Raw genomic sequence first — 41,430 nt, 5'->3', positions numbered from 1 at the left:
GAGAGACGGTCACCCCAACACGCCGGCCGCAGCCAGGAAACGGCAACCTACCCCCGCGGCCCCCCGGAGGACCCCCGCACCATCAACTCCCCCCGAACCGTCGCGATCCCCCCGGGCGGCGGCTCCTCCCGCCCCGTCGCGATCCGCCCGGCCCGCGCCCCCGCCTCCGCCAACGGCAACCGAACGGTCGTAAGCGAAGGCACCGCATCGATGCTGAACGGCAGATCGTCGAACCCGGCCACCGACACGTCGTCCGGAATCCGCAGCCCGGAATCCCGCAAGGCGGCGCACGCCCCCAGCGCGACGGAGTCGTTCGCGGCGACGACGGCGGTCAGGCTCGGATCCCGCCGCAGCAGCTCCAGCGTCGCCTCGTACCCCGCCCGCCGGTCGTACCGCCCGTGCACGGTCCACCGGGGATCCTCCTCGATCCCCGCGGCCTCGAGCGCCGCCCGGTGCCCTTCCAGCCGGTGCCGGGTCGTCGTCCGCTCCTCGGGCCCGGCGATGTACCCGAGCCGCCGGTGCCCGAGCCCGATGAGGTGCTCGGTCAGCTCCCGCCCGCCGCCACGGTTGTCGAAGGTGAGCGCGATCGCCGAGGTGTCCGGCGCCGGCGGCCGCCCGCACAGCACGATCCGCGTCCCCGACTCGCCCAGCCTGCGCAGCTTCGCCGCGACCGCCGCCGCGTGCGGCTCGTTCTCCATGGCCCCGCCGGTCAGCACCACGGCCGCGGCCCGCTGCCGCTGCAGCAGCGTGAGGTAGGTCAGCTCACGCTCCGGCGAACCCCCGGTGTTGCAGACCACCGCCAGCCGCTCGCCCCCGGCGCGCCCGCCGGGCCCCCCGATCTCCCCCTGAATCGCACTGGCCATGATCCCGAAGAAGGGGTCGGCGATGTCGTTGACCAGGATCCCCACCAGGTCGGAGGTGGCCGCCGCGAGCGAGCTCGCGGGCCCGTTCAGCACATAGTCCAGCTCGTCCACCGCCCGCAGCACCCGCTCACGTGTGGATGCGGCGACGGGATAGTTCCCGTTCAGCACGCGCGACACCGTCGCGGGCGAGACCTGCGCGCGGGCCGCCACGTCCGCCAGGGTCACCGTCATCTCGTCGTCCTCCGGTCACGCATCTCGTCGTACGTCCCCATACGTCCACGTACTCACACGTCCACGTAAGACAGCCCGGCCGCGGTCGCGGTTCCGGGCGTGTCGAGCAGACCCTAAGGCCACAACCCCCTGCTGTTCGCCCCCTCGAACAACTCGGGATGGACACGGTCTTGTCCGGACCACTGGTCAGAGGCTAGCTTCTTCTTGGATAGAAAGCGCTTGCTGTGACGCTGATCAGGAAGAGGCGTACGCGGCGCACACCACCGCGTACTACGCCTACGAAGGGACCGACGTGACACGCAAGACGGTGCGTATCGCCATGAACGGCGTGACGGGGCGCATGGGCTACCGCCAGCACCTCGTCCGCTCCATCCTCGCCCTGCGCGAACAGGGCGGACTCGACCTCGGCGACGGCACCGTGCTGTGGCCGGAACCGATCCTCGTCGGCCGCCGCGAGCACGCGCTCAAGGCGCTCGCCGAGCAGCACGGCCTGGAGCACTGGGCCACGGACGTCGACGAGGTCCTCGCCGACCCGACCGTCGACATCTACTTCGACGCCCAGGTCACCTCCGCCCGCGAGGAGGCGCTCAAGAAGGCGATCGCCGCGGGCAAGCACATCTACACCGAGAAGCCGACTGCCACCGGCCTCGACGGCGCGCTGGAACTGGCCCGCCTCGCGAACGCGGCCGGCATCAAGCACGGCGTCGTCCAGGACAAGCTGTTCCTCCCGGGCCTGCTCAAGCTGAAGCGCCTCATCGACGGCGGCTTCTTCGGCCGGATCCTCTCCGTCCGCGGCGAGTTCGGCTACTGGGTCTTCGAGGGCGACTGGCAGACCGCCCAGCGCCCCTCCTGGAACTACCGCTCCGAGGACGGCGGCGGCATCGTCGTCGACATGTTCCCGCACTGGGAGTACGTCCTGCACGAGCTGTTCGGCCGCGTGAAGTCCGTCCAGGCCCTCACCGCCACCCACATCCCGCAGCGCTGGGACGAGAGCGACAAGCCCTACGACGCGACGGCCGACGACGCGGCGTACGGCATCTTCGAGCTCGACGGCGGCGCCATCGCCCAGATCAACTCCTCCTGGGCCGTCCGCGTCAACCGCGACGAACTCGTCGAGTTCCAGGTCGACGGCACCGAGGGCTCCGCGGTGGCCGGCCTGCGCAACTGCCGCGTCCAGCACCGCTCGCTCACCCCCAAGCCGGTCTGGAACCCCGACATCCCGGCCACCTACTCCTTCCGCGACCAGTGGCAGGAGGTCCCGGACAACGGCGAGTTCGACAACGGCTTCAAGGCCCAGTGGGAGCTGTTCCTCAAGCACGTCTACGCCGACGCCCCCTACCACTGGGACCTCCTCGCCGGCGCCCGCGGCGTCCAGCTCGCCGAGCTGGGCCTGAAGTCCTCGGCCGAGGGCCGCCGCCTCGACGTCCCGGAGATCGCGCTGTGACCATCCAGCTGCCCGCCCCCGACGGCACGCTGCGGACGTACGAACCCCGCACCGAACCGCTCCAGCTGACCCCCGGCACCCCCTTCACGTCCCGTACGGTCTACTCGGCGGCGCACGTCGTGGCAGACCCGTTCGCGGACGCGACCCCCGATTCCCCCGCCGCGATCGACTGGGACGCCACCCTCGCCTTCCGCCGCCACCTGTGGTCGCACGGGCTCGGCGTCGCCGAGGCGATGGACACCGCCCAGCGCGGCATGGGCCTGGACTGGGCGTGCGCGGCCGAACTGATCCGCCGCAGCGCCGCCGAGGCGAAGGCGGTCGGCGGCCGCATCGCCTGCGGCGTGGGCACCGACCAGATCATCTCCGGTTCGCCGGCGGAGGTCCGGGCGGCGTACGAGGAGCAGCTCGCCCTCGTCGAGGCCTCCGGCGCCCAGACGATCCTGATGGCCTCCCGCGCCCTGGCCGCGGCCGCCTCCGGCCCCGAGGACTACCTCGAGGTCTACGGCCACCTCCTCCGCCAGGCCTCCGAGCCGGTGATCCTGCACTGGCTCGGCCCGATGTTCGACCCGGCGCTGGAGGGCTACTGGGGCACGTCCGACCTGGACGCGGCGACCGACACCTTCCTGGAGGTCATCGCCGCGCACCCCGACAAGGTCGACGGCATCAAGGTCAGCCTCCTGGACGCCCAGCGCGAGATCGACATCCGCCGCCGGCTCCCGCAGGGCGTCCGCTGCTACACCGGCGACGACTTCAACTACCCCGAGCTGATCGCGGGCGACGAGCAGGGCTTCAGCCACGCCCTGCTCGGCATCTTCGACCCGCTGGGCCCGCTGGCGGCGGAGGCGGTACGGCTCCTGGACACGGGCGACAAGGCCGGTTTCCGCGCCCTGCTGGACCCCACGGTCGACCTCTCCCGCCACCTCTTCCAGACCCCGACCCGCTTCTACAAGACGGGCGTGGTGTTCCTGGCCTGGCTGGCCGGCCACCAGACGCACTTCACGATGGTCGGCGGCCTGCAGTCGGCGCGCTCCCTCCCGCACTTCGCGCGCGCCTACGAACTCGCCGACCGCCTGGGCCTGTTCCCCGACCCGAAGCTGGCCGAGGACCGTATGAAGACCCTCCTCGCCCTGTACGGAGTGACGCAGTGAGCGATCTCGCGCGTTTCAGCATCAACCAGATGACGGTGAAGCAGCTGTCGATGCCCGAACTGGCCGCCGCATGCGGTGACTTGGGCGTGACGAACGTCGGTCTGTGGCGCGAGCCGGTCCAGACGTACGGCCTGGAGGCCACCGCCGAACTGATCCGCGACGCGGGTCTGACGGTCACCACCCTCTGCCGGGGCGGCTTCTTCACGGCGATCGACCCGGCCGAACGCACCAAGGCCCTGGACGACAACCGCCGAGCGGTCGAAGAGGCGGCGACCTTGGGCACGGAGGTCCTGGTCCTGGTCTCGGGCGGCCTCCCGCCCGGCTCCAAGGACCTCCACGGCGCCCGCGAACGCATAGCGGACGCCCTGTCGGTCCTGGGCCCCTACGCCGAACAACACGGCGTCAAGCTGGCCATCGAACCCCTCCACCCCATGTACGCCTCGGACCGCTGCGTGGTCTCCACCCTCACCCAGGCCCTGGACCTCGCGGAACGTTTCCCGGCCCACCAGGTCGGCGTGACGGTCGACACCTACCACATCTGGTGGGACGACCAGGCCCCCGCGCAGATCGCCCGGGCGGGTGCGGCCGGCCGTATCCACACCTTCCAGCTGGCCGACTGGACCACCCCCCTCCCGGAGGGCGTCCTCAACGGCCGCGGCCAGATCGGCGACGGCGCGATCGACATGCGCGAGTGGCTCGCGTACGTCGAGCAGGCCGGTTACACGGGCGCGATCGAGGTCGAGCTGTTCAACGACGGGTTGTGGGCGCGGGAGGGACGGGAGGTGCTCGCCGAGACGGCGGAGCGGTTCGTGACGCACACGGCGTAACGCCGGTCACCTGGCACGAGATCGGGTCGGCGTCAAGTGGAGAGTCGCGCTGTCAGTGTCATCCTGTACGATTCCCCGCCGCCACGTCGGCGTTGTGATCTACGCGCAGTAGATTGGGGCAATTCGGGCGGTGTGGTGTGTCATAAGTCACGATCTTCATTGTGACTTACGTCACTTTCACATGTGCACGAAATTTCTGAGCAGGTCGAACGCCGAGTTCTGGACCGGAACCGAAGATCCCGCTTGCGGCTCAACCTGTGGGCAAGTGTCGCGAACCACCTCGCGCGCAAGGCAGTATGGGGTCTGTCGCGCGGGAGGCGGTCAACCCTTGCCGTCCCGGTCGGCATCGCGCATGAAAAGGCGAGAGCCCCATCTCCGAAGCCGCCAAGCATGCAGAGATGAGGCCCTCTGGCAACACCAGTACGGGTTCACCCCGGCCTTCGGGCCGGGGTTTCCCTTTAGTGGCTCAGGAACTCCCGCACGATCTTGTAGATCGTGAAGATCGGTCCCAGCCAGCGGGCCTTGCTGTAGAGCCGGTCCGCCTTGTTGTTCTGGTGCCCCTCCGGCTGTGCAGCCATCGGGCCGCCCCCTTTCCGGGCCACGTTCGTGGACCCTGCAGGCCACCCACAACGTGCTGTGGACCTTCCGGGGAGCGGTGGTAGCCCAACACAGTACCCGGCACCACCGGCAACCACTGTGCGCGCATGTCGCCCCTGCGGACGACGCGCGACGCGGATGCATGGCACGGCGTGACCGACCGGACGGTCGGCATGCCACGGATGTGGCGATCAAGACAACTGCCTGCGCTTTCACAGGGGTCGGCCAGGGTACGGCGTGTCAGTTCCCGTGGCGTAAGTCGCGTAAATCACACTCCTGGGGTGACGTCAAGTGCGCCTATGTCGGTAGACACAGGTCACGGATGACATCACTTCTTCCTGCTCTCGGCCGCATGCCGGGCGACAGCGGCATCTTGTCGGTCATCTCCGTTCAGGAGGCGACCCGTTCGGCAGCTGCGGGCGAGTACCGGACCAGCGTCCTCTTCACAGCTGTGGCCGACGATCACAAAGCCGCGCGCGAGGTGCCACACAAGGCCGGGCAGGGCTTCGTCATCGACCGACATCGGGGTTCCCTGTCCCAGGATCTCGATGCTGACAGCAGAGGTGTCCCCGCCGCAGAGGACGAGGCGGCGGGCGTAGAGCATGCCGCCGATGCCCATCCCGCGGAATCCCGGAAGGACTTCGGACGAGCACAAGTACACGCTCATGGAGTGGGCCGGCGTCCCGTCCAGGTCCACATAGTCGTGCCGGCGCCTCCTGTGCCAGGAGGTGCAGCCGATCACCTGATCCCGGTACAGGGCGCAGAGGTACGTCTGACCGCCGGCCGGACGGCGGGATTCCTGGATGGGGCCGAGGCTGTCGAGGGTGGCCCGATCCACGAACGAGCGGAACGCGGTCGACCGCGGGTCGTCGAGCCGCTCGATGCGGACCTCGGCCTTGTCGATCACCGTTCCCCCAGCTCCAGCCCCGGGCCCGCTGCCGTGCCCTACCAACCGGCCCGGAAACGCGTCGTCCTGAACTCCTCCAACATGGCCCTCCCTGGCAACAACTGAGGCACGTTCATGCCCCAGTTCGGGTTGCCTTCCAGGACGAAGGGGCCGCGATCCGACAACCCCACGTCCCAGCCGACCGATCCGACGCAGGGGAACAGGTCGTGCGCCTCGGTGCACATGCGCCGCATGGCCTTCGCCCGGGACAGCGGAAGGACGTAGGCGCACGGGCCCCGGTTTGCGCCCTGCGAGTCCAGCCCGTCCCCGCAGGAACCGTCTTCGTGGACCACGTGCGCGGTACCGCCCTGTCTGCGGTTGGCTGCCACCGCTCCGGGCCCGCCGCGAAACAGAACCATTCCCGCCACTTCCGCACGTCCCCGGAGCCTGGAGGTGACCACCCTCATCGTCGGCAGGGCGGTGTCACCCGACGCCGCGAACCAGTCCTCCGGCCCGAGCAGTTCCTCGGCCACCAGCCGACCGGAGCGGACGAGGTCCTCCAGCGCGGGTTCTCCCGACCTCGGCCCATGGCCCGACCGGGCGACCCACACGGACTCGCCCTGCAGGCCGTAGCGGTCCTTCAGCATCCAGTACGTTCCGTGCGGGACGGCCTGCTGGGAGAGCACCAGGCAGCCCGGGGTGACGTCCTCTCCTCCCACCCACACCTTCGTCGCCGCGCCGAGCGGCGTCTGAAGAGGAACCTCGATCCCCGCGGCTTTGAGAAGGCGGTTGCACTCCGCCTTGTCGTTGACGAGCGCGGCCGCCACAGCGCAGTTGTTCCAGTCGCGGTACTCGGTACGGCGTGCTCTCGGCACCACCGCGCCCAACATGACGAGTTCCCGCCGGCCGCATGTGCGCAGCGCTGCGATGTCCCGGCTGTCGCAGCTCGTGCGCAGTGCCACGAGCATGGCGTCGCGGAGCAGGTGGTCCTCGCGTATGGCCCGCCGGTCGCGCCACACGTCCACCGCGCCCTTCACGCCGTACAGGACGGAGCGCAGCGCCCGGCCCGTGGTTCCGGTGCCGGTCGTCGCGGTCATGACGGCCCCCAAGGTCATACGCGGCGCGGTCACCGGCGTCAACTGCCCTCGATGTGCCCCGCACACGAAGCGGGCGGCAAGCACCGACGGCAACGCACGAGTCGGCGACACGGGTGCGCTAGTCATGGGTCATCTCACGTGATCGTTCCAGCTCCACGTCGGACCAACTGCGCAGGACCCGGTTCCTGACCGTCCGTGCCCTCGCCGCCTCGAACTCCGCCACCGCGCGGGCGACCGGGCTCGGACCCGGCGGGGCTTTCCCGGTGTCCAGGAACTCGCGGAGCTCGCTCAGGCTGGTGCTGTCCAGGCCGGACCGGACGAACGCCTCGTAGTTCGGACGGAGGAAGCGCGCCGGGTTGCCCACCACGAGCTGCCCCGTGCCCACCGTGCGGGTCACCACTGCGGCCATGCCGGCGAAGGACCAGTGGCCCATCACCGTTCGGGGGTGTAGCAAGGCGCCGATGCCCAGACCGCTCCAGTCGAGCATGACGCTGTGGCCGCCCACGACGCAGTTGACCGACAGGGTGACATGGGAGCCGATGCACGAGTCGTGGGCGAGCAGGCTGTTGGCGCCTATGGAACTGTCGTCGCCGAGGGTCGTGGCCCGGCCGACCGGCGCGTGCATGACGGAGTGTTCACCGAAGTAGTTGCCGGAGCCGATACCGACGACGCCGGTTCTCCGCAGGCCGGCGCCTTGCCGATGTGTCTGGCGGCATTGTCCGCCGATGACCGAGTACGCGCCGAAGAAGTTGTCGTCCCCTATGACCGCCGGGCCGGAGATCACCACGCCGTGCTCGAAGGTGTTCCGCCTGCCCATCGCGACGTCGCCGATTATCGTCGGCTCCTCGGCCATAGCGGCTGCCTCTCACCAATCGGAAACGTCCAGGGCTTTGCGCACCTCGCTGGTGCACGTTCTGATCAGGTCGATCGTCTCGTTCCGCAACGCGGGTTTCAGCCGGGGCTCGGAGCGCCGCCACTCGGTGACGATCTCGCCGAAGCCGTCCCTGCGGGCGTGGTCGGGCAGACACTCGTAGGACCAGAGCGAAACGTCCCAGCCGGTCGCGCGCAGCGCCAGGTACTCCTCGGCGATCTTCCGCCAGCGCTCCGCGTAGAAGACGGCGTACCAGGAGTCGGGGCCGCCGTACCCGTCGGCGATGTCTCCGTGCCGGTCGGGCTCGCACATAGAGCGGTAGGCCGCCGCGGGTTCACGCAGGAGGAAGACGATGCGTCGCCGGGGGGTGTGCCGCAGAAGCTGCTGCTCCGCCCAGGTGCTCAGGACGGCGGTCGTGGCCGGGGTGGCGGCGAGTCGGTCGAGGTAGTGCCGGATGCCCGCGATGCCGGTGGCGTCCATCGTGAAGCCCTCGGCCCGCCGGGTGAACTCGTCGCGCTGTGCCGCACGGCCCTGTTTCACCCAGTAACGGTGGTGAATGATGTCAGGCTTGTTGTGGACGGTCAGGCCGCCTCGCGCCAGGGCATGTCTGAGGTAGGTCGAGCCGGAGCCCCCCATGCTGCAGAAGACCACTGATTCAGACGAGTGCAAGGCGATCACCGTCCGCGAGGATGCGTACCTCGGCCCCGCATCCCCGGAAGGCATCGAGTACCTCCTCCTCCTCGGACGGCGGGAATCCGATGTGTGTCAGCAGCACCACCTCCAACGACGCCAGCTTGCGCACCAGCTCGGCGATGTCCGTGGCACCTGCGTGCCCGGCGTTTCCGGACAGGCCGCCGCCACAGTCGACGACGAGGGCCCGCACCGAATCGTCCAGCGCACTCACCAGACGGTCGTCACAGACGGCGTCCCCGGAGAACACGGTGTCGAGCACTCGGTAACCGAGAGCCTCGGTGTCCCCGTGCGTGACGGGAAACGCGCTGACGCGCAGTCCCGCGACGCTTTCGAGGTCGTCGGCGCGGTCCGCGTCGGCCGGCCGCCAGTCGATGCGGGGGGCATTGCGGCGCTCCTCCAGACCGAAGGGCGCGAGCAGCGACCTCGCGATGCGGATCGTCTCCGGAGTGCCGTGGACGGAGAGCGGCTCCTCGCGGAACAGTCCCAGCATCCACAGAGAGTGGATCAGGCTGGGGAGGCCGTAGACGTGGTCGACATGGCCGTGTGTGAGGTAGAGATGACGGAGGACCCCGGGGTCGAGACCGCGGCGCAGGATTTCGTGTGCGGGGCTGCCGCTGCAGTCGATGGCCAGGAGCGAGCCTCCGGTTTCGATCAGGTACGACGCGTTGGCCCGCGCCGCGTTCGGCTTGGCCGATCCGCTCCCCAGTACGTGAACCGTGCCCATGGCGTGCTGTCGTTCTTCGTTCACTTCCGTCCCTTCACCTTTCCTCTTCGAGTTCCTGCCAGTTGCGGACACTGGAGTTGCGCTCGGCGAACAGCCGCTCGACGTCCAGTGACCGGCGGCCTGCCTCCACCGCTTCGCGCAGCGCCTTGACCCGTTTGCGGATGCTTCTTCGTTCGAGACCGCCCCGGAAAATCGGGGTCATGGTGTGCAGAAGCACCGGATCGCTGACCGCGGTGGCGTATGCGTAGGCCACGCGCGGTTCGACGCCGCCCGTCAGCGCCGGCAGGCTGGCCCTTCTGCCGCTCCTCCTGCTCAACAACGGCATGATGGCTTCGTAGAGGGTCACGCTGTGCAGCGCGGGCACGCTCAGCAGCCCTATGTTGACCACGTCGCCGCCCATGGCATGGATCATCGAGGCATAGGCGGACTGGCTCCAGGAAGTGCGGCCCGAGGGGTATGAGGTGAGGGTGTAGGCGAAGATCGGCACGTTCCAGGCCCGTAGGTATTCGAAGACCGAGAACCCCATGGCCACCGGGCACAGACGGATGCCGATCGTGACGTTGGGGACCTGTGGCTGCAGTGTCGTGGCGATCTTCTCGACGAGCCGGACCGCGTAGTCGAGTCTGCTCGTCGCGTTGAAGAAGAGGGTGACCGGGCGGTCCGCCGTCGTCTCCTCGGCCACGGCGGCGGCCCGTGTGGTCAGTTCATGGTCGTTCACGTTCAGACTGAGGTCGGTGATGACCTGCACACCAGCTCGTACCAGAGTGCGGCTCACGTCGTCCCAGGCCTGACGGGCGGCCGTCTTCGGTACGGGCACCGAGAGCCATGGCGCGGGACTGGCGGAGCCGTCCAGGAGACTGGTCCCTCGGGCCGGGCCGGGGAAGAACGTGTCGTCGCCGAGGAAACCGAACGCGCTCAGCGTCATGCTCTTGATGGCGGGATCGCGGAAGCTCGTTCCGCCGAGCAGGGCGACCAGCCCCGCCGAGCCGCGCTCGGCCATGCCGAAGGATTCGAGTTCCAGGTCGATACTGAGCGACAGCCTCAGGTCGTCCTGTGTGCGGTTTGTGCGGTAGGTCATGTCGATCCCGACCTGGCTGTCGGTGCGGTGTGCCAACAGTCCGGCCCGGACGGTGGCCACGATCCGGTCCACGTGCGAGGACGGGGCGAGGACGAGGTCGTACTCGAGTCGCAAGGTCATGCCGACTCGATGGGGCCGACGAGTGCCCAGAGCACGGTGGTGGTCGTGGTGACGTTGATCGCCACCGCCCATGAGCCCAGATCGGTGTAGTGGGCCGCGGCGGTCGCGACGACGAACGCGGCAAGCGCGAACGCCGCTGCGAATTGGAACCGTACCGAGCGACGCCACATGCGCGCGTTTCCTCCAGGCGTTTCGGATCTCACCGATGTGCGTAACGTGGCCAGAGCCACGAAGACCGTGGTGGCAGTGCCGTCGAACTGGGAGAGCAGCCCCATGACGGTGGAGTCGCGACTGATGGACAGGCGCTCCGTCGCCTCGTGCACGCCGAGGGTCGCCAGGATCATCAGCAGAACGGGCGCCCACAGCACGCGCGCATAGAACTTGATACGCACCTCCGGTCGTGCTAGTAGGACCGGACGAACGGGCCGCTCGTGTCGAGTGCGTCACGGACCCTGAGCGCTCGCAGCGGTGGCATCACCGCACAGGCCTCCTGCGGGGTCATCCACACGACATCCGAAGCCTCGTCCGAAACGCTCGGCTCGCCCTTCCGCACGTCACAGAGGAAGGCGAGGGATATCGTCCGACGAGGGATGTTCTTGTAGACGCCGGTCAGTCTTACGGGCCGCACGGTTACGCCGGTTTCCTCGAGGACCTCGCGGACAAGAGCCGACTCCAGTCCTTCGCCGATCTCCAGCAGTCCCCCCGGCGGTACCCAGGTGCCGTCGTCCACACGCTTGATGGCAAGGAGGCGGCCGTCGCCATTCAGGACGATGCCGGTGACGCTGACAGCATGAAGCGGTACCGCGAGGTCGGAATCCACAGACGCTCCCCAACAGTCTTTCGCATTCTAGCGAGTTATGACTTGCGTCACGCAAGACGCAAGACGCAAGACGCAAGACGCAAGTGCTGCGGGAGGGACGCCCGTTGCTCTGGAAGTCTTTGGAAGCCCGTGTAACCCTGTTCTGGGACCGCGCTCACCGGTGCCGGGCTGGACGAGCTGCGGCCGCGAGGGCTGTTACCGCGCTTCGGCTCCAGGCGTACTGGGCCTGGTCGCGTGTCGTCGGGTCGTCGCAGGCGGGGTATCCGAAGGCCCCTGTCGTGTTCTGCTGTGCGATGAGGAAGGAGACGGCGTCCAGGGTGATGCGGTGCCGGCCCCATCCTTCCTGGGCGAGGGCGCGGATGGTGGCCGCGAGCCGGCCGAGGTGGTAGGTCTTTCTGGCTTCGCACAGGGAGACAGCGGCCTGGAGAGGGTAGCCGGGTCGTTCGTGCGGCGCGGTCTGGCGGGGGATGGCGGCGGCAGCAGACGGGCTGAGGAAGCCGAGTCCGATCAGCCGGTGCACATTGTCCGAGACGTCGGCGGGGATGCTGTCGAGTGAGCCGACCACGTCGGCTGTGGCTTTGAGGAAGTGTTCCAGGGAGGGGCAGCCGGTTCCCGCCGCGCGGAGGGCCAGGGCGAACTCTCCCGCGACTTCCATGCCCTGTTCCTGCCAGAAGGCAGGGGCCGAGTCGGCGAGGCTCGCCGCATAGTGTTCGAGTGCGGGCCGGACGACGTGGTGTTCGCCGATCGCGGCGGCCCCGACAGCGGCGGCCGTGACCCCGGCGAGCCCCACGTGTGGGTCTTTCCTCATGCTCTCGTCGCACAGCCACTGAACTGCGTGCCTGAGGGGCGCTGTCAGGGGGACGTCCGTGGCCGGCAGGTCCGGGCGTGGCCTGGCGAGGCGTCGGGGGCTTCGCTCGAGGAGACCGGCCAGGGCGGCGACGATGGTGGTGTGGTACCCCTCCGCCCAGTGGCGGAAGTCGGCGTTGTCACTGTCCAGTCCGGGGTGGAGGATCCCTTCGGGCCCGTTCACGCGCCCGTTGTCCTCCTGGACTGATTCCAGGAACTCCCAGGCGCGGTGTGCTGCTTCGGAGTCGGTGACGCCGAGGCAGTACAGGCAGCACAACAGCTCCCCGACCAGGTCGGCGTTCGTGCGTGCCTCGGCCAGGACGAGGAGCGCTTCGAGGAGTTCGACGGCCTCGCCGGGGCTGTAGCCGCGGGGCCATACAGGCTCACGCCGGCCGAAGTCCGTGACGTAGAACAGCGTGTGAGTGATGGCGTAGACGTCACGGTCGGCCAGTTTGAGGACATTCGGACGCCTGCACAGAATGCTGAACGGCAGAACCGTGTCCATGGCGGACAGATCGTGTTCGATGCCGCACAGGTACAGGGTGTGGAGCAGATCCAGTTGCCGATAGGGAACCCGCTCGAACGCCGCCGCGTATCCGCCGCCCGAGGCTTGCTGGACAACGCGCCGGAATTCCGGGTCCTCACGGCCGCAGAGCCGCAGTGCGGCGTATGTCCCCGCATACAGCAGGAGAGCTGTTTCGTCCCGCGCGACCATTTCCCGGTAGGAGGGCTGCCGGGCGACGTCCTCGACCTGTTCAAGGATTTCCGCATAGTCACCGGAAAGAGGCGCGTCGTCGAGGCGGGCACGCAACCCCACCAGAAAAGCCGTCTCGATCAGGGCTTTGCGGGTGAACAGTACGGTGTCCGGCTGGGCGTTGCGCGGGTCCAGCAGGGCCCGGCGCGCAGCGAGCCAGGCAACGGCCCGGTCCTCCACCGCGCGCCTTCGAGATGACCGGACGCCGGGTTCCTCTGTTTCCACCGTGATCCTCCCGGCAGTCACCTTGTTTCAGCGAGTCAGCAGGTCAGATGCCCGCAGGTCAGATGTCCGCGGGCGCCGCGACGTCGGCCACTTCGCTGGCGACGACCAGCACGTAGCGTTCCCAGGCCAGTACGTAGCCTGCGACATCGTCCAGCTGGCTGACCTGACCGACCACGCGCTCCAGGGGAAGGCTGAGATCGACCAGACCACTGGATCTGAGGAAATCCAGTGCTTTGCGCGCGTCAATCGGCGGTGGACAGGACATGGCGTTCCTCCTGTTCGGAGACCAGCATTTCCCCTCTACTGTCGTGCCATTCTCCATGGCAATGGAATATGCATGCCGTAACTCATACAGTCACACTTGAAGCCCAAGGGTCGAGTTGGGTGCCCGCTCAAGGCCTAGTTCTGCGGTGCCAGGGTGCGCACGACGTCGAACTCGTTGCCCTCGGGGTCGGCCATGACCACCCAGTTACGGTCTGGGCCCTGGCCCACGTCTGTCCTGGTGGCGCCGAAACCGAGCAGTCTGGTCACCTCGTCCTCGGTGCTGCCGTCGATCGGGCTGACGTCGAGGTGAAGCCGGTTCTTGACGGTCTTGCCCTCGGGCACACGGATGAACACCAGGGTGGGCGGCATCTGGCGGGCCCGGACATCCTCGACGGTCGGCACCCAGGAGCCGATCTCGACCTTGCCCTCGCTCCGGTCGATCACCTTGAAGTCCAGGACCTCGCACCAGAAGGCCGCGAGCCTCTCCGGATCGTGGCAGTCAACGGTCAACTCGGTGAACCTGCTTGTCATGACTCCCCCAGATAGTGCGGACAGGGCTCAGAGTATGCGACCTGTCCGAGCATGCGGCGGGGAACGATACGACTTGCCGAGCGGCCCGCCCGAAGTCAGGGTGCGCCAGTCCGCCTTCGCGTATCGTCCGGGTTCATGGGTGACCTGGCAGGGCGCTGGCGGGAGTTGAACAAGGCCTATTGGGACGAGCGGGTGCCTATTCATCTGGGCACTGCCTTCTACGGCATGGAGGGGTTCCGCGCCTGGCCCGATTCGCTGAAAGGCTTTGAGACAGCCGAGGTGGGGGATGTCAGGGGCCGGAGCCTGATCCACCTGCAGTGCCACTTCGGCCGGGACACGCTGTCCTGGGCGGTACGAGGAGCACAGGTCACCGGGCTGGATTTCTCTCCGCCCGCAGTCGAAGCGGCTTCACGACTCGCGGCCGAACTCGGCATCGACGCACGCTTCCTGACCGCGGACGTCTATGACGCGGTCTCGGCGGTCGAGGGGGAGACGTTCGACATCGTCTATGCCAGCTTCGGGGCGCTGAACTGGCTTCCCGACATCAGCCGCTGGGCGTCGGTGGTCGCTGAACTGCTCGCTCCCGCAGGGTGCCTGTACCTTGCGGAGTTCCATCCCTTCAGCTTCGTCCTCGACGACGAGACCGGAAGCACGGTCACGCACGACTACTTCGATGAGGGTCCGGAAGCCTCGGGAGGCCCCGGCACCTACGCGGACGAGTCGGCGACGACCGAGCACAACGAGACCGTCGAGTGGCGCCACAGTCTCTCGACCGTTGTCTCGGCGATCGCCGGAGCCGGCCTACGAATCGAGTTCCTCCACGAGCACGACCACACCTTCTACCTCCAACGCCAGTCGCTGGAGCGCCACGACGGCGATATCTACCGACATCCTGAAGGCGCTCCGCGGATCCCCCTCACCTATTCGATCCGCGCCGCAAAAGCTTGAGCCACTCGAGGTGGCCTCATCCTGAAATCTCGGCAAGCGGACAAAGGAGTAAGCATGATCGCAAGGGTGGCCGTTTGGGAACCGATGCCGACAGACGACCGTGACTGGGTGCTGGAGGCCGCCGCCGGCGTGCCGGGTGTCCACGGCACGTATCACCTCATTGATCCTGCGACGGGCAATGGGCTGTCGATCGCCTTCTTTGAGGACGAAACCGCAGCTCAAGCGGCACGGCAGGCGATCGAGAAACGTGCCGGGGAGATCGGCTGGAACAACACCCCGCACCCGGCACCCGCCTCCCAGACGATCTACGACGTCATCCGGCACGCGTAGCCCGGCGCTTGTCGGCGGTAAGTCCCGAGGGCCCCGGCGCCGGGACACTTCCAGCGCCGGGGGCCCCTCTGTCTCACTGCTCTCTGTCCGCCGCCATGATTCCGACGCATTCCTCGAGTGCCGTGTGCAACGCCGGTACGAAGGCGGCGAGTTCGGTGTCCGAGGACCTGCCTCCCTCCAGTACGGCACCGACGACCGTCACGAGGACGGCGGCGGCCTTCAGAGCGTGCGCGTCGGCCAGTTCCTCGAGGAAACCGCCGGGCCGCGCGACCACGAACGCCTCCTTGCCGGTCGCGGGGTCGACGCCGACGCTACGGAATCTCCTCCCGCTCATGCGGCGGCCTCCGACGGGAGGTGCGTCCGACGCGCGGGTGCGGGCGGAGAGACGGTCAGAAACGGTGGCGCGTCGAGGGCGCGGTGCGCTCCGCGAGGCGGCAGGAAGAGGCTCAGGATCGCGGCCAGTAACCTGCGCACAGGTCGACTCCTTCTAGTCGGCTCAGCCCCGGCCGCCGCAGTACGTGTACGAACAGCTCGCCGCGATCATCGAACGGAAGATTCGTTCCGGCGCGTATCCGCCGGGCACTCGGCTGCCTGGCGAACTGACCATGACGCATGAGTACAAGGTCGGTCCGGGGACGGTCCGCCGCGCCCTGGACATTCTTCGGGACCGGGGGTTGGTGGTGACCGTACGAGCAAGGGGGTCGTTCGTGGCCGACCCCCTGCCGCCCGCCCCCGAGGCCGCCGCGCCTCCCGCCTAGGAGGCGTCAGGGAAGGCGAAGGGCCCGGTCCGCCGACCGGGCCCCTCGACATCGACGTACTAGCCCAGCTTCCAGTGCTGGTACGGGCCGCCGTTGCAGCCGAGCATGTAGGCGCTGCCGGTGCCGTCGGCGTCCAGGCAGTTGGCGAGCGGCATGTCCCTGAGCTCGACGTCGTTCCAGCCCGAGCCCTTCGCCTGCCACAGCTGGGAGGCGTCGCCACCGTTGCAGGGGAGCGTGACAAGACCCAGCTGCTGGCTCAGGCATGTGTTGGTCGCCGTGTGACGGACCATCACGACGTCATAGCTGGCGTGGTAGACGATCTCCACCTGCCACTGCTGCCATTGGTTCCCCGACTGGCAGGGGTTCGTGTAGACGTCCCCCCTGCCGCCCTCGTCGGCGGGGCCGCCGTCGAGGCAGCGTCCGGTCGCCAGGCTGCTCAGGTGGGCCGGCCCGAGGGTGGGCACCGCCGCCGACGCGGCGCTCGTGCCGAAGAACGAGAACATCAGGCTCAGGCCGGCGGCGAAGGCCGCCGCCCAGCCCCGGAACGCGAAACGCCCCAGACCGCGGGGGCGGGCCGACGCCCACGCCCACACCTTGTCCGAAGTGCCTGCGTCTAACGCCACTTTATTCAGCATGCTGTGATTTCTCCGCTTTGCCGTCTCTACGAGTTCTGTGGCGGGCCTGTGTCGCGAACCGCCACGGCCGGAGTCAACCACTCGCGGATTGCCTTGCTGTTGTCCCCGCTCGGCCAGGACAGAGGGCTTCGGCCATGCCCCCTGTCCTGGTCACGGCACACCGTCAGACCGTGGCTAGAACCGGGCCATCAGCCAGGTGCACAGTTCCTCGGTCGGGAGGGTGTGCGGGGTCGTCGTGGGCGAGCAGTGGAACTCGTCCACGCCGCTCTGGGAGGGGTCCAGGCCGTCGACCCTCGCGTACAGGTCCTCCTGTCGCGCGAAGTCCAGGATGTCGACCGCGCTGACCGACGGGACGAAGCACACGTGCGGGTGCCGCAGGTCTGCCTCGCCGCCCGCCTCGATCATCGCGTTGGCGAGGATCTCGTACGTCGCGAGCGTGCCGCCCGGTGCGCCGTCCAGCTCGGGGAAGCCGCTGGTCGTGATGGTCCGCTCGGTCGCCGGGAACTTCCGGTTCAGGTAGGCGACCGTCACGTCGTCGCCCTGCGCCTGGGCGTAGAAGGTGGTGCCGGGGTAGCGGACGTCGAGCCGCAGCGTCACCTCGCCGGGCTCGACGTCGGGCAGCCCGATGCCGTCGCCGCGGCCGTTGGCGACGGCCAGCTTGCGCGGGATCCGCGGCCACTGGCCGACCCGGTCCAGCTCGTTGAGCAGCGCCGTGCGCTCGGGGGCCACCCCGATCTTCTGGGTGGTCTTGTCGTAGTGCTGCCACAGCATCTGGCGCGCGGCCGGGCTGTTCATCTGCTGCGTGAAGGGATGGGGTTTGAGGTCCAGGCCGTACGGGAGCAGGTACGCGAACGCCTGGACGCCGACGGGGATGGAGGCACCGCGGTGCGGGGTGTCGAACGAGAAGTACACGCCGGTCTGGTGCTCGTCCTCGTGGAAGTCGGTCTCCATCCGGGCGAGGGTGTAGCGCGCGATGAGGCCGCCCATGCTGAAGCCGCCGACGATCAGCCGCTCGTTGCCGCTGCGACGGGCGATGGCCTCACGGATGGTCCCCTCGACCGCCTTCGAGTTGGTCATGATGGAGTCGGTGCGGTTGTCGAAGCCGAGCAGGACGACGTCCTTGCCGCGTCGGCGGAGTTCGCTGATGAGGGGGTAGTCCTCGCCCTCCAGGAACTCGTAGAGCTCCTTGAGCTTGCTCTTGCCGTGGTTGAAGCCGTCGGCGATGATCACCGGCCGGGTGAGGGTGCTCTTGTCGTTGCCGTCCTCGTCCTTGCCGTGGAAGACCCAGGTGAATCCCTTGTCGACGGTCCACTCCTCGTCGATGTCCGGTATCTCTACCGGGTGGGAGGGGGAGTCGAGCGGGTCGCCGATGGTGAACGGCGTGACGGGGGCCTCGGTCGTTTCGGACACGGTCGTACTCCTCGTGGGTGGGGGAGGGGGGGACGACAACATCATGTGTCACATTTCGGGCAAATCGCCTGTCGGAAATTTCTTGAGGCGTTTCTGGAAGCCGTGCAACCCTTGCCGGCCCTCGCATGTCGTACATGGCGTCGGGACTTCTGGAGGGGGATCTGGGGGGATCGCGGGGGTTTCGACAGTTGGAGGGGGTAAGCCGAGGGGCCTGGTCGACGGACCGGGCCCCTCGAAGCATGTCGCGGCGCTTCCACCGCGTTCCGTGGCGTTTCCGCAGCTCAGCGGTTCACCGGTTCAGAAGAACACCCCGCACCGCAGCAGCACGTTCGCGTACGGCCGTGCCTCGCCCGTGCGGACCACCAGCCGCGCGCCCGCCGACAGCTTCTTCAGTTCCTCGTGCGAGACGTACGCCAGTCGGGTGAAGTGCCCCGCCAGCAGCCCCGCCGCCGCCGGATTCGCCTCCCGTACCTCGGAGGCCGCCGTCGCGCCTTCGACGACCAGTTCCTCCAGCAGGCCCTCCACGACCTCCGCGAAGGACGGCACCCCGGCCCGGAAGGCGAGGTCGACCACGCGCGGCCCGGCCGGGATCGGCATACCGGCGTCGCACACCAGCACCCCGTCCCCGTGCCCCAACTCGGCCAGCGCCCCGGCGAGATGACGGTTGAGGATCCCGGCCTTCTTCACAGCGCGTCGACCTCCTCCGCCGTCGGGAACGACTCCTGCGCACCCCGCCGGGTCACCGCCACCGCCCCCACCCGTGCCGCGTACGCCGCCGCCTCCGCGAGGGACGCGCCCGCGCCCAGCTTCCACGCCAGCGCCGCCGTGAAGGAGTCACCCGCGCCCGTCGTGTCCACGGCGTTCACCTTCACCGACGGCACCCGTTCCACACCGCCCTCCGCCGACGCCACCAGCGCGCCCTCCGCGCCCAGCGTCACCACCACCGACCGGGGCCCCTTCGCGAGCAGCAGCCGCGCCCAGTCCTCGGGCCCGGACGTCTCGTCGTACGCCTCGCCCAGCAGCACCTTGGCCTCGTGCTCGTTGACGATCAGCGGGTCGCAGGCCGCGAGCAGTACGGCGGGCAGCGGGCGTGGCGGGGAGGGGTTCAGCACGAAGCGGCTGCCCGGTGCCAGGCTCGCCGCCAGCGCCACGACCGTCTCCAGCGGGATCTCCAGCTGCGCCGACACCACCCGGGAGGTGCGGACGAGGTCGGCTGCGGCGCCTGCGTCCGCCGGTGTCAGCCGGCCGTTCGCGCCCGGCGACACCACGATGCTGTTGTCGCCCGACGGGTCCACGGTGATGAGCGCGACCCCCGTCGGCGCCCCGCCCACCAGCACGCCCGCCGTGTCGACCCCGGCCGCCCGCTGCGAGTCGAGCAGCAGCCGGCCGTACGCGTCGTCGCCGACCCGGGCCAGCAGGGCCGTACGGGCCCCGAGACGTGCGGCCGCGACGGCCTGGTTGGCGCCCTTGCCGCCGGGGTGGACGGCCAGGTCGCCGCCGAGCACCGTCTCCCCGGCGCCGGGACGCCGCTCGACGTCGATCACCAGGTCGGCGTTGGCCGACCCTACGACCAGCAGGTCGTAGTCGTACATGAAACAACTCCCCTGATACGTGGCTCAGGGCGGGCGGCCCCCGCGAGGGTGACCGCCCGCCCACTCACCTGGTCAGCCGCTGAACCCGGCCACGTTCTCCTTCGTGACCACCTTCACCGGCACCTTCACCGTCTCCTCCACCTTCTTGCCCTGCACCGCCCGCAGCGCGTTGTCCACGGCGATCCTGCCCAGCTGCGACGGCTGCTGCGCGACGGACGCGTACAGCGTCCCCCCTTCAACGGCCTTGAGCCCGTCCGGGGTTCCGTCGAAGCCCACGACCTGGACCGACGTGCCGGCCTTGGAACCCAGCGCCTTGATCGCGCCGAGCGCCATCTCGTCGTTGGCGGCGATGACACCCTGGACGTCCGGGTGCGCCTGGAGCAGGTTCGACATGACGTCGAGGCCCTTGGTGCGGTCGAAGTCGGCGGGCTGCTGGGCCACGACCTGGATCCCGGGGTAGGCCTTGAGGCCCTTCGCGAAGCCCTCCGCGCGCTCCCGCGCCGCCGAGGTGCCCGCCTGGCCCTGGAGGATCACGATCTTGCCGCTGCCGCCCAGCTTCTCGGCGACGGTCTTGGCGGCGAGCTCACCGCCGGCCACGTTGTCGGAGGCGACGAGCGCGTCCACGGTGGCCTTGTTGACGCCGCGGTCGACGGCGATGACCGGGATCTTCGCCTTGTCGGCGGCGTTCACCGAGTTGCTCGCCGCGTCCGAGTCCACCGGGTTGACGATGATCGAGTCATAGCCGGAACTGGTGAAGTTCTGCAGCTGGTTGGCCTGCTGCGAGGCGTCGTTCTGCGCGTCGGTGACGGTGAGGTCCACACCGAGCCGTCGGGCCTCCGCCTTCGCGCCCGACTGGATCTGCACGAAGAACGGGTTGTTGAGGGTGGACAGCGCCAGACCGACCTTCGGCTTCGCGGCCGCGGAGGACGAGCCGTCGTGCAGGAAGGAGGTCGCGCCGACGATCGCCACGGTGACGACCGCCGCGAGACCGTACGTCGCCGCCTGCCGGGCCTTGTTCCCGCCGTTTCCGCCGTTCCCGCCGAACCCGGCACCGGCCGCCATCGGGGTCGCCCCGGCCTTGCGGCGGACCGTGTCCAGCAGCACCGCGAGCGCGATGACGACACCGATGACGACCTGCTGCCAGAACGCGGAGACGTTCAGCAGGTTGAGGCCGTTGCGCAGCACCGCCAGGATCAGCGCGCCGATCAGCGTGCCGGACGCCTTGCCCGTACCGCCGGCCAGCGAGGCGCCGCCGATGACGACTGCGGCGATCGCGTCCAGCTCGTAGCCGTCGGCGGCCTGCGGCTGCGCGGAGGACAGCCGGGAGGCGAGCACGATGCCCGCGACGGCCGCGAACACACCGGACAGCGCGTAGATCGCGAGCTTCTGCCGCGGCACCCGCAGCCCGGAGAGGCGGGCCGCCTCCTCGTTGCCGCCGATCGCGTACATCGAACGCCCGATGTACGTCCGGCCCAGCACGAACGCCGCGATCAGCCCCATGACGACCATGACCAGCACGGGCACCGGCAGCCAGCCGCTGAGCGTGTCACCGAGGTGCGAGACGGAGTCGGGGAAGGCGATCGGGGAGCCCTCGGAGATCACCAGCGACAGACCGCGCGCCACCGACAGCATCGCGAGCGTGGCGATGAACGGCGGCAGCTTGCCGTACGCGATGAGGAAACCGTTCACCAGACCGGCCGCGATGCCCGTCACCACGGCGAGGACGACCGCTGTCGCCACCGGTACGCCGTGCTGGGTCGCGCTCCACGCCAGCACGGTGGCCGACAGCGCGGCGACCGAACCGACCGACAGGTCGATGCCCGCCGAGACGATCACGAAGGTCACGCCGAAGGCGAGGATGGCGGTCACGGCCGCCTGGACACCCACGTTGAGCAGGTTGTCGGTGGTCAGGAAGTCGCCCGACAGCGCCGACATGGCGATGACGAGGGCGGTCAGCGCGGTGAGCGCGCCGTTGTCGAGGAGCAGTCGGCGGACCGCCGCGGCGCCGCCGCCGGCGCCCGTCGTGCTCTTGAGCGTGTCAGCGGCCACGGCCGGCCTCCGTTTCACTGGAAGAAGACGTCGAGGGAGTAGAGGGAGTAGAGGAAGTAGAGGAAGCAGAGGGGTTGCTTACCGCGAGGGCCATCACGGAGTCCTGCGTGGCCTGGTCCGCGGTCAGTTCGCCGGCGATCCGGCCCTGTGCCATCACCAGCACCCGGTCGCTCATGCCGAGCACCTCGGGCAGATCGCTGGAGATCATCAGAACGGCGGCACCCTGCGCGGTGAGTTCGTTGATCAGCTGGTAGATCTCGACCTTGGCGCCGACGTCGATGCCGCGCGTCGGCTCGTCGAGGATCAGCACCTTGGTGTCGGCGAGCAGCCACTTGCCGATGACGACCTTCTGCTGGTTGCCGCCGGACAGCGTGCGTACCTGCTGGTGGAGCCCGGCCATCCGCACCCCGAGCTGCCCGGCGATCCGCTCGGCCGCAGCGTGCTGGCCTTTGAGGTCGACGAGCCCGCCGCGGGTCGCGGCCCGCAGGGTGACCAGGCCGAGGTTCTCCTCCACCGACTGGTCGAGCACCAGGCCCTGGCCCTTGCGGTCCTCGGGGACGAGTCCGATGCCGGCGGACATGGCCGCGTTGACGTCGTCCTTCGCGACCGGCGCGCCGGAGACCTTCACAGCGCCCTTGTCGTACGGGTCGGCCCCGAACACCGCCCGGACGACCTCGGTACGGCCCGCGCCGACGAGCCCGGCGATGCCGACGACCTCACCGGCGTGCACCTCGAAGCTGACGTCGTGGAAGACGCCGTCCCGGGTGAGACCTTCGACGGACAGCAGTGCGGCGCCCTTGTCGGCACGCTCCCTCGGGTACTGCTGCTCGATGGAACGGCCCACCATGAGCCGTACCAGCTCGTCCTCGGGCGTGGACGCGGGCACCTGCCCGACGCTCCGGCCGTCGCGGATCACGGTCACCCGGTCGCCGAGGGCGGCGATCTCCTCCAGGTGGTGCGTGATGAAGACGATCCCGACGCCGTCCTCGCGCAGCGTGCGCACGATCGCGAAGAGCTTCTCGACCTCCTCGGAGGTGAGCACGGCGGTCGGCTCGTCCATGATCAGCACGCGCGCGTCCAGGCTCAGCGCCTTGGCGATCTCGACCATCTGCAGGCGAGCGATGCCGAGTTCGCGCACACGCGCGCGTGGCGACACGTTCACGCCCACGCGCGCGAGGAGCACCTCGGCGTCGGCCTCCATCTTCTTGCGGTCGATCATCCCGAAGCGGCGCGGCTGCCGTCCGAGGAAGATGTTCTCGGCGACCGTCAGATCGGGTACGAGGTTGAACTCCTGGTAGATCGTGGCGATCCCGAGGCGCTCGGCGTCCTGCGCGCCGTGGATGCGCACCTCCTCACCGCCGGCCAGGATCCGCCCGGCGTCGGGGCGGTAGGCGCCGGAGAGCATCTTGATGAGGGTGCTCTTGCCCGCGCCGTTCTCACCGAGGAGTACGTGCACCTCGCCCCGGCGCAGGTCGAAGTCGACGCCGTCGAGCGCGACCACCCCGGGGAAGGTCTTGCGTATGCCTTCGATGCGCAGCAACTCGTCCGCGTTGCTCACGACTGGCTCCTGTTCGTTGCGGGTGACTCCGAAGAAGTCGGTGGCTCGGGGGTCTCGGAAGTCGGTGGCTCGCCGCACGACCGGCGTACGACGAGACGGGCGGCGAGGGTGACGGACTGCGGGGGCCGTCCCTCGATGCGGTCGACCAGGGCCCGTACGGCGGCCCGGCCCAGTTCGCCCGTGGGCTGGGCGATCGCGGTGATCGGCGGATCGGTGTGCACGAACCAGGGGATGTCGTCGAACGCGGCCAGGGCGATGTCGTCGGGAACACGCAGCCCACGCGCGCGTACGGCGTCCAGCGCGCCCAGCGCCATCAGGTTGTCCGCGGCGAACACGACCTCGGGCGGCTCGGGCAGGTCGAGGAAGCCGTCGGTGACCCGGCGTCCGCTCTCGGCCTGGAAGTCGCCCTGCCCCGTGTAGGCGTCCGGGAGCGGAAGCCCGTACTCCGCCAGGGCCTCGCGGAAGGCCTCGACGCGCTCGCTGCCGGTCGTGGTGGCGGCGGGGCCCGCGATGATGGCGAGCCGCCGGTGCCCGAGCCCGTGCAGATGCGCCACGAGGTCCCGTACGGCGGCCCGTCCGTCGGCCCGCACCACCGGCACGTCGACACCCGGGATCCACCGGTCGACGAACACCATCGGCGTGCCCGCGCGCGCGGCGTCGAGCATCAGCGGCGAGCCGCCGTCGGTGGGGGAGACGAGCAGACCGTCGATCCGGCGGTCCATGAGGGTCCGTACGTGGTGGTCCTGGAGGGCGGGCCGTTCGTCGGCGTTGCCGATGATCACGCTGTAGCCGAGCGCGCGGGCCTCCTCCTCCACGGAGCGGGCCAGCTCGGTGAAGTACGGGTTCATCACGTCGCTGATGACCAGACCGAGGGTGCGGGTCTGGTCGGTGCGCAGCGACCGGGCGACGGCGTTCGGGCGGTAGCCCAGGGTCTCGACGGCGGCAAGCACACGCGTGCGTGCGTCCTCGCTGACCGACGGATGGTCGTTCAGGACGCGCGACACCGTGGCGACGGAGACCCCCGCCTCGGCGGCCACGTCCTTGATGCTCGCCATCGCCGCTCCACCTCCTTGTGGACTCGGTTCATGAAGTGCGTGCGTGCGTGGAATCGATTACATTCCTCGCGTACGGAGGATTGGAATCGATTACACGGCGGGATGCAAGACCCCGAGACCGGATCGTGATGCCAGGGGGCCGGTGACCTCGTCCGACACGCGCACACGAAAGGCCACGGGCGCGGCCGCCCGTGGCCTCGTGCTGCTGTCAGTCGCTGCTGTCAGTCGCTGCTGTCGGTCGCCGGTGTCAGGGCCCCGTGCAGCGGCCGGTGACGCCGCCCGTGCCGTCCGGCTGGCACTTCAGCGGTGCGTCCGCCGCGTCGTGGCTCAGATAGCGGCCCATGCACGAGTCGGCCGTGGTGCGGCCCACGGTCGCGCAGTAGTCGACCGCCGCGACACCGCTGTCGAAGGACCGCGGCACGTAGATCACCCAGTACGCCCCGCCCAGGGACTCGAAGTCGCCGCTGAGCAGCACCTCCGCCTCGGGTACCTGTGCCCGCACGGCCGCCAGCCTCTGGTCCCGTTTCGCCGTGCCCGAGTCGACCGGGCTCTTGGCGAGCAGCGCGAGCCAGCTGTTCGCGTAGGCCTCCGCGCCGACCGTGTCGGGCGCCGCCGTCGTCTCCTCGGCGCCGGTGGGCGTCTCCTGCGGTGTCGTACCGGAGTTCGCGGACGAGCCGGTGCCGGAAGCGCCACCGGCCGCCGCCGCGGCAGCGCTCCGGCCCGCGGAGGCGGAGCCGGCGGATGCCTTCGCCGAGCCCTCCGCGGTGGGGCTCTTCCCGGGGCTTCCGCTCGCCGTCGCCGCCCCGGAGACGGTCGCGGTGACCGTCGCGGCGGGGCCGCCGGTCCGGTCCGCCCCCGAGGCGTCGGCCTTCGTGGCCGGCGCCAGAAACCGGTACGACGCCGCGGCGATCACCGCCAGGGCGACCACGGCGGCCGCCGCCATCAGCGGTGCGGGCCGCAGGGCACGGCGAGGGGGCCGGGTCGCCGTCCGGCGGGTGACCGGCGGCCCGTCGGCCTGGCTGCCGGAGGTGCGCGCCTCCGCCGGACCCTCCACCGGACCCTCCGCCGGACCCTCGACCGGACCCTCCGCCCGAGGGGCATCCGCCCGAGGAAAGTCCGGTTCGAGGGCCAGCGGCTTCGTGGCCGCAGCCGCGGCCGCAGCCGCAGCCGTGGGGGAGACGTGGACGTCCGCTCCCGCCGTGCCCCCGGCCACGGCGGCCAGCATCGCGTCCAGGCGCGCGGCGTCCGGCCGGGCCTGCGGATCCGGGACGAGCAACTGGGACAGCACCGGGGCCAGAGGGCCCGCCTGCACCGGCGGCGGCACCGGATCGCCGACCACGGCGGCGAGGGTGGCGAGGCCGGTGCCGCGCCGCATCGGGCTGGTCCCCTCCACCGCGACGTACAGGGTGATGCCGAGCGACCAGAGATCGGAGGCCGGGGCGTCGGCGGCGCCGCGGATGCGCTCCGGGGCCATGTACTCGGGCGAGCCGACCATCAGCCCCGTGTCGGTGAGCGGGCTCACCCCGGGGAGGTCGGCGATGCCGAAGTCGGTGAGCACCGCGGTCGTCGTGCGGTCCGGGCCCTCGCACAGCAGGATGTTCGCCGGTTTGACGTCCCGGTGGTGGATGCCGGCGGCGTGGGCGGCCCGCAGCGCGGCCAGCACGTCCCGACCGATCCGCGCGGTCTCACGCGGGGCCAGCGGGCCGCCCTCCAGCCGGGCATGGAGGGACAGCCCGGGCACGAACTCCATCACCAGCCAGGGGTAGGGGCCGGCGTCGACGATGTGATGGATGGCGACCACGTTGGGGTGCCGGAGCCGGGCGAGCGCACGGGCCTCGCGGAGCACCCGCTCGTGCCGCACGCGCACGGATCCGGCGGCCGTGTCGGCGGCTCTCGGATCATGGGGGCGCACCTCCTTCAGGGCGACGTCGCGGTGCAGGACGACGTCCCGCGCCCGCCACACCGTGCCCATGCCCCCGGAGCCGAGCTGCTCCAGCAGCTCGAACCGCCCGTCGATCATCCGTCCTGAGCCGTTCAACGGTTCTGTCCCTCGCTCATCAACCGGTCGCCGGGCCAGGGCCCTTCTGGGCGCACAGGGCCCACCGAGCCCTCGCCCAGCCCGGCGAAGGCTACGGAGCGGGCGGGACGACGGCATCGGTGGAAGCACGTAGAGGGACACGTAGAACAGGCACCGCTCCCGCGGTGTCAGACCCCGGCTGTACCGTCGGATCATGACCGATCAGGCGGGGGCCTCCCAGACGGGATCCCAGACGGGAGAGCGGCGACTGGCCACCCTTGAAGGCGTACTGGAGCGCATCACGTACGCCAACGAGGAGAACGGCTACACGGTCGCCCGAGTGGACACCGGCAGAGGGGCCGGCGACCTTCTCACGGTCGTCGGCGCGCTGCTCGGCGCGCAGGTCGGTGAGTCGTTGCGGATGGAGGGCCGCTGGGGCTCGCACCCGCAGTACGGCAAGCAGTTCACCGTGGAGAACTACACGACGGTCCTGCCGGCCACGGTCCAGGGCATCCGGCGCTATCTGGGATCCGGCCTGGTCAAGGGCATCGGCCCGGTCTTCGCCGACCGCATCACCCAGCACTTCGGCATCGACACCCTGACGATCATCGAGGAGGAGCCGAAGCGCCTGATCGAGGTTCCCGGCCTCGGCCCGAAGCGCACGAAGAAGATCGCCGACGCCTGGGAGGAGCAGAAGGCGATCAAGGAGGTCATGCTGTTCCTGCAGACCGTCGAGGTGTCCACGTCCATCGCGGTCCGCATCTACAAGAAGTACGGCGACGCGTCGATCTCCGTCGTGAAGAACCAGCCCTACCGGCTGGCCGCCGACGTCTGGGGCATCGGTTTCCTCACCGCCGACAGGATCGCCCAGTCCGTCGGCATCCCGCACGACAGCCCGGAGCGCGTCAAGGCGGGCCTGCAGTACGCGCTGTCCCAGTCCGCCGACCAGGGTCACTGCTATCTGCCGGAGGAGCGGCTGATCGCCGACGCGGTGAAGCTGCTGCAGGTCGACACCGGCCTGGTCATCGAGTGCCTGGCCGAACTGGCCCTGCCGGACGAGGACTCCGGCGAGTCGGGTGTCGTACGGGAGAAGGTGCCCGGTGAGGACGGCGAGGAGGTCACCGCCGTCTACCTCGTCCCCTTCCACCGCGCCGAACTGTCCCTCGCCGCCCAGGTGCTGCGCCTGCTGCGCACGCAGGAGGACCGGATGCCGGGCTTCCGTGACGTGGCCTGGGACAAGGCGCTGGCCTGGCTGAAGGGCCGTACCGGCGCCGATCTCGCCCCCGAGCAGGAGGCGGCCGTACGGCTCGCGCTGACCGAGAAGGTCGCCGTGCTCACCGGCGGCCCCGGCTGCGGCAAGTCCTTCACCGTGCGCTCGATCGTGGAGCTGGCCCGCGCCAGGAAGGCCAGGGTCGTGCTGGCCGCGCCCACCGGTCGCGCCGCCAAGCGGCTGGCCGAGCTGACCGGGGCCGAGGCCTCGACCGTCCACCGGCTGCTGGAGCTCAAGCCGGGCGGCGACGCGGCGTACGACCGGGACCGCCCGCTGGACGCCGACCTGGTGGTCGTCGACGAGGCGTCGATGCTGGACCTGCTCCTGGCCAACAAGCTGGTGAAGGCCGTACCGCCGGGCGCGCATCTGCTGTTCGTCGGGGACGTCGACCAGCTGCCCAGCGTCGGCGCGGGCGAGGTGCTGCGCGACCTCCTCGCCGACGACAGCCCGGTGCCCGCCGTGCGCCTCACGCGCGTGTTCCGCCAGGCCCAGCAGTCGGGCGTGGTGACGAACGCGCACCGGATCAACGGCGGGCAGCATCCGGTCACCGACGGCATGAAGGACTTCTTCCTCTTCGTCGAGGACGACACCGAGGAGGCGGGCCGGCTCACCGTGGACGTGGCCGCCCGCAGGATCCCGGCGAAGTTCGGCCTGGACCCGCGCCGGGACGTCCAGGTGCTCGCGCCCATGCACCGCGGCCCGGCGGGCGCCGGCACGCTCAACGGGCTGCTCCAGCAGGCCATCACCCCCGGCCGGCCCGACCTGGCGGAGAAGCGGTTCGGCGGGCGGGTCTTCCGTGTCGGCGACAAGGTCACGCAGATCCGCAACAATTACGAGAAGGGGAAGAACGGTGTCTTCAACGGCACCGTGGGCGTGGTCACCTCGCTCGACCCGGTGGACCAGCGCCTCACGGTACTGACGGACGAGGACGAGGAGGTCCCGTACGAGTTCGACGAACTGGACGAGCTGGCCCACGCGTACGCGGTGACGATCCACCGTTCACAGGGAAGTGAATATCCCGCCGTGGTGATCCCCGTCACCACGGGAGCATGGATGATGCTCCAGCGGAATCTCCTGTATACGGCCGTCACGCGCGCGAAACGGCTCGTCGTCCTCGTCGGCTCACGCAAGGCGATCGGCCAGGCGGTGCGTACGGTCTCGGCGGGCCGCCGCTGCACGGCCCTGGATTTCCGGCTGTCGGGCCGGTGACCACACCGTTCCCGAACCATCGTAAAAAATGATCGATCAAATGAGTCGCGAAGGTCACAGAACTCTTCCCCAACCGTGACGAAGGCGGCAGGATGAGCAAGTTGGCGGCACTGAGTGCCGTCGATAAGCCCATTGGTCGACCCCGAGTGCACTCTCCTGCGCCAAATGGGGGAGGGTAGAGACAGTCAGGGCAACCTCGAAGAAGAGGCACAACGTCGGTGAGGGATGACGTGAGCGACAACTCTGTAGTACTGCGGTACGGCGACGGCGAGTACACCTACCCGGTGATCGACAGCACCGTCGGCGACAAGGGCTTCGACATCGGGAAGCTCCGCGCCCAGACCGGTCTGGTGACCCTGGACAGCGGCTACGGCAACACCGCCGCCTATAAATCCGCCATCACGTACCTCGACGGCGAGCAGGGGATCCTCCGGTACCGCGGCTACCCGATCGAGCAGCTCGCGGAGCGGTCGACCTTCCTTGAGGTCGCCTACCTGCTGATCAACGGCGAGCTGCCGACGGTCGACGAGCTGAGCGTCTTCAAGAACGACATCACGCAGCACACCCTGCTGCACGAGGACGTCAAGAACTTCTACAAGGGCTTCCCGCGCGACGCCCACCCGATGGCGATGCTGTCCTCGGTGGTCTCCGCGCTGTCCACCTTCTACCAGGACAGCCACAACCCGTTCGACGAGAAGCAGCGCAACCTCTCCACGATCCGTCTGCTCGCCAAGCTTCCGACGATCGCCGCGTACGCGTACAAGAAGTCGATCGGTCACCCGTTCGTCTACCCGCGCAACGACCTCGGCTACGTCGAGAACTTCCTGCGCATGACGTTCTCGGTGCCGGCGCAGGACTACGAGCTGGACCCGGTCGTCGTCTCGGCCCTGGACAAGCTGCTGATCCTGCACGCCGACCACGAGCAGAACTGTTCGACGTCGACGGTCCGTCTGGTCGGCTCCTCCCAGGCGAACATGTTCGCGTCGATCTCCGCCGGTATCTCCGCGCTCTGGGGTCCGCTGCACGGCGGTGCCAACCAGTCCGTGCTGGAGATGCTGGAGGGAATCCAGGCGGGTGGCGGCGATGTCGACTCCTTCATCCGCAAGGTGAAGAACAAGGAGGACGGCGTCCGTCTGATGGGCTTCGGCCACCGCGTCTACAAGTCCTTCGACCCGCGCGCCAAGATCATCAAGTCCGCCGCGCACGACGTCCTCTCCGCGCTCGGCAAGTCCGACGAACTGCTGGACATCGCCCTGAAGCTCGAGGAGCACGCGCTCTCCGACGAGTACTTCGTCTCGCGCAACCTGTACCCGAACGTCGACTTCTACACGGGTCTGATCTACCGCGCGATGGGCTTCCCGACCGAGATGTTCACGGTCCTGTTCGCTCTCGGCCGTCTTCCGGGCTGGATCGCCCAGTGGCACGAGATGATCAAGGAGCCCGGCTCCCGTATCGGCCGTCCCCGTCAGATCTACACGGGCGTGGTCGAGCGCGACTTCGTGCCGGTCGAGCAGCGCTGACGCGTCCGCCTCCGGCGGGGGGCCGTACGGGTTCCCCCGCCGACGGTTCGTTTGTCGGGTGCGGGTGGTTCGTGGCTGGTCGCGCAGTTCCCCGCGCCCCTGAGGTGCGTCGACTGGTCCCACTTAAGGGGCGCGGGGCTGTGTCGATCTGCGGCTACCGCCGCGTGGGCGCGAACGCCCCCCGCGCACCCGCACCCGAAAACGCCCCCGCGCCGGCAAAGCGGAAGGCGCCCTGACGTCAGTCCCCCCACGGGCCGACGACCAGGGCGCCTTCCCATGTCCCGGTGCGGATTCCCCCCACGGGATCCGGCCGGGCGTTTATGAGGACAGCGCCTGAATTCGCTGTGTCGATGTGCGGTTGTTGTGCAGTTGTCGTGCCTGCGGTTGAGCACAACGGGCAGAACCCGCCGTACTACCACGTGTGCGATCTGCCGGGACGCGCACGCTGGGAGGGCCGCTCAAAGCTTCCCGGTGTACGTGCCCCGGCAACGCATCTCTGAGGAAGTCCCCCAAGACATCCCCAGATGCCGGTCGGCGCCCCCCAAGACGCTTCCCGACACCGTCAACTTAGACCTTCGAACCCCTTCGGTGGTTACCTTCACATCACTGTGATCTGTGTCTCTTGCATATGTCCGTTAGATGCGCAAGAGCCCGGATACGGCGAGCGAGGCCCCAGCGTAAGGATGATGCGCGAGCCTTGTGAAGAGCTTATGTGAGGCTCGCGCAGGACTCCAGGGGGTCTCAGTCAAACGTGCGCAACCTGAGACTGTTCGTCACGACGAAGACCGACGAGAAGGCCATCGTGGCCCCCGCGATCATCGGGTTGAGCAGTCCGGCGGCGGCCAGCGGCAGCGCGGCCACGTTGTAGCCGAACGCCCACACCAGATTGCCCTTGATCGTGGACAGGGTCCGCCGCGAGAGCCGGATGGCGTCCGCCGCCACCCGCAGGTCCCCGCGCACCAGCGTCAGATCGCTCGCCTCGATCGCCGCGTCCGTGCCGGTGCCCATGGCGAGCCCCAGATCGGCGGTGGCGAGCGCGGCCGCGTCGTTCACGCCGTCGCCGACCATCGCGACGACCCGTCCCTCGCCCTGCAGCCGCCGTACGACGTCGACCTTGTCCTCGGGCAGCACCTCGGCGATCACTTCGTCGATCCCGACGGCCGCCGCGACCGCCTCGGCCACCGCCCGGTTGTCCCCGGTCAGCAGCACCGGCGTGAGCCCCAGCGCGCGCAGCTCGCGCACCGCCTCGGCGCTGGTCTCCTTGATCGCGTCGGCGACCACGAGGACCCCGTGCGCCGCTCCGTCCCAGCCGACGACGACGGCTGTACGACCGCCCCGCTCGGCCTCGTCCTTGGCGCGGGCCAGCTGCTGCGGAAGGTCCTCGAAGAGCCGCCCCACGGCCACCTCGCGCCCCTCCACGCGTCCTCGTACGCCCCGTCCGGGAACGTTCTCGAAGTGCTCGGCCGCCGGCAGCTCCCCGGCCCGTTCCTCCGCGCCAGCGGCCACCGCGCGGGCGACCGGGTGTTCGGAGGCGTGCTCCAGGGCGCCCGCGAGCCGCAGCAGCTCGGTCTCGTCCGCGCCGTCCGCGACGTACACGTCCTGGAGGGTCATCCGGCCGGTGGTGACGGTGCCCGTCTTGTCGAGGACGACGGTGTCGACGCGGCGGGTGGACTCCAGGACCTCGGGTCCCTTGATGAGGATGCCGAGCTGGGCGCCGCGCCCGGTGCCGACCAGGAGGGCCGTCGGTGTGGCGAGCCCGAGCGCGCACGGGCAGGCGATGATCAGCACGGCGACGGCCGCGGTGAACGCGGCGACGGTGTCCCCGGTGGCGCCGAGCCAGCCGCCGAAGGTGGCGGTGGCGATCACCAGGACCACGGGTACGAACACGCCCGCGATCCGGTCGGCGAGCCGCTGCACCTCGGCCTTGCCGTTCTGCGCGTCCTCGACGAGCCGCGCCATCCGGGCGAGCCGGGTGTCGGCGCCGATCCGGGTCGCCTCGACGACCAGCCGCCCGCCGGCGTTCACGGTCGCGCCGGTGACGAAGTCGCCCGGCCCGACGTCCACCGGCACGGACTCGCCGGTCAGCATCGACGCGTCGACCGCCGAGACGCCCTCGACGACCGTGCCGTCCGTGGCGATCTTCTCCCCGGGCCGAACGACGAACCGGTCGCCGACGGCCAGCCGGTCGGCCGGGATCCGGGTCTCGCGCCCGTCGCGCAGCACGGAGACGTCCTTGGCGCCCAGTTCCATCAGTGCCCTGAGCGCCGCCCCCGCGCTCCGCTTGGAGCGGGCCTCCAGATAGCGGCCGAGCAGGATGAACGCGGTGACGCCGGCGGCGACCTCCAGATAGATCGTGGAGGCGCCGTCCGTGCGGGAGACGGTGAGTTCGAACGGGTGCCGCATCCCGGGCATGCCCGCGTCGCCCAGGAACAGCGCCCACAGGGACCAGCCGAAGGCGGCCAGTGTGCCCACCGAGACGAGGGTGTCCATGGTGGCGGTGCCGTGCCGCAGGTTCGTCCAGGCGGCCCGGTGGAACGGCGCGCCGCCCCAGACGACGACGGGCGCGGCGAGCGTCAGTGACAGCCACTGCCAGGAGTCGAACTGCAGCGACGGAACCATCGCGAGCAGTACGACGGGCGCCGAGAGGAGGAGGGAGACGAGGAGCCGGTGGCGCAGGGCCGAGAGCTCGGGGTCGCTCTCGGCGGCCGCCCCGGCCTGCTCCGCGGCGGGCTCCTCACGGACGGGTTCCTCTGCCGTGTAGCCCGTCTTCACCACGGTCGCGATCAGGTCGGCGACCTCGGTCCCGGGCGGATAGGCGATCTTCGCCTTCTCCGTGGCGTAGTTGACCGTCGCGGTCACGCCGTCCATCCGGTTGAGCTTCTTCTCCACGCGGGACGCGCAGGAGGCGCAGGTCATCCCGCCGATCAGCAGTTCGACCTCGGTGGTCGGGGTGGTCGGGGTGGCCGGGGCGACTATCGGCGCGTCGGTGGCGGTGCTGCTTGTCATGGCCGTAGGGGGTGCTCGGGTCAGGCCCGGCCGGCCAGCTCGAAACCGGCCTCGTCGACGGCGGCGCGCACGGCCTCGTCGTCGAGGTCGGTCGCGGAGACGACGGTGACCTCACCGGTGGTGGCGACCGCCTTGACCGAGGCGACCCCGGGCAGTTCGGAGATCTCGCCGGAGACGGCGCCTTCGCAGTGGCCGCAGCTCATGCCGTTCACCTTGTAGACGGTGGTGACGGAGCCCGCGGTGTCGGTCGATGCGGTCATGTCGTACTCCTCGGGGAGGCGGGTGGGGCCGAAGGGGACCAGGGAGGTCTCCCAGTAACCCCACACTATACCCCTAGGGGGTATTTCTCCAAGAAGGATCCTGGCGTGCCAGCGAGCGCACCCAGGCCGCCCCGAGCAGCGCCACGAGCACCAGTCCGCAGACCGAGAACAGCGTGAACAGATGCTGCTGCTCGGTGGTCGGCCGCGGCAGGTACCCCTCGGCGAAGAGCCGCTTGTCCAGGCCGCCGGCGGTCAGCCGGGCCACCAGCCAGATCGCGATCCCGTGCGTGGAGTCCCACAGAGCGTGCAGCAGCGCGACGCCGACACAGGTGCCGACGACGGGCGCGGCGAACTGGAAGCGCCCGTTCGGGCGGCGGTATTCCAGCAGGACCCCGCCCGCGACCGCCGTCCACAGCCCGTGCCCGAACGGGGCGAGCACGCCGCGCAGGATCTCCGTCTCCAGCAGCGCGCCGAGGTCCATGCCGACGGTCGAGAGGGCCGCCTCGAAGGCGTACCCGGCGCTCTCCATCGCCGCGAAGCCGAAGCCGACGCTCGCACCCAGCACCACACCCGCCCGCAGCCCCCGCAGCCGGGTCCGCCGGCGCACCACGAACATCAGCGCGCCGAGCTTCGCCGCCTCCTCGACGAGTCCCCCTCCGACGAACATCCACAGCGAGGGGCGCAGCAGGTGGTACTCCATCAGCGACGCGCCCAGCACCCCCAGCGTGCCGCCGGTCAGGAAGCAGCCCAGGATCAGGCTGACGCCCAGGTCACGGCCGTGCCGCTCGTACGCCCACAGCACGAAACAGACCGGGACGAGGAAGCCGCCGAGCAGGATCGGGGTCGGCAGCAGGGCGGTGTTCGCGGTGGCGTACGTGACCAGCGCGGTGAGCGCCCACAGCAGCAGCCCGCCGCCCAGGCAGCGCTTCCACAACCCGGCCCGGATCCGCGGGGGCGGCGGAGGGGGCTGCTGCGGTCCGGGGATACGGGCCCGGGGTGCGCCGGGCGGCGGGGAGTGGGTCACGGCGAATCCCCTCGTCGTCAAGGGTCGTCCGGGCGGGGACGGTCACCCGGAGCGGATTTACCGGCACTTTATGTAGGTATGTCCGGAGCCGCAGTCCGGGGCGGTCGTCCGGAGGAGGGGGCGGTGGCCGAAGGGGCCGGGTAGCGGGGGAGCGACCGGCCACGATGTACCCACAGACGAATCGGCGAGGGGAGCGCAGATGCGAGCGGTGGTCTTCGAGAGGTACGGCGAACTCGCTGACGTACGTGAGTTACCCGACCCTCGCCCCGCAGCCCACGGAGTGGTCGTACGAGTCGAAGCCACCGGCCTCTGCCGAAGCGACTGGCACGGCTGGACGGGCCACGTCCCCGTCATCACCCTCCCGCACGTCCCCGGCCATGAACTGACCGGAGTCGTCGAGGAGACCGGCGCCGGGGTCACCCGCTGGAGCCCCGGCGACCGGGTCACCGTCCCCTTCGTCTGCGGCTGCGGAAGCTGCCCGTCCTGCTCGGCCGGCGACCACCAGGTGTGCGAGCGCCAGACCCAGCCCGGCTTCACGCAGTGGGGCTCCTTCGCCCAGTACGTGGCGCTGGACCACGCCGACGTGAACCTCGTCGCGCTCCCGGACGAGCTGCCCCACCGCGCCGCCGCCTCCCTCGGCTGCCGGTTCGCCACCGCGTTCCGGGCGGTCGTGCACCAGGGCCGGGTCGCGGCGGAGGAGTGGGTGGCGGTGCACGGCTGCGGGGGAGTGGGCCTGTCCGCGGTGATGATCGCGGCGGCGAGCGGGGCCCGGGTGGTCGCGGTGGACGTGTCGCCCAGGGCGCTGGAGCTGGCGCGGACGTTCGGCGCGGCCGAGTGTGTGGACGCCACGGAGGTGACGGACACGGCGGCGGCGGTCCGTGACCTCACCGGCGGCGGCGCCCATCTCTCCCTCGACGCCCTCGGTTCCCCGGTCACCTGCGCGGCCTCGGTGAACGGACTGCGCCGCCGTGGCCGGCACATCCAGGTCGGCCTGCTGCCCTCGCCCGAGGGTACGACCCCCGTCCCGCTGGCCCGCGCCATCGCCCTGGAGCTGGAGATCCTCGGCAGCCACGGCATGGCCGCGCACACCTACCCCGCGATGCTGGAGGCGGTACGGGCGGGCGTGCTGCGCCCCGACCTCCTGGTGACCTCCACGATCACCCTGGACGCCGTACCGCGGGCGCTGGCCGCGATGGGGACGGCGCCGGGGGCCGGGGTCACGGTCATCGAGCCGTGGAACTGAGGACAGAGGGGGTCAGCTGGATCTGCGCCCTCGGTTGCCCGGCCGGGCGGCGGCCCAGGCGCGGACGGTGGCGGCGTACCAGTAGGGCTTGCCGCTGTCGACGCGGTCGGGCGGGGGGAGGAGGCCGTGCTTGCGGTAGGACCGTACGGTGTCCGGCTGCACCCTGATGTGCGCCGCGATCTCCTTGTACGACCAGAGCCTTCGGTCGGTCATGAGCTGCACCTCCCCGCGCGAGCGGGGGTGGCGGCCGGGAGGCCGCCGTGGGGAGCCCGGCGCTGCGCTGGCGATCATCAAGCCTGTGCCCGGCGAACGACGCAGAGTGACCGCGCGACTGCAGCTGTTGACCGTGTGTGACACAAACCCAGCTTACGCGTGACATGTGTGACAAGAAGGGAGCCTTTGTGACAGATGTGACGCAGAGATACGCGAGGAGCCTGTGAGAGTGGCGCGTTGACAGGCGCGAAGCCGCTCGACAGGTGCGAAGGCAGTCGACAGGCGCGTGGGTAAAGACCCCCGGGGCGCCGACACCCCGGGGGCCGTCGACAGGGGCGGGCCGGGCCCGCTGCGACAGGCCCGGCCCCTCCCCGTTCTCCGCCATCCCCCTGGACAACCGGATCAACTGGCAGGACCCCAGCCTGTATTCAGCCAACCCGCCGGGTCTTGGAAAAATGCGCACCCGGTCCGGACCAATCGCCCGGCCGGGCCGGCAGCACCAGACTGGTGGCCTCCCCGCTCATCCGGTCCGCCGCCGGGGACACCGGCACCGGCACCTGTCTGGCCTGCGCGAACTCTCTCGGCGTACAGCCCGTCATCGCCTTGAACTCACCGCTGAGATGGGCCTGGTCGTAGAAGCCGCACAGGGCCGCGGTCTCGGCGGCGCTCCGCCCGTCCACCAGCAGCCGACGGGCGCGTTGCAGCCGCAGCACCCGGGCCGCCGCCTTCGGGCCGAGCCCGATCTGCTCCCGGAAACGGCTCTCCAGGTGCCGTACGCTCCAGCCGACCTCCTCGGCCAGCCGGGGCACGGGTATCGCACCGGCCGTCCGCACCAGCAGCGACCAGGCCCGCACCACCCGCTCCGAACTGGGCACCCCCGCCTGCCACCACCGGGCCAACACCTCGTCCAGCAGCCCGAACCGTTCCGCCCAGCCGGGCAGGGAGGCGAGCGCGGCGGCGAGTTCCCGCAGGGGTGTGGCCAGGGAGTGCGGCAGGTCGTCGGGGTCGACGGTCCGGTTGACGAGTTCGTGCTGCGGCGTCCCGAACAAAGTGAAAGCGGCCCAGGGCGCCAACAACACCTCGACCCCCGATATCCGCCCCCCGTGCTCCCCGACGGCGGGCGTGGTGGTGGGCGCGCAGTACGCGGACACCAAGGTGTCCGGATCCCGCCCGGCCCGAGTGATCCGCACGGGCTGATCGAACCCCAGCAACAGGGCCGAGGCCCCGATGGGCGTCTCGAGCCGCCGCCGGGGCCGGTTCAGGGCAAGCCGGATCCCGCGATAACTCATCACCCCGGGCCGCAACCGGGGATGGGGAGCCGCACTGGCGAACTCCCAGGATCCCCCGGGTCCTTGCCCGGACCGGGTGCGTACCGCGCGAGCAGTCATGGGCACCCATGGTCCTACGCCAGCGGCAGCATGCCCAGGGGCGCGGGGAACTGCGCGACCAGCCCCCACAAACCCGCACGCGCGCACGCACAGAACCCGGCACCCCAGCAGGCGCGTCTACGCCCCGCACGACCTCAAGAACGCCCGCGTACGCTGCGCGATCGGCAGCGGAGCGTCCGGCTCGCACGGGTACATGTCCTGCTCCACGATCGCGAACAGGTCCACGTCCAGCTTCCCCGCCGCCTCCAGCACAGGTCCCAGCGCAGGCACCCCGGCAGGGGGCTCGCACATCACACCCTGGGCCACGGCCGGCCCGAACGGCGTCCCCTTGGCCTTCACGTCGGCGAGGATCTCCGGGTCCACCTGCTTCAGGTGGAGGTACCCGATCCGCGACCCGTACGTCTCGATCAGCTTCACGCTGTCCCCGCCGCAGTACGCGTAGTGCCCGGTGTCCAGGCACAGCGACACGAGGTCGGAGTCGGTGCCGTCCAGGAACCGGACGACGTTCTCCTCGCTGTCGATGTGGGTGTCGGCGTGCGGATGGACGACGATCTGCAGCCCGTACCGCTCCCGCACCTCCTTGCCGAGCCGCTCGGTCAGCGAGGTGAGGTTGCGCCACTGCTCGGGCGTCAGGGTGTCGGACTCCAGCACCTCGCCGGTCTTGTCGTCCCGCCAGAAGGACGGGATGACGACGAGATGCCTCGCCCCCATCGCCTGGGCGAGCACCGCGTTGTCCGCGACATGCGCCCAGGTCTTGTCCCACACGGCCTCGCCGTGGTGGAGCCCGGTGAAGACCGTGCCGGCGGACACCTTCAGGCCCCGCTTGGCGGTCTCCTCGGTGAGGACGGCCGGGTCGGTCGGCAGATAGCCGTAGGGGCCCAGCTCGATCCACTCGTAGCCGGACTGCGCGACCTCGTCGAGGAAGCGCTGCCAGGGGACCTGTACGGGGTCGTCCGGGAACCAGACACCCCAGCTGTCGGGGGCCGATCCGATCCGGATGCGGGAAAGTGAGGACTGAGGTGACAACGACGTCATGGGCGCCAGAGTGAGGTCTCCGGGGAGGGGTGTCAAGGCCTGGTCCGAATGTCTGGACAAACTATTGACAGGGTGCGTCGGCCCGGACTACAACACCGTGAGAGCCGACACGAAGGGAACACGATGGCGTACGACCTGATCACCATGGGGCGGATCGGGGTGGACCTCTATCCGCTGCAGACGGGTGTGCCGCTCCCGCAGGTCACGTCCTTCGGGAAGTTCCTGGGCGGCTCGGCGTCGAACGTCGCGGTGGCCGCGGCCCGGCTCGGCCGCTCCACCGCCGTGATCACCCGCACCGGCGACGACCCCTTCGGCACCTACCTCCACGAGGCCCTGCGCGGCTTCGGCGTCGACGACCGCTACGTCACCCCGGTGCCGGGCCTGCAGACGCCGATCACCTTCTGCGAGGTCTTCCCGCCGGACGACTTCCCGCTGTACTTCTACCGTCGGCCCAAGGCTCCGGACCTGGAGATCGACGCCCATGAGCTGGACCTCGACGCCATCCGCGCGGCCGGCATCTTCTGGATCACCGGTACGGGCCTGAGCGAGGAGCCCAGCCGTACGGCGACCCTCGCCGCCCTCGCGCACCGCGCCAAGGCCGGCACCACGGTCTTCGACCTCGACTGGCGCCCGATGTTCTGGACCGACCCGGACGCGGCCCGCCCCTTCTACGCCGAGGCCCTCAAGCACACCACCGTCGCGGTCGGCAACCTCGACGAGGTGGAGGTCGCCACCGGCGTGCGCGAGCCGCGGGCCGCCGCGCAGGCGCTGCTGGACGCGGGCGTCGAGCTGGCCGTCGTCAAGCAGGGCCCCAAGGGTGTCCTGGCCGTCAACAGCAAGGGCGAGTCCGCCGAGGTCCCGCCGCTCCCGGTGAACGTCCTCAACGGCCTCGGCGCGGGCGACGCCTTCGGCGGCTCCCTCTGCCACGGTCTGCTCGCCGGCTGGGACCTGGAGAAGACCATGCGGCACGCCAACGCGGCCGGCGCGATCGTCGCCTCCCGCCTGGAGTGCTCCTCCGCGATGCCGACCGTCGACGAGATCGAGGCCGCCGTAGAGGCGGGTGCCGTCCTGTGACCGTCGACGTCTCCGAACTCGTCCGGCTGCGCGCCGAGCGCCCCGAGGCGATCGCCGAGGCCGCCGCCCGCCGCCCCCGCCGCCCGCTGCTGGGCGACAACGGCCGGCTGATGATCGTCGCCGCCGACCACCCCGCCCGGGGCGCGCTCGGCGTCGGCGGCGACAAGCTGGCCATGGCCAACCGCGCCGAGCTGCTGGAACGCCTGATCCTGGCGCTGTCCCGCCCCGGCGTGGACGGTGTCCTCGCGACCGCCGACATCCTCGACGACCTGCTCCTCCTCGGCGCCCTCGACGGCAAGGTCGTCATGGGCTCGATGAACCGGGGCGGCCTGCAGGGCTCGGTGTTCGAGCTCGACGACCGCTTCACCGGCCACCGCGCCGAGGACATCGAGCGGCTGAACTTCGACGCCGGGAAACTGCTCCTTCGTATCGACTACGACGACCCGGGCTCCCTCACCACCATGGAGACCACCGCCCGCGCCATCGACGACATGGCGGCCCGCAGACTGCCGCTGTTCGTCGAGCCGTTCATCAGCCGGCGCACCCCCGAGGGCAAGGTCGGGAACGACCTCTCCGCCGAGGCCGTCACCAGGTCGATCGCCATCGCCTCCGGCCTGGGCGGCAGCTCCGCCTACACCTGGCTGAAGGTCCCGGTCACCGACAACCCCGACGACATGGCCGAGGTCATGGCGACCTCCACCCTCCCGGCCGTCCTCCTCGGCGGCGAGGTGGGCGCGTCCGCAGAGGAGCAAGCCGGGGCGTACGAGAAGTGGCGCGGGGCGCTGCAACTCCCCACCGTCCGGGGCCTGGTGGTCGGCCGTTCGCTGCTGTACCCGGCGGACGGGGACGTGGCCGCCGCCGTGGACACCGCCGTAGGACTGCTGTGAGGGCCGCATGAGCAACGACCTGTACGTGCCGAAGGGCACCACCGCCGACGCCGACCACGTCCTCGCCATCGACCCGAAGCGGGCCGGCTGGACCTACAGCAGTCTGCGGATCGTCGCACTGGAGCCGGGCGGCAGCCACTCCTTCACCACCGGTGAGAGTGAGTGGATCGTGCTTCCGCTCGAAGGCGGATGTACGGTGCAAACAGAAGAAAACGAGTTCCAACTCCTGGGCAGGGAAAGCGTGTTCGCGTCGGTCTCTGACTTCGCGTACGTTCCCCGAGACGCCCGGGTCACGATCGCCTCCGGCGCGGGAGGCCGCTTCGCCCTGGCAGGAGCGAAGTGCGAGCGACAACTCCCCGCCCGCTACGGCCCCGCGCCGGAGGTCCCCGTCGAAGAGCGCGGCAGCGGCACCCAGTTGCGTCATGTGCGCAACTTCGCCTCCGCCGACGCCTTCGACTGCGACAGGCTGATCGCCGTCGAGGTGATCACGCCCGGCGGCAACTGGTCCTCGTACCCGCCGCACAAGCACGACGAGCACCGGCCGGGCGAGGAGGCCGAGCTCGAGGAGATCTACTACTTCGAGATCGACGGACCGCACGGCTTCGGCTACCAGCGCGTGTCCCCCTCCCGCGAGGGCGGATCCGACGTCCTCGCCGAGGTCCGTTCCGGTGACGCCGTCCTCGTCCCCGACGGCTGGCACGGCCCGTCGATCGCCCAGCCCGGCCACGCCATGTACTACCTGAACGTCATGGCGGGCCCCGGAGAGACCCGCGAGTGGCGGATCTGCTTCCACCCGGCCCACGTTGAGAGCACAGGGGGTTACCGATGACGACCACCAGGCTTACGGTCGCCCAGGCGCTCGTCCGCTTCCTCGCCGCCCAGTACACCGAACGCGACGGCGTACGGCAGCGCCTCATCAGCGCGACCTGG

40 protein-coding genes (1 of these 40 cut by a window edge) are annotated in these 41,430 nt (G+C 70.0%); 13 read left to right on the top strand and 27 right to left on the bottom strand.

Annotated elements, in window-relative coordinates; all coding sequences use genetic code 11:
• Positions 1 to 47: 47 nt before the first annotated feature.
• Entirely contained in the window at positions 48 to 1,094 is a 1,047-nt protein-coding gene (locus tag ACLZN2_RS17580; protein ID WP_416979422.1) for a LacI family DNA-binding transcriptional regulator, read from the bottom strand.
• A 292-nt stretch (positions 1,095 to 1,386) separates the two neighbouring features.
• On the opposite strand from ACLZN2_RS17580, the gene ACLZN2_RS17575 reads away from it, so the two are divergent.
• The 3 genes from ACLZN2_RS17575 to ACLZN2_RS17565 are packed head-to-tail and all read left to right on the top strand — an operon-like array spanning position 1,387 to position 4,513.
• Positions 1,387 to 2,538 (top strand): Gfo/Idh/MocA family protein, encoded by a 1,152-nt coding sequence (locus ACLZN2_RS17575; protein ID WP_416979421.1) that lies wholly within the window; start codon positions 1,387 to 1,389, stop codon positions 2,536 to 2,538.
• Entirely contained in the window at positions 2,535 to 3,686 is a 1,152-nt protein-coding gene (locus ACLZN2_RS17570; RefSeq protein ID WP_416979420.1) for a dihydrodipicolinate synthase family protein, read from the top strand. The genes ACLZN2_RS17575 and ACLZN2_RS17570 overlap by 4 nt, the downstream gene beginning before the upstream one ends.
• The gene (locus tag ACLZN2_RS17565) at positions 3,683 to 4,513 is read left to right on the top strand and encodes a sugar phosphate isomerase/epimerase family protein (protein ID WP_416979419.1); all 831 of its coding nucleotides are present in this window, start codon (positions 3,683 to 3,685) and stop codon (positions 4,511 to 4,513) included. The genes ACLZN2_RS17570 and ACLZN2_RS17565 overlap by 4 nt, the downstream gene beginning before the upstream one ends.
• Positions 4,514 to 5,438: 925 nt before the next feature.
• Here ACLZN2_RS17565 and ACLZN2_RS17560 read toward each other — a convergent pair.
• The 11 genes from ACLZN2_RS17560 to ACLZN2_RS17510 form a co-directional block, all read right to left on the bottom strand.
• Positions 5,439 to 6,017 carry a GNAT family N-acetyltransferase gene (locus ACLZN2_RS17560; RefSeq protein ID WP_416979418.1) on the bottom strand — a complete coding sequence of 193 codons (579 nt, stop codon included), beginning with the start codon at positions 6,015 to 6,017 and terminating at the stop codon, positions 5,439 to 5,441.
• Between the two features lie 38 nt (positions 6,018 to 6,055).
• Positions 6,056 to 7,093: a sugar-transfer associated ATP-grasp domain-containing protein gene (locus ACLZN2_RS17555; protein ID WP_416979417.1), complete on the bottom strand. Its 1,038-nt coding sequence runs from the start codon at positions 7,091 to 7,093 to the stop codon at positions 6,056 to 6,058.
• A gap of 118 nt (positions 7,094 to 7,211) precedes the next feature.
• A complete protein-coding gene (locus ACLZN2_RS17550; RefSeq protein WP_416979416.1) occupies positions 7,212 to 7,946 on the bottom strand; it encodes a hypothetical protein in 735 nt (244 codons plus the stop codon).
• A 12-nt stretch (positions 7,947 to 7,958) separates the two neighbouring features.
• Positions 7,959 to 8,504, bottom strand: a complete 546-nt coding sequence (locus ACLZN2_RS17545) for a hypothetical protein (RefSeq protein WP_416979415.1) — start codon at positions 8,502 to 8,504, stop codon at positions 7,959 to 7,961.
• A 115-nt stretch (positions 8,505 to 8,619) separates the two neighbouring features.
• Positions 8,620 to 9,405, bottom strand: coding sequence for an MBL fold metallo-hydrolase (locus tag ACLZN2_RS17540; protein ID WP_416979414.1), 786 nt, complete (start codon positions 9,403 to 9,405; stop codon positions 8,620 to 8,622).
• A 10-nt stretch (positions 9,406 to 9,415) separates the two neighbouring features.
• On the bottom strand, positions 9,416 to 10,579 hold the full coding sequence (locus tag ACLZN2_RS17535; RefSeq protein ID WP_416979413.1) for a hypothetical protein: 1,164 nt from the start codon (positions 10,577 to 10,579) through the stop codon (positions 9,416 to 9,418).
• Positions 10,576 to 10,971 carry a hypothetical protein gene (locus ACLZN2_RS17530; RefSeq protein WP_416979412.1) on the bottom strand — a complete coding sequence of 132 codons (396 nt, stop codon included), beginning with the start codon at positions 10,969 to 10,971 and terminating at the stop codon, positions 10,576 to 10,578. Before ACLZN2_RS17530 ends, ACLZN2_RS17535 begins: the two co-directional genes overlap by 4 nt.
• An 11-nt stretch (positions 10,972 to 10,982) precedes the next feature.
• A complete protein-coding gene (locus ACLZN2_RS17525) occupies positions 10,983 to 11,399 on the bottom strand; it encodes an NUDIX hydrolase (RefSeq protein ID WP_416979411.1) in 417 nt (138 codons plus the stop codon).
• Between the two features lie 154 nt (positions 11,400 to 11,553).
• Positions 11,554 to 13,179: a DUF6895 family protein gene (locus tag ACLZN2_RS17520; RefSeq protein ID WP_416979410.1), complete on the bottom strand. Its 1,626-nt coding sequence runs from the start codon at positions 13,177 to 13,179 to the stop codon at positions 11,554 to 11,556.
• 103 nt (positions 13,180 to 13,282) lie between these two features.
• Positions 13,283 to 13,489, bottom strand: a complete 207-nt coding sequence (locus tag ACLZN2_RS17515; protein ID WP_416979409.1) for a hypothetical protein — start codon at positions 13,487 to 13,489, stop codon at positions 13,283 to 13,285.
• Between the two features lie 134 nt (positions 13,490 to 13,623).
• The gene (locus ACLZN2_RS17510) at positions 13,624 to 14,019 is read right to left on the bottom strand and encodes a VOC family protein (protein ID WP_416979408.1); all 396 of its coding nucleotides are present in this window, start codon (positions 14,017 to 14,019) and stop codon (positions 13,624 to 13,626) included.
• A gap of 135 nt (positions 14,020 to 14,154) precedes the next feature.
• Between ACLZN2_RS17510 and ACLZN2_RS17505 the strand changes: the two genes are divergently transcribed.
• Together ACLZN2_RS17505 and ACLZN2_RS17500 are read left to right on the top strand one after the other, a co-directional pair.
• On the top strand, positions 14,155 to 14,967 hold the full coding sequence (locus ACLZN2_RS17505) for a class I SAM-dependent methyltransferase (protein ID WP_416979407.1): 813 nt from the start codon (positions 14,155 to 14,157) through the stop codon (positions 14,965 to 14,967).
• Positions 14,968 to 15,021: 54 nt separating this feature from the next.
• Positions 15,022 to 15,297 (top strand): hypothetical protein, encoded by a 276-nt coding sequence (locus tag ACLZN2_RS17500; RefSeq protein WP_416979406.1) that lies wholly within the window; start codon positions 15,022 to 15,024, stop codon positions 15,295 to 15,297.
• Positions 15,298 to 15,370: 73 nt separating this feature from the next.
• Here the strand turns inward: ACLZN2_RS17500 and ACLZN2_RS17495 are convergent, their stop codons facing one another.
• Complete coding sequence (locus ACLZN2_RS17495; protein WP_416979405.1) at positions 15,371 to 15,631, bottom strand: hypothetical protein; 261 nt, start codon at positions 15,629 to 15,631, stop codon at positions 15,371 to 15,373.
• Between the two features lie 184 nt (positions 15,632 to 15,815).
• Between ACLZN2_RS17495 and ACLZN2_RS17490 the strand changes: the two genes are divergently transcribed.
• Complete coding sequence (locus ACLZN2_RS17490) at positions 15,816 to 16,055, top strand: GntR family transcriptional regulator (protein WP_416979404.1); 240 nt, start codon at positions 15,816 to 15,818, stop codon at positions 16,053 to 16,055.
• Between the two features lie 59 nt (positions 16,056 to 16,114).
• On the opposite strand, the gene ACLZN2_RS17485 is transcribed toward ACLZN2_RS17490, so the two are convergent.
• The 8 genes from ACLZN2_RS17485 to ACLZN2_RS17450 all read right to left on the bottom strand — a co-directional run bounded on the left by ACLZN2_RS17485 (position 16,115) and on the right by ACLZN2_RS17450 (position 26,392).
• Positions 16,115 to 16,678: an RICIN domain-containing protein gene (locus ACLZN2_RS17485; protein ID WP_416979403.1), complete on the bottom strand. Its 564-nt coding sequence runs from the start codon at positions 16,676 to 16,678 to the stop codon at positions 16,115 to 16,117.
• Positions 16,679 to 16,864: 186 nt separating this feature from the next.
• The gene (locus ACLZN2_RS17480) at positions 16,865 to 18,100 is read right to left on the bottom strand and encodes an esterase/lipase family protein (RefSeq protein ID WP_416979402.1); all 1,236 of its coding nucleotides are present in this window, start codon (positions 18,098 to 18,100) and stop codon (positions 16,865 to 16,867) included.
• A gap of 297 nt (positions 18,101 to 18,397) precedes the next feature.
• Complete coding sequence (gene rbsD, locus ACLZN2_RS17475) at positions 18,398 to 18,787, bottom strand: D-ribose pyranase (protein ID WP_416979401.1); 390 nt, start codon at positions 18,785 to 18,787, stop codon at positions 18,398 to 18,400.
• A complete protein-coding gene (locus tag ACLZN2_RS17470; protein WP_416979400.1) occupies positions 18,784 to 19,692 on the bottom strand; it encodes a ribokinase in 909 nt (302 codons plus the stop codon). Before ACLZN2_RS17470 ends, rbsD begins: the two co-directional genes overlap by 4 nt.
• Positions 19,693 to 19,764: 72 nt before the next feature.
• Positions 19,765 to 21,741, bottom strand: coding sequence for a substrate-binding domain-containing protein (locus ACLZN2_RS17465; RefSeq protein ID WP_416979399.1), 1,977 nt, complete (start codon positions 21,739 to 21,741; stop codon positions 19,765 to 19,767).
• Positions 21,731 to 23,299, bottom strand: a complete 1,569-nt coding sequence (locus tag ACLZN2_RS17460) for a sugar ABC transporter ATP-binding protein (RefSeq protein ID WP_416979398.1) — start codon at positions 23,297 to 23,299, stop codon at positions 21,731 to 21,733. The genes ACLZN2_RS17465 and ACLZN2_RS17460 overlap by 11 nt, the downstream gene beginning before the upstream one ends.
• Positions 23,296 to 24,354, bottom strand: a complete 1,059-nt coding sequence (locus ACLZN2_RS17455; protein WP_416979397.1) for a LacI family DNA-binding transcriptional regulator — start codon at positions 24,352 to 24,354, stop codon at positions 23,296 to 23,298. The genes ACLZN2_RS17460 and ACLZN2_RS17455 overlap by 4 nt, the downstream gene beginning before the upstream one ends.
• Positions 24,355 to 24,601: 247 nt before the next feature.
• Complete coding sequence (locus ACLZN2_RS17450; RefSeq protein WP_416979396.1) at positions 24,602 to 26,392, bottom strand: serine/threonine-protein kinase; 1,791 nt, start codon at positions 26,390 to 26,392, stop codon at positions 24,602 to 24,604.
• 193 nt (positions 26,393 to 26,585) lie between these two features.
• Between ACLZN2_RS17450 and ACLZN2_RS17445 the strand changes: the two genes are divergently transcribed.
• Both ACLZN2_RS17445 and ACLZN2_RS17440 read left to right on the top strand, forming a co-directional pair.
• A complete protein-coding gene (locus ACLZN2_RS17445) occupies positions 26,586 to 28,850 on the top strand; it encodes an ATP-dependent RecD-like DNA helicase (protein WP_416979395.1) in 2,265 nt (754 codons plus the stop codon).
• A gap of 230 nt (positions 28,851 to 29,080) precedes the next feature.
• Positions 29,081 to 30,370, top strand: coding sequence for a citrate synthase (locus ACLZN2_RS17440; RefSeq protein WP_416979394.1), 1,290 nt, complete (start codon positions 29,081 to 29,083; stop codon positions 30,368 to 30,370).
• A gap of 741 nt (positions 30,371 to 31,111) precedes the next feature.
• On the opposite strand, the gene ACLZN2_RS17435 is transcribed toward ACLZN2_RS17440, so the two are convergent.
• The 3 genes from ACLZN2_RS17435 to ACLZN2_RS17425 all read right to left on the bottom strand — a co-directional run bounded on the left by ACLZN2_RS17435 (position 31,112) and on the right by ACLZN2_RS17425 (position 34,660).
• Positions 31,112 to 33,376 carry a heavy metal translocating P-type ATPase gene (locus ACLZN2_RS17435; protein ID WP_416979393.1) on the bottom strand — a complete coding sequence of 755 codons (2,265 nt, stop codon included), beginning with the start codon at positions 33,374 to 33,376 and terminating at the stop codon, positions 31,112 to 31,114.
• Between the two features lie 20 nt (positions 33,377 to 33,396).
• On the bottom strand, positions 33,397 to 33,636 hold the full coding sequence (locus tag ACLZN2_RS17430) for a heavy-metal-associated domain-containing protein (RefSeq protein ID WP_416979392.1): 240 nt from the start codon (positions 33,634 to 33,636) through the stop codon (positions 33,397 to 33,399).
• Between the two features lie 73 nt (positions 33,637 to 33,709).
• Positions 33,710 to 34,660 (bottom strand): PrsW family intramembrane metalloprotease, encoded by a 951-nt coding sequence (locus tag ACLZN2_RS17425; RefSeq protein WP_416979391.1) that lies wholly within the window; start codon positions 34,658 to 34,660, stop codon positions 33,710 to 33,712.
• 199 nt (positions 34,661 to 34,859) lie between these two features.
• On the opposite strand from ACLZN2_RS17425, the gene ACLZN2_RS17420 reads away from it, so the two are divergent.
• Entirely contained in the window at positions 34,860 to 35,903 is a 1,044-nt protein-coding gene (locus tag ACLZN2_RS17420) for a zinc-dependent alcohol dehydrogenase family protein (protein WP_416979390.1), read from the top strand.
• Between the two features lie 12 nt (positions 35,904 to 35,915).
• On the opposite strand, the gene ACLZN2_RS17415 is transcribed toward ACLZN2_RS17420, so the two are convergent.
• The 3 genes from ACLZN2_RS17415 to ACLZN2_RS17405 form a co-directional block, all read right to left on the bottom strand.
• Positions 35,916 to 36,116, bottom strand: a complete 201-nt coding sequence (locus ACLZN2_RS17415) for a MerR family DNA-binding transcriptional regulator (RefSeq protein WP_416979389.1) — start codon at positions 36,114 to 36,116, stop codon at positions 35,916 to 35,918.
• Positions 36,117 to 36,544: 428 nt separating this feature from the next.
• Positions 36,545 to 37,405 carry a helix-turn-helix domain-containing protein gene (locus ACLZN2_RS17410; RefSeq protein ID WP_416979424.1) on the bottom strand — a complete coding sequence of 287 codons (861 nt, stop codon included), beginning with the start codon at positions 37,403 to 37,405 and terminating at the stop codon, positions 36,545 to 36,547.
• 216 nt (positions 37,406 to 37,621) lie between these two features.
• Positions 37,622 to 38,539, bottom strand: coding sequence for a sugar phosphate isomerase/epimerase family protein (locus ACLZN2_RS17405; RefSeq protein ID WP_416979388.1), 918 nt, complete (start codon positions 38,537 to 38,539; stop codon positions 37,622 to 37,624).
• A 123-nt stretch (positions 38,540 to 38,662) separates the two neighbouring features.
• On the opposite strand from ACLZN2_RS17405, the gene iolC reads away from it, so the two are divergent.
• The 4 genes in view from iolC to iolD are tightly spaced (at most 7 nt apart) and all read left to right on the top strand, a layout consistent with a single transcriptional unit that may run on beyond the window.
• On the top strand, positions 38,663 to 39,613 hold the full coding sequence (gene iolC / locus ACLZN2_RS17400; RefSeq protein WP_416979387.1) for a 5-dehydro-2-deoxygluconokinase: 951 nt from the start codon (positions 38,663 to 38,665) through the stop codon (positions 39,611 to 39,613).
• On the top strand, positions 39,610 to 40,500 hold the full coding sequence (locus tag ACLZN2_RS17395; RefSeq protein WP_416979386.1) for a deoxyribose-phosphate aldolase: 891 nt from the start codon (positions 39,610 to 39,612) through the stop codon (positions 40,498 to 40,500). The genes iolC and ACLZN2_RS17395 overlap by 4 nt, the downstream gene beginning before the upstream one ends.
• A 7-nt stretch (positions 40,501 to 40,507) precedes the next feature.
• Entirely contained in the window at positions 40,508 to 41,329 is an 822-nt protein-coding gene (gene iolB, locus ACLZN2_RS17390) for a 5-deoxy-glucuronate isomerase (RefSeq protein WP_416979385.1), read from the top strand.
• On the top strand, positions 41,326 to 41,430 hold the 5' end (the start) of the coding sequence (gene iolD / locus ACLZN2_RS17385) for a 3D-(3,5/4)-trihydroxycyclohexane-1,2-dione acylhydrolase (decyclizing) (protein ID WP_416979384.1). The gene runs 1,776 nt beyond the window's last position; only the first 105 of its 1,881 coding nucleotides appear in the window; the start codon lies at positions 41,326 to 41,328; the stop codon falls past the right edge of the window. The genes iolB and iolD overlap by 4 nt, the downstream gene beginning before the upstream one ends.

It is taken from the genome of Streptomyces sp. T028, assembly GCF_048159505.1.
In the GTDB taxonomy this organism is placed as follows: Bacteria; Actinomycetota; Actinomycetes; order Streptomycetales; family Streptomycetaceae; genus Streptomyces.
The sequence above is the reverse complement of the archived record's forward strand: the minus strand, read 5'-3'. Positions and strand labels throughout refer to the sequence as shown.

What these genes read in the sequence shown, in the direction of transcription:
- ACLZN2_RS17505 (WP_416979407.1), top strand. Translation starts at nt 14,155, where the DNA reads ATGGGTGACCTGGCAGGGCGCTGGCGGGAGTTGAACAAGGCCTATTGG.
- ACLZN2_RS17500 (WP_416979406.1), top strand. Translation starts at nt 15,022, where the DNA reads ATGATCGCAAGGGTGGCCGTTTGGGAACCGATGCCGACAGACGACCGT.
- iolC (WP_416979387.1), top strand. Translation starts at nt 38,663, where the DNA reads ATGGCGTACGACCTGATCACCATGGGGCGGATCGGGGTGGACCTCTAT.
- ACLZN2_RS17410 (WP_416979424.1), bottom strand. Translation starts at nt 37,405, where the DNA reads ATGAGTTATCGCGGGATCCGGCTTGCCCTGAACCGGCCCCGGCGGCGG.
- ACLZN2_RS17580 (WP_416979422.1), bottom strand. Translation starts at nt 1,094, where the DNA reads ATGACGGTGACCCTGGCGGACGTGGCGGCCCGCGCGCAGGTCTCGCCC.
- ACLZN2_RS17470 (WP_416979400.1), bottom strand. Translation starts at nt 19,692, where the DNA reads ATGTACGACTACGACCTGCTGGTCGTAGGGTCGGCCAACGCCGACCTG.
- ACLZN2_RS17510 (WP_416979408.1), bottom strand. Translation starts at nt 14,019, where the DNA reads ATGACAAGCAGGTTCACCGAGTTGACCGTTGACTGCCACGATCCGGAG.
- ACLZN2_RS17515 (WP_416979409.1), bottom strand. Translation starts at nt 13,489, where the DNA reads ATGTCCTGTCCACCGCCGATTGACGCGCGCAAAGCACTGGATTTCCTC.
- ACLZN2_RS17420 (WP_416979390.1), top strand. Translation starts at nt 34,860, where the DNA reads ATGCGAGCGGTGGTCTTCGAGAGGTACGGCGAACTCGCTGACGTACGT.
- ACLZN2_RS17495 (WP_416979405.1), bottom strand. Translation starts at nt 15,631, where the DNA reads ATGAGCGGGAGGAGATTCCGTAGCGTCGGCGTCGACCCCGCGACCGGC.
- ACLZN2_RS17455 (WP_416979397.1), bottom strand. Translation starts at nt 24,354, where the DNA reads ATGGCGAGCATCAAGGACGTGGCCGCCGAGGCGGGGGTCTCCGTCGCC.
- ACLZN2_RS17405 (WP_416979388.1), bottom strand. Translation starts at nt 38,539, where the DNA reads ATGACGTCGTTGTCACCTCAGTCCTCACTTTCCCGCATCCGGATCGGA.
- ACLZN2_RS17555 (WP_416979417.1), bottom strand. Translation starts at nt 7,093, where the DNA reads ATGACCGCGACGACCGGCACCGGAACCACGGGCCGGGCGCTGCGCTCC.
- ACLZN2_RS17445 (WP_416979395.1), top strand. Translation starts at nt 26,586, where the DNA reads ATGACCGATCAGGCGGGGGCCTCCCAGACGGGATCCCAGACGGGAGAG.
- ACLZN2_RS17535 (WP_416979413.1), bottom strand. Translation starts at nt 10,579, where the DNA reads ATGACCTTGCGACTCGAGTACGACCTCGTCCTCGCCCCGTCCTCGCAC.
- ACLZN2_RS17415 (WP_416979389.1), bottom strand. Translation starts at nt 36,116, where the DNA reads ATGACCGACCGAAGGCTCTGGTCGTACAAGGAGATCGCGGCGCACATC.
- iolB (WP_416979385.1), top strand. Translation starts at nt 40,508, where the DNA reads ATGAGCAACGACCTGTACGTGCCGAAGGGCACCACCGCCGACGCCGAC.
- ACLZN2_RS17430 (WP_416979392.1), bottom strand. Translation starts at nt 33,636, where the DNA reads ATGACCGCATCGACCGACACCGCGGGCTCCGTCACCACCGTCTACAAG.
- ACLZN2_RS17550 (WP_416979416.1), bottom strand. Translation starts at nt 7,946, where the DNA reads ATGGCCGAGGAGCCGACGATAATCGGCGACGTCGCGATGGGCAGGCGG.
- ACLZN2_RS17435 (WP_416979393.1), bottom strand. Translation starts at nt 33,376, where the DNA reads ATGACAAGCAGCACCGCCACCGACGCGCCGATAGTCGCCCCGGCCACC.